Genomic DNA, 53,684 nt, shown 5'->3' with positions numbered 1-53,684 from the left:
CAGATCGGCACCGATTTGGTCTTGGCCGCGCCATGGATATCGACAAACTGCGCAAGCACGTACTTGATCCCGTGCTTGTCGATAATGCGCTGTGTTTCTGCTGGCAACATTGCTCGTCACTCCTCGCGAAAGGCAAATCAGTTGTGGGTTGGCCCTGACTTTCTCTTTATTCCTGAAAAGAAAGTTTGTTTCCCAATAGGAATGCAAGGCCCTTGCCAGCTTCGCGAGTGACTCGTGAAAAGCGTTATCTGTGCTGTTTATATGGGAAAAATCTTTTCCCCATGGGAATATTGATCGGTATATGCGCGCCCGGACGCCGCGATTTGCACTTTCCCAGTGCGAAACTAATATTACTGAACGGAAAGTGTGCAGGATCTGATGACTATGCCGACCGAAACCGCCCCGCGCCTCAAACTTGAGCAATACCTGGGTTTGCAGATCAAGCGTCAGCGCCAGGCCCAGGACCTGAAACTGGCCGATGTGGCCAAGATTGCCGATATCAGCCAGGGCATGTTGAGCAAGATCGAAAACGCCCAGGTCTCCACCAGCCTCGACACCCTCAGCCGTCTGTGTGACGTGCTGGGCCTGCCGCTGTCGAAACTGTTCAGCGAGTACGACCAGCAGGATGGCAGCGCGTTATTGGTCAAGGCTGATCAGGGGATGGAGGTGGTTCGTCGCGGGACCGAGAAAGGTCATACCTACCATTTGCTCAATCACACCCGTGGCCCGAAGAAGAGTTTCGAGGCCTACATGGTGAGCATGGATGACGCCAGTGAAGAGTTTCCGACCTTCTCCCACCCGGGGACGGAGTTTTTGCATTTGCTGGAAGGTGAGTTGATTTATCGCCATGGCAATCAGCTGTATCGCATGGAGGCCGGGGACAGCCTGACCTTCGAAGGGGAAATTCCCCATGGGCCGGAGGAATTGGTGCAGGTGCCGATCCGGTTGTTGTCGATCATGAACTACGGTAGCGACAAAGAATGATTTCGAAGGGCTCTTTGTCTTTCCCCGTAGGTGCTGGGCCAGCGAAGTCAGCATAACGGCCACCCTCGCATCGCCAGCAAGCCGGCTCCTACAGATTTGTGTACTGCCCCACAATCCGCAGGCACCCGAAAACCTGTAGGAGCTGGCTTGCCAGCGAAGGCAGCATCATGGCCGCCCTCGCATCGCCAGCAAGCCGGGCCCAAAGAGGCGCGTCATGCCACAAACCCAACATACCCCGCAGATCCTGTAGGAGCTGGCTTGCCAGCGAAGGCAGCATAACGGCCACCCTCGCATCGCCAGCAAGCCGGCTCCTACGGAGAAATGTCCATTTGCATTTAAAAATCCCGCCCGGATATTCCGGACGGGATTTTTTCAATCACACAACCTCACCCCATTCACGCGATCGGAATCAACGGATCCGCTGCCGCCCACGCGCTTTCACGGTTGGCCGCCGGTGGGTAGATCCACACGGTGTTGATCTGGGTCTTCAGCGACTTGCCTTCCTGCCGGGTCAGCTTGACCTGGCGGTCCCAACCTTCGGTGTACACCGCTCCCCAGGCCCCCAGGTCCAGGCAGGTCACGTATTTCGGCTGGCTGTACGGTGTCGGGTCCACGCCGAGGATCTGTGCGGCAACGTTGTTGCCGGCATGACGGCCCAGCACGATGGCGTGCTGGCAGGTCATCAGTGCATGGTTGCCGATGTCATCGCTGGCCGCGTAAGCCACGTCGCCGGTGGCGAAGATGTCGGGCTGGCCGATGACTTGCAGGTGAGCGTCGACGTGCAGTCGGCCCAGATGGTCGCGTTCGGCGGGGATCTGCTCGGTCAGCGAGCTGGCACGCACGCCGGTGGTCCAGATCACGGTCCTGGCGTCGATGCGCTGGCCGTCGGACAGGGTCACGCCGTTTTCATCGACGGCGACCACTGAGGCGTTGAGCTGCCATTTCACCCCGGTTTCCTCACTGGCTTCGGCAATCTTCTCGGCGATTTGCGCGCCCATGGAGCCGCCGACCTTATTCCCACGATCGACGATGATCACGTTGATGTCCGCCCCCTCCCCCAGGATAGCGCGCAAACGGGTGGGCATTTCAGTCGCCGTTTCGATGCCGGTGAAGCCACCGCCGGCGACCACGACCGTGTTGCGAGACTGGCTCTGCGGCTGGTTGACCAGGGACTTGAGGTGGGCTTCCAGGCGCATGGCCTGTTCGATCTGGTCGACGTCGAATGCATGTTCGGCCACACCCGGGGTGTCCGGCAGGGCGAGCCGGCTGCCGGTGGCCAGAACGAGTTTGTCGTAGATGCAGACTTGTTTTTCGCCCTGGGCATCCACGTAACCCACACGTTTTTGCTCGACGTAGATAGTCTCGGCGGCGCCCTTGATGAACCGCACGCCGATCTCATCGAACAGTTCGCCGATCGGCGCGGCCAGTTGGTGGGCGTTCGGCTCGTAGAAGCGTGGACGCACACGCAGTTCGGCTTGAGGCGCCAGCACCGTCACCTCAACGTCATTGTGGCCGTGGATATCGAACAGGCGAGTAGCGCTCAAAGCGGTCCACATGCCACCAAAACCTGCGCCAATTACCAGGATGCGTTGTTTCATTTTTAACTCCAGGGGAAAAACAGGCAATGAAATGGGCTCAGGGGGTTGGCACTCGCATTCGCTTGGATGCCGCTTTCGCTCCCGACCTGATAACTACGACTTTATTGATCGCAGTTAAATCGAGCAAGATGTTTTTCTCAATGGTTCGAATCGATCCCATCGATACAGCGGCAAAACCGCGTTGAATCCGCAGCCTGGAAAGCGTTTGCAGCGCCTGGAGAAAAATCGCGATCGTTGCCCGGCCAAGGGTCAGCTGCTAATATTTACGACTACATTAGTCGGAGATCGATATGTCTCTTTACAGCGCGGGTGTCGAGTACGGCATTCACTGCCTGATTTTCCTGGTGGGCAATGGTGGTGAGACCCGCGAGGCGAGCGTGCGGGACCTTGCAGAGTTGCAAGGCGTGCCGCTGGACTATCTGGCAAAAATCTTCACCAAACTGGCCAAGGCAAAACTGGTAGTCGCCACCGAAGGCGTGCGTGGCGGCTTCAAGCTGGCGCGGCCCGCCGATGAGATCAGCCTGCTGGACATCGTCAATGCCATCGACGGGGCCAAGGCCATTTTCGAATGTCGGGAAATCCGCGGTCGTTGTGCGTTATTTGCAGGCGAGGTGCCCAAATGGGCAGTGGACGGCCATTGCTCGGTGCACGGCGCCATGTTGACTGCGCAGAAGCGCATGGAAGAAGCCCTCGCCCAGCAGACCATCCTGGACATCGCCAGGAGGGTCGGGCGAAAAGCACCGGCGCAGTTCAATGCGCAGGTCGAGAGCTGGATGAATGATCGGCGGGAAAAGAAAGGCACCGCGAGTGCCCAGGGCAATGTCGATCAGCTTATCCAGGTCACCGAGATCGACGGCTGAACCCTACAGGCAGTCCCGCACCGCCTGGCGCATGACCCCTGACTTTGCCCACGGCGGCCCCTGGTAAAGCGAAACCCGACTGCCGTCCTTGTACTTGACGATATCCAGCACTTCATCGGCGGTTATGATGCTAGGCGCGGTGATCCGGTAGCCGTTGGAAATCGATGTCTGTGTCGTCTTGGCGATCTCTTTTTGCCATGCCGGCAATACACACGCTGCTACTTCCTTGGGTAATTTGTCGCTCGGCTTATTGTAGTTCGGCTCCCCTGGCACCAGGGACGCGGGCAACGAACACCCCGCCAGCAACGCCATTACCACTCCCCCCATCAACACTCGACTCATGAAGCATCCTTAAACCTGAAAAAATAAAATGTAGCCTGTTGCCGCGCTGACAGCCATTTTGTTGCATCGAGCCTCAGTGACCGACGCTTTGATCGCCGGTGTCCGGGTAGGTTCGCTCGTTGAGATAAGTCGTCCATCGTTCGAAGGCTTCGTGTTGCCATAAACTGACCCGCTCCCATTCCGCCCCGCTGAACTGGTGCTCGGAAATCAGCTTCATCATTTCGCTGGTGGCCGCATCCAGATCGGCCTTCAGTTCCTGGGCATGCGCCCGGAAGTCATCGGTTGTCGTCATTTTGAATGGACCCTGCCCTGGTAAAATGTCGGCACTTCAATACGACAGCAAACGACAGCGAATCTTGCGAAGGGCGCAAAATTCCCGACCAAAGGTAGCCCTTTGGCATCAGAAGAACACTACGCCCCGCCGCGGGAATGGGTCTAAAATTTCGTAGCACGAAGTTACGGGAGATCAGTCATGTGGCTTAACGAACATGAACAAACGCTTCGGCGTGATCTGCAAGGGCTGGCATCGGACCTGCGCTGGTCGGCGGTTGAGCTGTTGCGCATCGCCGAACGATTGCGCCTGTCAGGCAACGAGGTCGACGCCGAAGCCGTGAAGCGCCTGTGCGATTTGTTCCAGGGCGATGAACAACGGCTGTCGGGTTATGCCGAGGAAGTGAAGGCCAAGATCATCAGTCGACACAAGGCCTAATAGCGGGGGGCACGGGGTGAAAAGGGCACTCTGCATCCTCGCTACCCTGATCACGGTGCTGGCGGGCTGCAGCACCGATTCAGAAAACCCGCTTACAATTTCGCGGTGACACGCTCAGCCACCTCTTCCGGCACCCAGCCCTTCCACACCTGCGGCTGATCCCGCAGGAAGGCTTCTGCCACCTGACGCGGTTGCAGGCGCTTTTCGCTCATTTGGCCGAGGGTATGGTTGAGCAGGTCGATCGGCAGGTCGACCTTTTCGAAGAACGCCACCAGGTCCGGGTACTGCGCCTTGAAAGGCGCGGACACGCCGATCGCCAGGCTCGCCGGCATTGACCGGGTGCCCTTTGGATGCGGGTTGTTGGCGTCGGCCAAGGTCTTCCAGGCTTCGGCGTCGAACGCCGGCTCGTCGAGTTTCACCAGTTTGAAACGCCCCAGCAGCGGCGTCGGCGACCAGTAGTAGAACAGCACCGGTTTGCCGCGACGGATCGACGACGCCACCTCGGCATCCAGTGCCGCACCCGATCCGGTGCGGAAGTTGACGAAGCTGTCGGTCAGGCCATAGGCCTTGAGTTTCTGGCTGTTGACGATCTCAGAGGTCCAGCCGGTCGGGCTGTTGAGGAAGCGTCCACGGCCCGGGTCTTCCGGGTCGCGGAACACGTCCTTGTAGCGGGTCAGGTCGGCGACGGATTTCAGTTCCGGGGCCAGGGGCTTGATGCCTCGTTCTGGGTCGCCCTTGATCACGTATTCCGGCACCCACCAGCCTTCGGTGGCGCCTTTGACCGTGTCGCCCAGACCGAACACTTTGCCCTCTGCAGCGGCTTTGACCCACGCCGGACTGCGCCCGGCCCATTCTTCGCCGATCACCTGGATATCGTTTTTGGCCAGTGCCGCTTCGAGGCTGACGGTGCTGCCCGGCAAGGTATCGGTCGGGTAGCCGTAACCTTTCTCGACGATCAAGCGCAGGATCTCGGTGATCAGGCTGCCGCTTTCCCAGGTGATGTCGCCGAAGTGGATCGGCGTGGCTTTTTCTGTAGCCGGAACCTGGGTTGCCACCAGGCTCAGGGCCAGCAGCGAACTGCCGAGCAAGGTTTTGAGCGATTTCATGCAGACCTCCAGTTCAGGGAATTCAAGGGTTGGTTGGCGCAGTGCCGGGCACACAGGGCTTGGGAGCGCGTCATGTAATCGCTGACCGAGCGTTGGGAAATGCCCAATCGGGCGGCAATCTGCGGGTAGGACAGGCCGTCGACTCGCGACAACAGGAAGGTCGCCCGAACCTTGCCCGGCAAGCGTTCAAGGGTACGGTCGAGGCCATGTAATGTTTGGGTCAGTTGCGCCTGTTCTTCAGGCGAGATCGCTTGCTGTTGATCAACCTGTTGCAACTGTTCGAGGTGCTGGCGTTCCAGGTCGCGACGGCGCCACAGCTGATAGAGCAAGCGCTGGGCAATGGTGGTGAGCAAGGCGCGGGGCTCGCGGATCGGGGTCAGTGCTGGCGATTCGAGCAACTGCAGGAAGGTCTCGGCCGCAATGTCTTCGACGCTGGAACTGGCGCCCAGGTGCCGGCGCAACCGAGCGCACAGCCAAGGGTGATGGTCGCGGAACAATGCGCCCACGTCGTTGCGATGGGAAAGGTCGGTGCCGGACATAGAGGCTCCAAGGTTAGGGGTCGCAGAATGTCCGGTGATCCGGTGGCGCGATCCTAGCAAGGAGCCTTATTCATTAATAATACTAAAAAAGAATTTTTATATTCCTTTTTAAGATCAAAAGATCGCAGCCTCGCTTCGCGAGACAACTCCTACAGGTGAAGATCCTGCCTACCTTAATCGTCCGTACCCCAAATCCTCGGCCTCTCGCTGATAGTCGAGAACGATTTGATAGTCGCTTTCGCTGGCCGGCAATACCTCTTGCAGACCGAGGATTTCGCGGACTTCGGGCAATTGCTGCAGCGTCATGTTCATCACCTGCTGCAGCTCCGCGACCTGTGCATCGGTGGCGCTCGCGGCCGTGATGAACGGCAAGGTCGGGCTGAATGCACTGCGACCGACTATTCGCAAGCCAGCCACTTCGTCTTCGGCGTGTCGCGCCAGATAGGCAAAGGTCACGCTGTCGATGGCCGCCAGGTCCGCTTTGTCTTCACGCAGCCAGCGCAGGCTTTCCCGGTGGCTGCCGCTGACTCCGACACGGGCAAAAAACTGCCCCTCTCGTTGCAGCGCAGCCAGGCGGTGACGCAGCAGGTTCATGCCGCTGTTGGAATCTTCGCCGTTGATCACGCCACGGCTGCCGCGAAATGCGGGCAAGCTGCGCCGTGGATCATCGGCGCGACTGAGCAACAGGCTGCAATGATTGCCGCCGCTGGCGTCCGGCAGTTCGTAACGAGGACGACCGATGACCCGCACTCGCCCACGCAACACGGTCATCAGCGGGTAGCCGCAGGTTTGCGTCAGCAGCAAGTGCGGCGACAGCCAGAGGTCCAGTAGCGAAAGGCCCTCGGCATCGCGGCGCGTGGCGCCCAGTTGCTGGAGGATGAGTGCCAGCCAGCGCTCGTTGGCTTGGCGGACCGGTTCGGGGGCGACGTACATCAGTAATTCAGCCAGGTGTTGTGTCATCGAAATATTCCAATACAACGACATTCAAATGTGGGAGCGAGCTTGCTCGCGATAGCGGCGTGGCAGGCACATCAATGTTGGATGTCATGGCCTCTTCGCGAGCAAGCTCGCTCCCACAGGGAATTCATTCGCAATCAGTGAAAAGGGTGCCGCGGGCTGTCGATGGCCTTCACCCCGTGCCGGCGCCATAACTGGCCATAACCCTGCACCAGAAACCCGCCGCTGCGCGCCAGCCATTGCTCGCGACGCGCCTGATAAGCGCGGGGCAAGTCGTACCAGGGCAGCCCCGGCAAATCGTGGTGCACCAGGTGCAGGTTGAGGTTCAGGAACAGCCAGCGCCACGGCCAGGCGGCTTCATTGAGGACCGTCCTGTGCTCGGGCGCGGCATGGGGCCGGTGTTCGTAGTAGGAGCGAATCATGGCAATCGACAGCGCCGGCACGCTGACCAGCAACAGGTAATGCCACACCGGCAGCACGCTGTAGCGGGCGATGAACAGCAACATCAACAGGGTCAACGTGCCGTGGCTCAACCACATCAACCAGGCCTGTCGCTCACCCGCCTTCAAACGCTGCAGTTCTTCCCTTGCCAGCGCCAGCAAAGCCAGCGGAGCGCCCAGGAGGAAACGCCCCAGCACGGTTTTGTTCAGCCAGTGCAGGCCTTGTTCGAACACTGAACTGCCCTGCCACTGCCCGGCGCTCAGGTAGCGGCTTTCCGGATCACGGCCCGGCAGGGTCAGGTCTTCATCGCGGTGATGCAACAGATGGCTGTCGCGATACAGGGTGTAGGGATACCACACGGCGAACGGCGCGTAGCCGAGGATCTTGTTCAGCCATACCCAGCGGGTGGGATGACCGTGCAGCAGTTCGTGCTGCAGCGACAACCAGAGCACCAGCAACGGGATCAACAACAACGTGCTGCACCACAGGCCCAACCAGTGACCGCCCAGCATGATGCCGAACCAGCCGGCGTACACGCCGATCAGCAGCAGCCAGGTCGGCCACTCGGTGCGAGCGGTCAGGCGTTGGCGCAAGGTGTCGATTTCTACACGGTGGGCGTTGTCGAAGTAATGGGGCATGGCGTTGCTCGGATCGGGGACCAGTCCCCTTCTGTGCAACGGCGCCGGGTTTTCTTGCAGATTATTTTTGTCGAATTCTACAGGGATCAATTGTGGGAGCTGTTCGCTCCCACATTGGTTGCGCAATCAAGACCCGGTTTCCATAGGACCTGGGCCTTGAGCCTGCCTTCATGTCGCTTGCTGATTGCGAGGCTTGGTTGAGCGGGCTTTATAACCCGGCAGCGCAGCCGCAAAGGCCAGCGCCTCTTCCCGACTGGCAAACGAGCCCAGCCGGTCGCCCTGGGTGCAGACCCGCCATGGGCCGTTGTTCACACTCAGTACGTCATAGCCGTTCATGTGCATCTTGTTCAACATCGGAACGCTCATAGTCACCTCCATCTTGGCAGTGATCACAGGGTTGACTTGCCTACCTTACACCCCCCTGCCGTGAAGAGGCCGACCAGACGTCGAGTCAGGCCAGTGGCAGCGAGATTGCACTTTTAGACACCTTTGTTGTTCAAAATGTCCAGGAAAGCTTGCAATGGATTACGGCCCGAATATTGCATTTTTGTTACACTTATGTGACAGCCTGGATTGAATGAACAGATGAAAGTACGTGCAACCGTCATTTGCGAGCACGACCGCCATATCCTCATGGTGCGCAAGGCCAGAAGTCGCTGGATGTTGCCCGGCGGCAAGGTCGAGCGCGGTGAGACCGTGCAGGATGCTGCATTGCGCGAGTTGCAGGAAGAAACAGGGCTGGGCGCCGAGGATATGCTGTACCTGATGGAACTCGAAACAGGGGGCACCCGACACTATGTCTACGAAGCATCGTTGCTCGATGCGGAGCAGGCGCGACCGCTAAACGAGATTTTCGATTGCCTCTGGTACCCGCTGGATTCGGTGCAAAACCTCAACCCCAGCGACGCCACGCTGCGGATCATCAGCGCATTTCGGCGTCGCCTGTAGCTCACCCGCCTCAGCCCTGATCGCCACCGCCCACCGGCATGACCATGCCGGTGATGTAGGACGCCTCGTCGCTGGCGAGGAACAGAATGGCGCCGGCCTGCTCATCCAGCGTGCCGTAACGCTTCATCAAACTGCTGTCGAGGGTCTGATCGACGATCTGCTGGTACCAGACCTTCTCTTGCTCAGTCTGCTCGGCCGCATTGCGCGGCACTCGCCGCGGCGGTGCCTCGGTGCCGCCGGGTGCTGTGGCGTTGACCCGAACGCCGCGACCGGCGGTTTCGAACGCCAGGCACGCGGTCAGCGCATTCACCCCGCCCTTTGCTGCGCCGTAGGGCACACGGTTGACGCTGCGGGTGGCGATCGACGACACGTTGACGATAGCGCCACTGCCCTGCTCCAACATGTACGGCAAGGCGGCATGGCAGCACCACAGGGTCGGGAACAGCGAACGGCGCACCTCGGCCTCGATCTGCGCCGCTTCGTAGTGCTCGAACGGCTTGGCCCAGATGGTCCCGCCGACGTTGTTGACCAGCACGTCGAGACGAGCGAAACGCTCGATGGCGGTTTGCATGACCCGGTTGCATTCCTCGTATTGCTCAAGGTCGGCGGTCAGTGCCAGGACCTGGCTGTGCGGGGCCAGTTGTTGCTGCACTTCGAACACCAGGTCCGAGCGATCGACCAGGATCAGCTTCGCGCCTTCAGCGGCCATGCGCTCGGCAACGCACCGCCCGATGCCCTGGGCCGCCCCGGTGATCAGCGCGACTTTGTCGTGGAATCTGTTCATGTGTACCTCACACGCCGCCCCCTGTAGGAGCTGCCGCAAGCTGCGATCGTTTGATCTTGATTGTAAAAAACAAAATCAAAAGATCGCAGCCTGCGGCAGTTCCTACAGGGGAGGCGTCGTCGTATGGAGTGGGTTCAGGCCGCGCTGGCGGCGAATTTCTCGTAGTAGAAATTGGCCGGCGCAATGCCCTGCTCACGGATGAACTGGCTGACCGCTTCGACCATCGGCGGCGGGCCGCACAGGTACAGATCTACGTCGCCATCGTTCAAGTGCTTGGGTTCGATGTGCTGGGTCACGTAGCCCTTGCGCGGGTGCTGGCTGTCGGGGCTGGCCACGCAGGCGCTGTAGGTGAAGTTGGGGATGCGGGCGGCGAAGGCTTCCAGGCGGTCGAGTTCCACCAGGTCGAAGTCGTGGGTCACGCCGTAGATCAGGTGCAGCGGGTGTTCACTGCCCTGCTCGGCGATCTTCTCCAGCATCGCGGTGAACGGCGCCAGCCCGGTACCGCCCGCCAGCAGCAACAACGGCCGGCGGATATCGCGCAGATAGAAACTGCCCAGGGGCCCGGCCAGGCTCATGCTGTCGCCGGCCTTGGCCATGCCGGTGAGGAAGCTGCTCATCAGGCCGCCGGGCACGTTGCGAATCAGGAAGCTGACTTCACCGTCGCGCTGCAACGAGCTGAACGAATAGGCGCGGGTCTGCTCGCTGCCGGGAATGCCCAGGTTCACATACTGACCCGGGAGGAACGCCAGCTTGCTCAAGGACTCGCCCTTGATCGACAGGGCAATGGTGCTGTCGGACAACTGGCGCACGGCGCTGATGGTAGCGTCATAGCTGGCCTGGCTGGTGCGGCAGACATCCGAGGACACCGGCACCCGCACCACGCAATCGCTCTTGGCGCGCATCTGGCAGGTCAGGACATAACCTTGCCCGGCTTCTTCGGGGCTTAAGGCGTCTTCGATGTACTCATCGCCCAGGTCGTAGCTGCCCGCTTCGGCAAAACACTTGCAGGTGCCGCAGGCGCCGTCACGGCAGTCCAGCGGAATATTGATGCCCTGGCGGTACGCGGCATCGGCCACGGTTTCGCCGGCATTGGCGTCGATGAACCGGGTGACGCCGTCTTCGAAGTTGAACGCAATGGAATGGGTCATGACGGCAGCCTCACAAGTGGTAAACATCGATGACCTGGCGAACGTAGTCGTTCTTCAGGATCACTTTCTTGGCCTTGATCAGAGGGTTTTCACCGCGTACGTCAAGGGTGTAGAAACTGCTGCCGAAATAGCTGTCGACGGTCTTGTAGCGAAAGCTCAGGGTGTGCCAGTTGAAGCGCACCTTGCACAGGTCGTCGGCTTGTTCCAGCAGCTCGATGTTGCTGATGTTGTGGGACGTGCGGGTGTCCGGCACGGTGGCACTGGAACGCTCGGTCTTGATGCGGAAGATGCGGTCTTCGAGGCCGGTGCGGTTGCCGTACCAGATCAGCGAGATTTCCCGCTGCGGGTCCTCGGTCAGTTCGTCGTTGTCGTCCCAGGACGGCATCCAGTAGGTCGCGTCAGGGGCATACAGTTCCAGCCACTCGTCCCACTGGCGGTCATCGAGGTAACGCGCTTCGCGGTAGAGGAAATCGCGCACCGCTTCATAGGAAATGGTCATAACACATCCTCCACGGCGATCAGTTTCGACTGCTCGGCCGCCAGGGCCTTGAGCATGGTCTGCTGCCAATACTTGTGTTGCAGCACGAACAGGCCTTCGTCTTCGGTGCGCACGCCGCTGAGCAGCGGGTGCAGGTCGATTTCCTTGGCCGCGTCATCAGCGCCTTCGATCCAGTGCTCGGCGCCACGGGACATGTCGTTCCAGGTGGTGACGCTGCCCTGGTAGCTGGTCTGGCAGGAGCGGAACTCTTCCAGGTCGTCCGGCGTGGCCATGCCGCTGACGTTGAAGAAGTCTTCGTACTGACGAATCCGGCTCGAACGCGCGTGATCGCTTTCGCCCTTGGGGGCGATGCAGTAGATGGTGATTTCGGTGCGGTTGACCGAGATCGGCCGGGCGATACGGATCTGCGAGCTGAACTGGTCCATCAGGTAGACGTTGGGGTACAGGCACAGGTTGCGCGAGTTCTCGATCATCCAGTCGGCGCGGGCCTTGCCGAAATCTTGCGCCAGCTCATCGCGACGCTCGTACAGCGGACGGTCCTCGGGGTTGGCCCAGCGGGTCCAGAGCAGCATGTGGCCCTTGTCGAAGGAATAGAAACCACCGCCCTGCTTGGCCCAGCTGCCGGCGCTCATGGTCGGGTTGGTGTCACCGGCTTCGCGCTGTTTGCGCTGGTTCTGGGTGGCAGCATAGTTCCAGTGCACGGAGCTGACGTGGTAACCGTCGGCACCGTTTTCGGCGGTGAGTTTCCAGTTGCCTTCGTAGATGTAGCTGGAAGAACCGCGCAGCACTTCCAGGCCGTCGGTGGACTGGTCGACGATCATGTCGATGATCTTCGCCGACTCGCCCAGGTGCTCGACCAGCGGCAGCACATCGGCCTTGAGGCTGCCGAACAGGAAACCGCGATAGGATTCGAAGCGCGCCACCTTGGTCAGGTCGTGGGAGCCTTCGCAGTTGAAGCTCGACGGGTAGCCGGCGTTGGCCGGGTCCTTGACCTTGAGCAGCTTGCCGGAGTTGTTGAACGTCCAGCCGTGGAACGGGCAGGTGTACGAGCTTTTGTTGCCGGACTTGTGCCGGCACAGGGTCGCGCCGCGATGACTGCAGGCGTTGATGAAGGCGTTGAGTACACCGTCCTTGTTGCGCGCGATGAAGATCGACTGGCGCCCCATGGTGGTGGTGTAGAAATCGTTGATGTTGGGGATCTGGCTTTCGTGCGCCAGGTACAGCCAGTTGCCTTCGAAGATGTGTTCCATCTCCAGATCGAACAACCGGGGGTCGGTGAACATCTCGCGTTTGCAGCGATAGAGGCCCTGCTCTGGATCGTCTTCAAGCAGGGATTGCAAATATTCGGGTCGCAGGGTCATGGCCGCCGCCTCCATTGTTATTGTCCAGGCAGGGGTCATGCTAGGACGGGGCGATGGGGCGGACTATCCGCGGGGTGCAGACCTTTATCCGTTTTGTGCAGGGGCTTGGGATGGACACCGCCCCCCCTTGTAGGAGCTGGCTTGCCAGCGAAAGCGGTGGGTCAGGCAACTTCAATGTCGCCTGATACGCCGCCTTCGCTGGCAAGCCAGCTCCTACAGGGGGTCGGGTTGACTCAGTGGCGGCGCTTGAGGGTGTCGGACGGCAACTCGCCGAACTGCTTGCGGTAGCTGTCGGAGAACCGGCCCAGGTGCAGGAAGCCGTAGTCCATCGCCACTTCGGTGACGTTGCGCACGTTGCAGGTCGGGTCGCTCAGGCAGGCGTTGATGCGTTCCAGGCGTTTCTGGCGCAGGTAGTTTTTCGGCGTCAGGCCGGCGTTGCGTTCGAACAGGCCATACAACGAGCGCAAGCTCATGTGCGCCTGGCGCGCCAGCTCTTCGCTGTCGATGTCCTGCTTGAGGTTATTGGCGATGTAATCGGCAATCGCCTCGAAGGTGGCCGTCTGCGAGCCCAGTTCAAGGCGACAGACGTTGGTCTTCATCAGGCTGAGCATCTTGCTGACGATGATTTGCGTGTAATGCTCCTGCACCCGGGGAATCTGCTCGCTGGATTCGGCCTCCTGGCAGATCATCGCCAGCAGGTTGACGAAGCCTTCCAGTTCATTGAGCTGATAACGGTTTTCCAGGAACCGCACGCCCTGCCCCGGATAGCGCCAGCGCTGCTCATCGCAGACGGACTCGAACAAACGGGTGGGGACTTTGAGGATGAATTTTTCGCAATCGGCGGAATACGTCAGGTCCACCGGATCGTCGGGGTTGATCAGCAACAGTTCGCCGGGGGCGAAGTAGTGCTCCTGGCCGTGACCGCGCCACAGGCAGTTGCCGCGCAGCAGCACTTGCAGGTGGTAAATACTCTCCAGCGCACCGGAGGTCACCCGCACACTGGCGCCGTAGCTGATGCGGCACAGGTCGAGACTGGCGAATTTACGATGATCGAGGCTGGCCAGCGGGCGGCCGGCTCGGGGCATGAGGATGCAGTGATTACCGACGTGCTGATTGACGTAGCCGGACACCGCGTAGGGGTCGGCCTGGTCGAATACTCTGCTGCGCTGACTCAACAGTTGAGTTTGCATCATCGGGTCACTCTCGTTGTTATTATGGTTTGCGTCGGGACATTCTAGAACACTGGGTCATTCGCTCGGGATAATCCAGACCGTTAACCGAAACCCCTTGTGGGAGCGGGCTTGCTCGCGAAGGCGGAGTGACAGTCAACATAAGTGTTGAATGTTAAACCGTCTTCGCGAGCAAGCCCGCTCCCACAAGGGGGGTTGCTATCAGTCTTCCAGTGCGCGAACCCGCTCGTGGCGCTGCTGCTCTTCAGGCTGGGCGGTCGACTGCAGGGTGAAATCGAACTCGATTTCGGCAAAACGACCGCTCACACCATGGGCCGCCGCGCGCTGTTGATCGTCGCTGAAAGTGATCTTGGCGATCAGCTCGTCACGGGTGGCGTAGGCGAAATCGTCATGCAGGTATTTCTCACCATCCAGGTTGATCTGGGTGGTCAGGTGGCGATGGTCCGGCGCGGAAATGAAGAAGTGCACGTGCGCCGGGCGCTGGCCATGACGGCCCAGTTGATCGAGCAGTTGCTGGGTCGGACCGTCCGGTGGGCAGCCATAACCCGACGGCACGATGCTGCGGAAACGGTAGCGGCCTTCGGCATCGGTGACGATGCGGCGACGCAGGTTGAAATCCGATTGCGTAGGGTCGAAGTACGAGTAGGTACCACCGGTGTTGGCGTGCCACACGTCGACCACGGCACCGGCCAGGGGCTCGCCAGCGGTGTTGAACACGCGGCCTTGCATGAACAGGGTCACACCCGGGTCGACGCCGTCATCCAGACGGGCTTCGCCTTGGGACAGCGGTGCACCGGCCACGTACAGCGGGCCTTCGATGGTGCGCGGGGTGCCGCCGGACTTGCCGGCCTGCTCGTCTTCGGCGTCCATCAGCAGGTCAAGATAGTGCTCAAGGCCAAGACCGGCCACCACCAGCCCGGCTTCCTGGCGCGCACCCAGCACGTTCAGGTAGTTGACCGCTTTCCAGAACTCTTCCGGGGTCACGGCCAGGTCTTCGATGATGTTCACCGAGTCACGCAGGATGCGGTAGATCAAGGCCTTGGTGCGTGGGCTGCCGGCATCGTTGTGCAGGCCGCTGGCCTCTTCGAGAAATTTCTGGACTTCGGCAGTGTGGGAAATCTTTACGTTCATCAGGGGTTCCTCATCTTGTAATTATTAGCGTAGCGCTGGGCAGGCAGGGCTCAGCGGTCGTCGTCACGGATGGAAGAAGGATGCCGGCACATCGCGTCGATCTCGATGGCCATGTAGGGAAACAGCGGCAGTTGCATCAGCAGGTCATGCAGTTCCTGGACGCTGTCGACATCGAACACGCTGTAGTTGGCATAGTGCCCGGCGATGCGCCACAGGTGACGCCACTTGCCCTGCTCCTGCAGGCGCTGGGCCAGGGCCTTTTCGTCGGCCTTGAGCCTGGCCGCCGCTTCGGGATTCATGTCGACCGGCAGGTTCACGGTCATTTTTACGTGGAACAGCATAATGCTCTCCTCAGGCTTGATGAATAGTCTTGTCGCGACGGAAGAACGCCAGGCGCTCCTCATCCAGGCTCAGGCCCAGGCCCGGCGTGTTGGGGACATGCAGTTCGAAATCGCGATAGACCAGCGGCTCGCTGAGGATGTCCTCGGTCAGCAGCAGCGGGCCGAACAGCTCGGTGTCCCACGCCAGTTTGTTCAGGGTGACAAAGGCATGGGCCGAGGCCATGGTGCCGATTCCGCCTTCGAGCATGGTGCCGCCGTACAGGGCGATCCCGGCCGCTTCGGCGATCGAGGCGGTGCGCAACACGGCGCGTGGGCCGCCGTTCTTGGCGATCTTCAGGGCAAACACCGAGGCCGCGCCTTCACGTGCCAGGTTGAAGGCATCTTCCACGCACTCGATGGATTCGTCGGCCATGATCGGCGCCGGGCTCATGGCATTCAGGCGTGCCATGCCCGCGCGGTTGTTGCGCGAGATCGGCTGTTCGATCAGGTCGATGCCGTTGGTGCCCAGGATTCGGCAGGCGCGCAATGCCACCGCTTCGTCCCAGGCCTGGTTGACGTCGACCCTGACGCTCGCGCGATCGCCGAGGGCTTTCTTGATCGCGATCACGTGGGCCAGGTCGCGATTGACCTCGCCGGCACCGATCTTCAGCTTGAAGATGCGGTGGCGGCGCAGGTCGAGCATTTTTTCCGCTTCGGCGATGTCCTTCTCGGTGTCGCCGCTGGCCAGGGTCCAGGCCACGGGCAGCGAGTCACGCACGCGGCCGCCCAGCAACTCGCTGACCGGCAGGCCCAGGCGTTTGCCCAGGGCGTCGAGCAGCGCGGTTTCCAGGCCGGACTTGGCGAAGGTGTTGCCACGGATGCTGCGCTCGAGGCGCAACATCGCGGCATTCACATTGCTGCTGTCCTGGCCGATCAGCAAAGGCGCGAAGTGTTTGTCGATGTTGGTCTTGATGCTGTCGGGGCTTTCGTTGCCATAGGCCAGGCCACCGATGGTGGTGGATTCGCCGATGCCTTCGATGCCATCGGCACAGCGCACGCGAATCACCACCAGGGTCTGGTTCTGCATGGTGTGCATCGCCAGCTTGTGCGGGCGGATGGTCGGCAGATCGACGATGATCGTCTCGATCGATTCAATGGCTGTAGCAAGCATTTCGATACCCGTCAGGTTCTTGAAGTTCTGAGCCCGATTCTCATACGGCTTTTTCCGGGCGGCCAATATAGAATTGGTCTGGCTTGATACCTTCAAGGTATGCAACCGCTGAAGATCCGGAGGCTCTATGGAACTGCGTCACCTGCGTTACTTTCAGGTGTTGGCTCAAACCCTCAATTTCACCCGCGCCGCCGAACGGCTGCACATCGCCCAGCCGCCCTTGAGCCGACAAATCCAGCAACTGGAAGATGAACTGGGGGTGATGCTGCTCGAGCGCGGCCGGCCGCTGAAGCTGACCGACGCCGGGCGTTTTTTCCATGAGCACTCCACCGCCCTGCTCGACCAGTTGCACAAGGTCTGCGACAACACGCGACGCATTGGCCTGGGGGAAAAGACCTGGCTGGGTATCGGCTTTGCGCCATCGACGCTCTACGGCGTGCTGCCGCAATTGATTCGCCGCTTGCGCAGCGGCGAGCCGCTGGAGCTGGAACTCGGGCTGTCGGAGATGACCACGCTGCAGCAGGTCCAGGCGCTCAAGGCCGGGCGCATCGACGTCGGTTTCGGCCGCATCCGCATCGACGACCCGGCCATCGTCCAGACCGTGCTCACCGAAGACCGCCTGGTGGCCGCCCTGCCCGCCGGTCACCCGTTGCTGGCGGGCCCTGTCAGCCTGCGCGACCTGGCCAAGGAGCCCTTCGTGCTGTACCCCGGCAACCCGCGCCCCAGCTACGCCGACCACGTGATCGCGCTGTTTGAATCCTATGGGGTGAGCATCCACGTGGCGCAATGGACCAACGAGCTGCAGACGGCGATCGGGCTGGTGGGGGCCGGGATAGGCATCACCCTGGTGCCGGCCTCGGTGCAGTTGCTGCACCGCGACGACATCGGTTTCACCCCGCTGCTGGAAGACAACGCCACCTCGCCGATCATTCTCAGTCGGCGGGTGGGCGACGTGTCACCGGGGTTGAACCATTGTTTGCGGGTGATCGACGAACTATTGCCACATACGATCACGCGCGGTGTTTAACCGGCGAAGGCGCGGCGCCCGGCGCTCATCTCGGTGCGCAGTTCACCGATGAAGTCGGAGATGGCCCGCATGCTGGTCAACTGCTCGGTCGATACGCCGGCAAGCATCAGCTTGACTTGCCCGCTGGCGGGATCAAAGACCTCGATCCGCAGCAGCCCGCCGCTCTCCGTGCATTGACAGGCCAGGGGCTTAAAACCGGACTCCAGAATGTTGCAAAGGGCTGAAATGGCGACCATGGCCGTTGCCTCCGTGGCGGGTTGATCAGAACGGATCCAATCAGAATAGATGCGTTTGGCCAAATGTGCGCCAGTCCATTAGTGATATCCACTTCATCAATGACTGTTGTCTTTCCAGATCCAGTTCCAGATCCCCGGTAATTGCGCCGGCTGTGAACTGTCGCGCAGCGTGCGCGCCATGGCGGCCCGTTGCAGCGCGGCGGTGTCGTCGTAAAACGCCATCGGGGCGACGCTCACCCCTGTCGCCCGTGCACTGTCGAGCAGGATCTGCAGGTACTCGCGGGCATGCCGGGCGGTATAGCGATTGAGGTCGTGGAAAGTCACCACCACCGGAATCACCCCATCCACCACCGGTAGCTCGCCGCGGGCAATGCGCTCGCGCACCTCGGACATCGAACGCAGCATATGGGCGCGCCGCCGGGGGCTGGCGTTGAAGCCCCAGATCTTGCCGTCGTTGGCGCTCAGGTCGGTCAGCAGCACATGCAGGCCATGCTGCTGGTAGGCGGCGAACGTGCGTTTGTCGTAGCTCCAGAATGGCGGGCGCAACAGGGTCGGCGGCGCACCGGTGATCGCGGCGATGTCGGCACACCCCTCGTTGAGCGCCTGCTCCAGTTCCTGATCGTCGAGGGAGCGATGATTGGTGTGCGAAGGCGTGGCCGTGTGGAAGGCCAGGATATGCCCGGCATCACGTTCGCGGTGCATGACCGCCCGCCCGATGTCACTGGCGCCGGCCCGTGGGGCGCGGGTCTGGACGAAAAATACCGCCTTGATCCCGGGTTGCACAGGATTGATCGCCAGGCTGTCGAGCACGGTCTCGGTCGGGTTCCAGAAACTCGAGGCGCTGGGCCCGTCGTCGAACGTCAGCAGAAAGCGGATCGGTGGTTGCGCGCGCAAAGCCTGTTCGGTTTGCGGGGTCATTTCGATGGGAGCGGCGATACAGCCCAGCAGACCGACTGCCAGGGTGCACACCGATAGAACCTTGAGCAGCTGTTTCATGTTTCGCCTTGGGGCAGACCCGCACACAGCGGCGGGCCGAGGTTGGATAAGGTACACAGTGTTTGGTTCCGGTGCTCGCCCGGGCGTTGGCTCAGTTCGCCAGGGCCAGCCCGCGATGACGGCATTACGGCCACCATCGCATCGCCAGCAAGCCGGCTCCTACAGCGCTCGGCTGAACGCAGATTGTTCAAACATCTATGCTCAATAATCCAGCCGGAGGGTTCGATCGATGTGTGGACGATTGTCGCAATACCGGGGCATCCACGATTTCGTGGCGGTGCTGAGCATTCCCGATGCCTTGCTCAACCAGGTCGGCGATCAGCCGCTTGGGCGCTACAACGCCGCGCCCACCACCCAGCTCGCGCTGTTGCACCTGGAGAACGACGGCCTGCACGCCGACTCGCAGCGCTGGGGCTGGCGACCGCACTGGGCGAAGGATCGGGCGGCGCCGATCAATGCGCGGGTCGAGAAAGTCGCCCACGGCCCGTACTTTCGAGCGATCTGGCCCCATCGCGCCATCTGCCCGGTGGACAACTGGTTCGAATGGGTCGATGCCGGGGACGGCACCCGGCAACCCTGGCTGATTCGCCGGCGCGACCAGGGGCCGGTCTTCTGTGCGGCGATCGGGCAATTCCCGATGGGCGGTGCAGCCCCGAGGGACGACGACGGCTTTGTCATCATCACCGCCGACAGCGCGGGCGGCATGCTGGACGTGCATGATCGTCGACCGGTGGTGTTCAACGCCGAACTGGCGCGGGAATGGCTGGACCCGGCGACGCCCAGGGAACGTGCCGAGCAGATGGCGCTGCTACAGGGCGAAGACAGTGACGCTTTTGAGTGGTACCGGGTCGACAAGGCGGTGGGCAATGTCAGGAATCAGGGGCCCGGATTGATTGACTCTTTGAAGGAATAACACCTGTAAAAGCATGGCACTTTGATGCTTCCACCGCTTGTCAGACAACGCCATGGTCTTACATACATTTGTCGGCACTGCCGCTAGGATTCGCGCCGTATTGCCGAGTGGCATACCAATTGACCAAAGAGTCAACAATTAAGGAAATCCCATACATCAAGCCTTGCAGAGAACTCAATTGCGCGACGATTTTACAATTGATCAAGTCGCGAGTCTGGCGTGCATTTATCTTACAAAGACAGAGCACTACCAACTCGACTGTTTCATCGGGCAATACATACAGACCCGTAACTTGCTTTCCATTCCCAATATCAAAGAAGTCCTGAGTTCAATACTCGAAAGCTATCCGGGCAAGCCCCCGGTGATGGTCAACGAACTGAACGCCTGGATTGACAGGAAGCTGGGTTATCGGGCCACGCACCCTGATTTCCCGCCGTTGCTGGAATAAACGCAACCCTGTAGGAGCGGGCTTGCTCGCGATGGTCGTCAACGATGACGCGGGGTACCTGATGCCCCGCGGCGTTCTCGAGTTTTTCGCGAGCAAGCTCGCTCCTACACAGTTGCAGTGTTCGCAGGTTGCTTAGAACTTGCGGTCAGGTTCCGACAAATCCTTGCCATCGTCGGGATGTTTCCAGTCCGGAGTCGAACGCTTCTGCTGTTCGATTTCTTCTTCCGTCGGTTCATCCTCGTCTACATCCGGATCCGGTTGTTTTTGCTCTGTTGCCATGTGCTCACCTCTCTTCCTGAAAAGGGATTGGTCATCAACTTGAAGCGTAGAACAATTTCCCGCGCCCGACTTACAGCCACCAACGCAGCAAAAAGAAAAAGCCCATGCTCAACAACATGCTGAGCAGGGTGTTGCGGGTGTACAGCACCAGGCCGACGGCCACCAGCGAACTGATCAGGTAGGGGTTGTCCCATTGCAGGTTCAGTTGCTTGTCCGGCATGAACACGATCGGCCCGCAGATCGCGGTCAGCATGCCCGGCACGGCGAAGCCGAGGAACTGCCGGGCATTGCTGCTCAGGCGCACCGGCAGACGCGGTTCGAGGAACACATAGCGGTTGAGAAACACCAGCACGCCCATGCCGAAAATAACTGCCCAGACCATCATGTGCGTGCTCCATGGAATTTGTTGCAGATAAACCCGGCGGTCATGCCGGCCAGCCCCGACAGCACCAGGGCCGAGCCCCATTGCCAGTAGCTGAACAGCACCGAGCAGAACAGCGAGACCGCGACGCAGACCACGGTCGGCACGTTGCGCACCACCGGGGTGATCAGGGCGATGAAGGTGGCCGCGATGGAGAAGTCCAGCCCCAGGTGTTCCAGGCCCGGAATGCTGCTGCCCAGCACGATGCCCGCCAGGGTGAAGAGGTTCCAGGCGATGTAGAACGTCAGGCCCACACCCAGGGCGTACCAGCGATTGAACTGTTGCCTGTCGTGCTGGCTGACCAGGGCGAACAGTTCATCGGTGAGCAAGAAGCCCAGGCCCGCTCGCCAGCGCCCCGGCAACGGCGAGATCACCGAACGCAGGCTCATGCCGTAGAGCAGATGCTGGGAGGTCAGCAGCAAAGTGGTCAGCAGGATCGAAAAGATCCCGGCCCCGCCCTTGAGCATGCCGATCGCCACCAATTGCGCGGCGCCGGCGAACACGATGCTCGACAAGCCCTGGCCTTGCAGGGGTGTGAGGTTGGCTTCGATGGCCATGGACCCGGCCAGCAAGCCCCAGGGGGCCGTCGCCAGGGATAACGGCATGATCGCCACGGCGCCACGTAAAAACGCGCTGCGCGGCATGAGTGAGTTGGACATAACGCTCTGCAACCAGGGAAAGACCGCAGACTTTGCCAGCAGTCACGGCCGATGGCTTGAACAATCTTGCGCAGTTTGCACTGGCTGCTGCCTCGCTCAACATGACGATGCCGCATTTTCCTGATTGACAAACCACCCGCCGGCTTTTAAAACTGGGCGCCTCATTCAGGGTGTAAACAAAGATGTCCGCAACCTTCAATCTCGACGCTCGTGTCATTGGCTTGACTGCCAAGGCCCAGGCTCGTGTTGCGCGCACCCTCAAATCGAAGAAACAGTCGCTCATGTGACCGGGGCGCGCTGTCCCGTCAGATGAGCTGACAGGACATTGAGCGCGACGGACCACCCGCCCCTTGCTTACCTCCTCCTGCCCTTCTGACGGTGACGAAATCGGTCAACCATCAGGAGAAAGTGAATGTCATCGTTCCAAGGTATCTGGGTTCCCCTCGTTACGCCGTTCCACCATGGCGCCATCGATTTCATCGGTTTGCGCCGGCTGGTCAGCCATCTGCTGGAAAGCGGCGTCGACGGCCTGATTGTCTGTGGCACCACCGGCGAACCGGCGGCCATGGGCAAGCACGAGCAGCTGGCGGTGTTCGATGCGGTGCTGGAGCAGGTGCCGGCTGAGCAGGTGGTCATGGGCCTCGCCGGCAACAACCTGATCGAGCTGCTGCACTTTCAGCAGGAGATTCTCAAGCGCCCGGTGGCCGGCCTGCTGGTGCCGCCGCCCTATTACATCCGGCCGTCCCAGGTCGGGCTCGAAGCATTTTTCCAGACGGTCGCCGATGCCTCCAGCGTACCGCTGATCCTGTACGACATCCCCTACCGCACCGGCGTGACCTTCGACCAGGCGACCTTGCTGAACATCGTCGCCCATGAGCGCATCGTCGCGATCAAGGACTGTGGCGGCAACCTGAACAACACCCTGGCATTGCTGGCCAGCGGCAAGGTCGACGTGCTGTGCGGTGAAGACAACCAGATCTTCAATGCCCTGTGCCTGGGCGCCAAAGGCGCGATTGCCGCGTCGGCGCATGTCCATCCCGATCGTTTCGTGACCTTGTACCGACAAGTTCGCGACCACCAGCTGGCGGCCGCCCGTGCCACGTTCTTCCAGCTGCTGCCGCTGATCCAGAGCCTGTTCATCGAACCCAATCCCGCGCCGGTGAAAACCGCGCTGGGCCTGCAAGGCTTGATCGGCGATGAGCTGCGCGCGCCGATGCAACGCAGCAGCGAGGCCATGGTCACGCGTTTGAAGGAGGTGCTCGGCGCGCTGGCCAGCGACAATCGATAGAGCGCCAGGCCGCCGCCCGCGTACCATGGTGCGATTGGACCGACGCGCCAGGAGGTCGACATGCTCTACCGAATCGCCGCCGACGGCCTGGTGCTGTTGCACCTGGCGTTCATTGTGTTCGTGGTGGGCGGCGGGCTGCTGGTCCTCAAATGGCCGCGCCTGATGCTGTGGCACCTGCCTGCCGCCACCTGGGGCGTGGCGGTGGAGCTGTTCCACCTGCCCTGCCCGCTGACACGCTGGGAAAACAGCATGCGCCAGGCCGCAGGGGAAACGGGCTACGGCGCTGGCTTCATCGAACACTACGTGTGGCCGATCATTTACCCGGCAGGGCTGACGCCGGCCATCCAGCTCGGACTGGGCGGTGCGGTACTGCTGGTTAACGTACTGGTCTATCTTCGATTGATCCGGCACAGGAAACGCCGACTGTAACGCCTACGGCAAACACGAGGACCCGGTCCATGCTGTCGACTGAAGACCTGACGCTGCTGCAAGCGATCCGCGAGACCGGCAGCCTGTCGCGGGCCGCCGCCTACCTCGGCAAGGCGCCCTCGACGGTGTCCTATGCCGCGCGGCAACTGGAAGAACGCTTCGATGCCCTGCTGTTCGATCGCCGGCGCTACCGCCTGCAACTCACCCCGGCGGGTGAATTGCTGGTCAACGAGGCGGCGCGCCTGATGCAGGACGTAGCTACCCAGGCACCGGGTTGGCTCGTTACTGAGCAATGGCTCGCTGGTTGAAAAGCAGATGGCGGACCCGCGCGAGCCGAACATCCTGTATGCCGGCTGGCGCGGTGATCACGACGGGCGTGCTTTGGGCTGGTGGCTGGAAAAGCTCAAGCATTCCTATCTGTGCACCCGGCTGGTACAGGGCAGCGACCGCTTAGCCTGAGCCTCAGTTGGCAATCACGCTCATGTTGCGCCCGCTGGCCTTGGCCACGTACAGCGCCTTGTCGGCCGCGCCGATCAGCTCGCCGGTCTGGGCTTGCGACGCCGGATCGTACCCGCAGACCCCCACGCTGACCGTGACCTTGCCATCCGGACTTTCACTGTGCGGCAAGCTGGCGGCCTGCACCGCATGGCGGATTTTCTCCGCCAGCAGGAAAGCGCCGACGTAGTCAGTCCCCGGCAGCACCACGGCAAACTCCTCGCCGCCGAAACGCGCAGCCAGATCGCCAGGGCGCTTGATGTGCTCGGTAATGATCCCGGCGATCTTGCGCAGGCACTCATCGCCGGCCAGGTGGCCATAACGATCGTTGAAAGGCTTGAAGTGATCGACATCGATCATCAGCAGCGCCAGTCCCGACACGTTGTGGCGGGCGCGGCTCATTTCCGCCTGGATGAACAGGTCGAACTGGCGTCGATTGGCCAGGCCCGTGAGCGCGTCCTCCAGCGCCAGCAACTCAAGGTTGCGATTGAGCTCCAGCAGCCGCTCCTGTGTGCCGAGCAATTCGCCCTGGATGCGGTCCTGCTTCTTCATCAACCGGATCAGGCGATAGCCGAGCACCCCCAGTCCCCCGAGCAGCAACGCGACGATGCCCGCACTGAGCAAGGACTCCTGGCGCCAGCTGGCCAAGACTTCATCCTTGTTCAGCGCGGTAAAGACGATCAGCGGATACCCCTCGACCCGGCGAAAGCCCACGACTCGCTCGACGCCATCCACGATCGATCGCATCGTTGCCGTCCCCGAACTGCCCTGTGGCAACAGCCGGGTGAACAAGGGGCTCCTGGCCAGGCTGGTGCCGATCTCCGCCTCGTGGAACGGCCGGCGCACGACGATGCTGGCATCGTCGGCGATCAGGTTGATCACGCCGTTCTTGCCCATGTCGATGCCGTCGTAAAGCTGCAGGAAATGGCTGAGGTAGATCGTGGCCAGGGCCACGCCGGCAAAACGGCCGTCCGGATAATTGATCCGCCGTGACACCGTCATGATCCATTCGCCGCTGGAGCGGCTCTTGATCGATGGGCCGATGTGCGGGCCGCGGTCGGGATGGTCGCGATGATAGATGAAGTACTCACGGTCGGAGTTGTTCGCGCCCCCCACCTCGGCACCATTGGAGTTGGCGATCCACTTGCCGGTTTCGTCATAGACGAACAGCCCATGGAGCTGACGCAACTCACTGCGCTGGGCGCGCAGCAAGCGTTGCAGGCGATCGAGCCGGCCCTGTTCGATGCCGTCGTTCTCCAGGCGATCGACCAGGGTGAACAGCAGCGTGTCGGCTTGCTTGATCGACGCCTGTGCCTGGGAGGCCAGGGTCTGCGCAAGGTTGGACATCGCCACTTCCTTGTCATGCAGATGGTACTGGCGCGAGCTCCAGGTTTCCCAGCTCACGATCACTACCATCGACAGGCAGACGGCGATCAAGAGGGTCACGGCAGAACGGGTCTTGAGCCTGGCGAGCCCCTGCCGGTTTTGTTCTGTCCGATCGTGAATGGACGGATGCCTCATGACGTTCGCTCCTTGAATCGAGTTGAAAGGCCTTGCCTGCTGCTCCATGGGTTTATTGCGCTGCCCGCTTCAGTGAGTCCAGCCAGGCCGGGTCCAGTCGCGTCTGGAGGGTGTCGATACCCAGCGCCTGCATCCGCGCCTCATGCTGCTGCATTTCCCGGTGCAATTGCGCATCATCGCTGGAGTTACCGTCCAGTTGATGCATCTGGCTCAATCCCAGGTGATAGAAGCGCAACAGCTTCATGGCGTCCGGATCCCCCGCCTCCACGGCGGCCTTGAGGTGGTGCATGACGTTGGTGATGCTCATCAGGCTGCGCTTGAGCTGCCAGCTGTAGACCGCCGGTGCCATCCATTCCTGATGCCAGAACAGCTTGCGCATCAACCCGGCCATGATCAATACCGCGGCAAACACTCCGCCGATGTTGAAGCGCAGGTTGTCCCCACCGGGCTCGCCGAACAAAGTCACCGCCGCGGTGGACAGGGCCATCGCCAGCGCCAGGAAGATCAGCGCGATCATCACCGTGCTGCGCCGCGTCCGTTGCCGATAGTCGTCGGCGTTCATCGGCTGGATTTCGAACATGACGTCGGGATTCCTTGGCTTCAATGGTAAAAAGGCTCGCAGGACAAAAAGACCGCGGGTCATTATCGCCTCTGCGACGGATTTAGCTATGCTGGGGCTCCTTTTCATCTATACATCATCAAAAGGAGGACGTGGCGAGACCGCGCAGTTCGTGCCATCTTCTTTCATGGATACTCTCTATTCGGATGCCATTCGTTGTTTGCGCGTGAATGACATCGTTTTAAGGATCATTGAATGACCCAACGACAAGTAATCAATGCTTCGGTCAGCCCGAAAGGCAGCCTGGAAACACTCTCTCAACGGGAAGTCCAGCAACTGAGCGAAGCCGGATCCGGCAGCACCTACGACATCTTCCGCCAGTGCGCCCTGGCCATCCTCAACACCGGCGCCCACGTCGATAACGCCAAGACCATCCTCGAAGCCTACAAGGACTTCGAAATCCGCATCCACCAGCAAGACCGCGGCGTACGCCTGGAACTGCTGAACGCCCCGGCCGACGCCTTCGTCGACGGTGAAATGATTGCCAGCACCCGTGAAATGCTGTTCAGCGCCCTGCGCGACATCGTCTACACCGAAAACGAACTCGACAGCCAACGCATCGACCTGAGCACCTCCCAGGGCATCAGCGACTACGTCTTCCACCTGCTGCGCAACGCCCGCACCCTGCGCCCTGGCGTCGAGCCAAAGATCGTGGTGTGCTGGGGCGGTCACTCGATCAACACCGAAGAATACAAATACACCAAGAAAGTCGGCCACGAACTGGGCCTGCGCAGCCTGGACGTGTGCACCGGTTGCGGCCCCGGCGTGATGAAAGGCCCGATGAAAGGCGCCACCATCGCCCATGCCAAGCAGCGCATCCACGGCGGGCGCTACCTGGGCCTGACTGAACCCGGGATCATCGCTGCCGAAGCACCGAACCCGATCGTCAACGAACTGGTGATCCTGCCGGACATCGAGAAGCGCCTGGAAGCCTTCGTCCGCGTCGGACACGGCATCATCATCTTCCCCGGCGGTGCCGGCACCGCCGAAGAGTTCCTGTACCTGCTCGGCATCCTGATGCATCCGGACAACCAGGGCCTGCCCTTCCCGGTCATCCTCACCGGGCCGAAACATGCCGCGCCCTACCTCGAACAGCTCGACGCGTTCGTCGGCGCCACCCTGGGCGAGGCCGCCAAGAAGCACTACCAGATCATCATCGACAACCCGGCGGAAGTCGCCCGGCAGATGACCCAGGGCCTCAAGGCGGTCAAACAGTTCCGTCGCGAACGCAACGACGCGTTCCATTTCAACTGGCTGCTGAAGATCGACGAAGGTTTCCAGCGCCCCTTCGACCCGACCCACGAAAACATGGCCAACCTCAAGCTGAGCCGCGACCTGCCGGCCCACGAACTGGCCGCCAACCTGCGCCGCGCGTTCTCCGGCATCGTCGCCGGCAACGTCAAGGACAAGGGCATCCGCCTGATCGAAAAACACGGCCCGTACCAGATCCGTGGTGACGCGGCCGTCATGCAGCCGCTGGACCAACTGCTCAAGGCCTTCGTCGCCCAGCACCGGATGAAACTGCCGGGTGGGGCGGCTTATGTGCCGTGTTATCGAGTGGTTGCGTGATCAAGTTGATGTAAATTGTTAAACGCGAGCCGAAGCCAAATGCTTCGGCTTGTTGTTTCCAGGATCAGCCGCTGCGGTGCATCTGTCTGACAGGCGACCACTCTCTCGCGGCCGTACCCGATCTACTGTGGGAGCCGGCCTGCCGGCGATGGCGTCCTGAGAGCCGACGATTGTCTGTCAGGTGTACTTAGTCAACAAATAATAGGTCGTCTTTCAGGCCGCCATCGCCGGCAGGCCAGCTCCCACAATGGGTTGGTTACAGCCGTGAGTGATTAGTTGGCTGTAAGGCCGTCATCGATGCGATGCGGCGACCAGACAAGCCAGCGTCTACAAAATGTATGGTTGGCCCAGCGGCCGGCAACGACAAAAAAAGAGGATCGACCGATGGACCACGTCAACCACATCCTGATCGTCGACGACGACCGTGAAATTCGCGAACTGGTCGGCAACTACCTGAAGAAAAACGGCCTGCGCACCACCGTGGTTCCCGACGGCCGGCACATGCGCAGCTTCCTCGAAAGCAACCAGGTCGACCTGATCGTGCTCGACATCATGCTCCCCGGCGACGACGGCCTGGTCCTGTGCCGCGAACTGCGCGCGGGCAAGCACAAGGCCACGCCGATCCTGATGCTCACCGCACGCAATGACGAAACCGACCGCATCCTCGGTCTGGAAATGGGCGCCGACGACTACCTGACCAAACCCTTCGCCGCCCGTGAACTGCTGGCACGGATCAATGCCGTGCTGCGCCGTACCCGCATGCTGCCACCCAACCTGCTGATCAGCGAAAGCGGGCGGATGCTCGGCTTCGGTCGCTGGCGCCTGGACACCACCGCCCGTCACCTGCTGGACGAAGACGATACCCTGGTGGCCCTCAGTGGCGCCGAATACCGGCTGCTGCGGGTATTCCTCGATCATCCGCAACGGGTGCTCAGTCGCGACCAGTTGCTCAACCTGACCCAGGGCCGCGACGCCGACCTGTTCGACCGCTCGATCGACTTGCTGGTCAGCCGCCTGCGCCAACGGCTCAAGGACGACTCCCGGGAACCGACCTACATCAAGACCGTGCGCAGCGAAGGCTACGTATTCTCCTACCCGGTGGAAATGCTCGATGCGCACAGTTGATGGGGATCTTTGCGCAGGTTTGTATCCGTTTGTATAGAAACCCGGTCTGGATACGCACAAGCCCATTTCGGACCGTTCAGGCACACATCAGCGATACACCGAAATATCAGCGCTACTGATCGCGGTCTCCAAAACAACAGATATCCATTGTGGGAGCGAGCTTGCTCGCGATGACGGCGTGTCAGTCAACATCATTATCGACTGACCGGTCCCCATCGCGAGCAAGCTCGCTCACACAGTTTTCGTACAAGGATCACTGTTCTCGATAACGACTATGCGTACAGGTGTTTTTTCATCGCGATGCTCCAGCCCTACAGTGGCCACATCTTCTTCCCACGCTCTGGAGCATCATCATGAAAAGCATCATCGGTATCGGCTTCGCCCTTGCGGTTCTTGGCAGCACTGGCGCCATCGCCGCCCCACACGCCACCTCCCCCATCGTTGCAGCGGTGAAAGTCAGCCAACCGGCCTCACAGAACATGAACACCGTCAGCGCTGACCACAAAGACAAACTCTACGTCGCGGAAAACCGTCCTGAGTTCGGCTCCAAATATCAGCGTTATTGATCAACGGCCTTGGGCTGCCTGAAACAGGAAACCCCGCCAATTGCGGGGTTTCTTCATTTGCGCAACCTTTACGGCGATGCCAGACGCGCGGCCAACGCCTTGGCCTGACTGGCCACGTCCGTCACGGCGGTGCTCTCCCACCACATCCCGCGCAACGGTGGCCCCATGGCAAACAAGCGGCTGGCAGCCTGGCCATCGGCATCCAGCACCGCGCCGTCGACCTTTGCGGCGATGCCGAGTGCCAGGTGTCCCGGCTGGATCAGCCCGCGCGCCAGCAGTTGCCGGGGCAGCGGTCGAGCCACCCGACGCCAGTCGTATTCGATGCCGCTGGAGTTGATCAACGCCGCGCCACTGACCACCACCGTTTGCCCTTCGCCCCGACGGCGGATACGAATACTCACTGCTTGACCCAAAGAAGGTTCCAGCCCTTTGAACGACGCCGCCTGAATCCGCAACCGTCCTTCCCCGTGCAAGCGCTCCACCAGCTCGGCGCTCAGCGGCGGCGAGCGATGGTGATGGCTTTCCCACCACGGCCGGACATGCCTGACGAACTGACGGCGTTGCACGTCGCTGGCCTGGTTCCACAAGCGCCCGATGTGCGCCCGCACCGTGTCCAGTGGGGCCTGCCAATCGATGCCCTGGTCGATGGCGTCGCGGCAATGTCGGCGCAATTCACGTACCAGCTGTCGCGGCGTGCGAATGCTCGGGTCCTCGGCGAGGAAATCGACCCAGGCCGGTGGCTGGCGCCGCACATGGGGCAGCAGGCCGTGACGGGAAAACACTTCGATCGGCCCGCGATGACCGGCCTGTTCCAGCGACACCACGGCATCGACCATGGTCAGGCCCGAGCCGATGATCAGCACCGTCGACTGCGGATCGAGCTGCTGCATCGCCGCCACATCCCACGGGTCGAGCGCCGCCGCGTTCAAGCCGCTGGACTCAGTCTGCGGTGTGCGCGCAGCCGGGAACATGCCCGTCGCGAGCACGGCAAAAGAGCCCTGCAGTCGCTGGCCGTCGCTCAAGGTCAAGTGCACCGACTGCGGATCGGTTTGCAGATCAACCACCTCGGCCCGCACATGCTCGACCGTTGAGCCGCTCAATGCCCCCACCGCTTGCGCCTCGGCCAGGCGTTGCTGCACATACAGGCCGAAAATCCCCCGCGGCGGGAACAGTTCACTGATGGGTACATGCTGCTCATCCGACTCCGGCCAGCCACCGGCCGCAATGTAGTCGGTCAGCCAATGTGTCAGGTCATCGGCATTGTCCGGGTCGACGCTCATGCGCGCCGCGTTGCCGTTGAGCGTATGCCCCAGCTCCACGGCGCTGTAGGCCTCGCCGCGCCCCAGCTCGGCGCGCGGTTCGATCACCAGCACCTGGCGCTTGCCCGGCAGGCGCAACAACTGCGCCGCCAGCATCGCGCCGCTGAGGCCGCCGCCGATGATCAGGATGTCTGCGTGACGGATGGCGTCAGTCGCCTGGCCGTTTCGGGTTTCACTCATGCCGTTCTCACTGATCAGTGTTTATCCTCGACGATAATAGGCGCCAAACCCATGGAAGGCTCATCGAGCAGTACCAAAGTAGGATGCGTCGGTCGAGGTCATGGATGTTCAACCCACAGGCGTCGGCGCCAGGAGCCTCGGTCCAATGTGGGAGCGGGCTTGCTCGCGAAGAGGCCGGCACATCCAACATCGTTTTCGTCTGTCACACCGCTTTCGCGAGCAAGCCCGCTCCCACAGGGGGTTTGAGGCGACCACAGAATTTGTGAACGACTCAGGAACCTGTAGGAGCCGGCTTGCTGGCGATGGCTCGGCCCCCCACAGTCCCGGCGACTGGCCAACAGTCAGATCACCACGTTACGCACAAACCGCACCGCCACCGGCCCATCGTTGCGATAGGAGTGGGGCTGGTTACTGGCGAACATGAAGAACTCGCCAGCGGCGATCTTGTGCGGCACATCGCCGACCATCACCGTCAGGCAGCCTTCGAAGACGTAGAACTGTTCGCTCCAGCCATCGGCGTCCGGCTCCGAGGGGTAATGCTCGCCCGGTTCGAGGCGCCATTCCCAGAGTTCGACTTCACGGCTGGCGTTGGCCTTGGCCAGCAGCACCGCCTTGCTGCCGGGGATCGTACCGGCCCAGGCCAGCTCGTTGATGCGGCTGTGGTCGCGCACATCGGGGGCCTGGATCAGGTCGCTGAAGGCCACATCCAGTGCTTCGGCCACCCGGTCAAGGGTGGTCAGGCTGACGTTCTTTTCGCCGGCCTCGATGGCCACCAGCATCCGCCGGCTGACCCCGGATTTTTCCGCCAACGCGGTCTGGCTCATGTCGGCGGCATGGCGCAACCGACGAATGTTCTGGCTGACGTGCTGCAGGACCGAAGCCCGGGGCGAGGAATCTTTGTGCACTATATTGCTCACTTGGTGGTGTTGCGCAGTATACTGCCCAACTTGCGACGCATTGTGCGTCCCCCTCATATAGTGTGCAAGATCATGACGTCGGCGAACTCCTCCCAGGCTTCCTCCCGTTTCCTGCGGCTCAGCAAGGCCGAATGCGTGCTGGTGCTGATCACCATGGTCTGGGGCGGCACCTTTTTGCTGGTCCAGCATGCGATGACCGTCAGCGGCCCGATGTTTTTTGTCGGCCTGCGCTTTGCCGCCGCCGCGATCATCGTCGCCCTGTTCTCCTGGCGCAGCCTGCGCCAATTGACCCTGTTCGAACTCAAGGCCGGGGCCTTTATCGGCGTGGCGATCATGCTCGGTTACGGCTTGCAGACGGTGGGGTTGCAGAGCATCCCCAGCAGCCAGTCGGCATTCATCACCGCGTTGTACGTACCCTTTGTGCCGCTGCTGCAATGGCTGGTGCTGGGACGTCGTCCTGGGCTGATGCCCAGCATCGGGATCATGCTGGCGTTTACCGGGTTGATGTTGCTGTCGGGGCCTTCCGGCGCGGCGCTGAACTTCAGCCCCGGTGAAATCGCCACGTTGATCAGCGCCATTGCCATTGCGGCCGAGATCATCTTGATCAGCAACTTTGCCGGCCAGGTCGATGTGAAACGGGTGACGGTGGTGCAATTGGCGGTGACGTCGCTGCTGTCGTTCCTGATGGTGGTGCCGACCCAGGAACACATTCCAGACTTCTCCTGGCTGCTGTTGTGCAGTGCGCTGGGATTGGGCGCGGCGAGTGCGGCGATCCAGGTGGCGATGAACTGGGCGCAGAAGAGTGTTTCGCCGACCCGGGCGACCTTGATCTATGCCGGCGAGCCGGTGTGGGCCGGAATTGTCGGGCGGATCGCCGGGGAGCGGCTGCCGGCGATTGCGTTGCTCGGTGCGGGGTTGATCGTGGCGGCGGTGATTGTCAGTGAGTTGAAGACCAAGGGTAAGGCCGTTGTTATTGAGGAAGAGTTGGAGCGGGAAACCCAGGGTTGAACCGCAATATTTGCGGCGTTTGATAAACAGCTTTCGCGAGCAAGCCCGCTCCCACATTTGGAACGCGTTTCACCCTGTGGGAGCGGGCTTGCTCGCGAAGGGGCCAGACCTGCTGATTACCACCCTTCGAAACAATGATAAACAAGACTTTTCCGTCTACCTTGTAGGATTCTGCGACAGCTTGGCGTTTGGCGATCCGGGAGCTGGCACGTATGATGCTTCATAAACTTCCGCAGATTAGAAGCCTATGTCCCTGATAGTTCTACTGCTTCTGCCTTTTTTAGGCAGCTGTCTGGCAGCGGTGCTGCCACACAACGCGCGTAATACCGAATCACTTCTGGCGGGCCTGGTTGCCTTGATTGGCACTGTCCAGGTTGCACTCCTGTACCCGCAAATCGCCCATGGCGGCGTGATCCGCGAAGAATTCTTCTGGCTGCCGAGCCTGGGCCTGAACTTCGTCCTGCGCATGGATGGCTTCGCCTGGCTGTTCTCGATGCTGGTGCTGGGCATCGGCACGCTGGTGTCGCTGTACGCCCGCTACTACATGTCGCCGGACGATCCGGTGCCGCGGTTCTTCGCGTTTTTCCTGGCGTTCATGGGCGCCATGCTCGGGCTGGTGATCTCCGGCAATTTGATCCAGATCGTGTTTTTCTGGGAACTGACCAGCCTTTTCTCGTTCCTGTTGATCGGCTACTGGCACCACCGCGCCGACGCCCGACGCGGCGCGTACATGGCGCTGATGGTCACCGGCGCGGGTGGCCTGTGCCTGCTGGCGGGGGTCATGCTGCTTGGCCATGTGGTCGGCAGCTATGACCTGGACAAGGTCCTGGCCGCCGGCGACATGATTCGCGCACATGCCCTCTACCCCATCCTGCTACCCCTGATCCTGATCGGCGCACTGAGCAAAAGTGCGCAATTCCCCTTCCACTTCTGGCTGCCCCACGCCATGGCCGCGCCGACACCGGTATCGGCCTATCTGCACTCGGCGACCATGGTCAAGGCCGGGGTGTTCCTGCTGGCCCGGCTGTGGCCGTCGCTGTCCGGCAGCGAAGAATGGTTCTACATCGTCAGCGGCGCCGGCGCCTGCACCCTGTTGCTCGGCGCCTATTGCGCGATGTTCCAGAACGACCTCAAGGGCCTGCTGGCCTACTCGACCATCAGCCACCTGGGCCTGATCACCCTGCTGCTGGGCCTCAACAGCCCGCTGGCCGCCGTGGCCGCGGTGTTCCACATCCTCAACCATGCCACCTTCAAGGCCTCGCTGTTCATGGCCGCCGGGATCATCGACCACGAAAGCGGCACCCGTGATATCCGCAGGCTCAGTGGCCTGTTCAAACTGATTCCGTTCACCGCGACCCTGGCCATGGTCGCCAGCGCCTCGATGGCCGGGGTACCGCTGCTCAACGGCTTCCTGTCCAAGGAGATGTTCTTCGCCGAGACCGTGTTCATCAACGCCACGGCCTGGATCGAAGCCACCCTGCCGATCGTTGCGACCATCGCCGGGACCTTCAGCGTCGCCTACTCCCTGCGCTTTACCGTGGACGTGTTCTTCGGCCCGACCGCCACCGACCTGCCCCACACGCCCCACGAGCCGCCGCGCTGGATGCGTGCGCCGGTCGAGCTGCTGGTGTTCACCTGCCTGGTGGTGGGGATCTTCCCGGCGCAAGTGGTCGGCCCGTTGCTCGCTGCCGCTGCGCAGCCGGTGGTGGGCGGCACCCTGCCGGAGTACAGCCTGGCGATCTGGCACGGCCTGAACGCGCCGATGATCATGAGCCTGGTCGCCATGTCCGGCGGCATCCTCTTGTACCTGCTGCTGCGCAATCAGCTCAAGCGCGGACGTTTCCGTTACCCACCGCTGATTGGCCGGTTCAACGGCAAGCGTCTGTTCGAACGCCTGCTGGTGATCAAGATGCGCCTGGCCCGGCGTCTTGAGCGACGGATCAGCACCCGGCGCCTGCAAACCCAATTGTTCCTGATGGTGCTCGCCGCCGTGCTGGCCGGGTTGATCCCGATGCTGCACAGCAGCCTGCATTGGGGTGATCGGCCGAAGATTCCGGGCTCGATCGTGTTCGTCATCCTCTGGCTACTGGCGATTGCCTGCGCCCTCGGTGCCGCGTACCAGGCCAAGTATCACCGTCTGGCCGCCCTGACCATGGTCAGCGTCTGCGGCCTGATGACCTGCGTGACCTTCGTCTGGTTCTCGGCCCCGGACCTGGCATTGACGCAACTGGTGGTTGAAGTGGTGACCACGGTGCTGATCCTGCTGGGCCTGCGCTGGCTGCCACGGCGGATCGAAGAGGTCTCGCCACTGCCGAGCAGCCTGCGCAAGGCGCGCATCCGCCGTATCCGCGACCTGCTGCTGTCGGCCGTAGTCGGCGGCGGCATGGCGTTGCTGGCCTATGCGATGCTGACCCGGCAGACGCCAAACGACATCTCCTCTTTCTACCTAAGCCGCGCCCTGCCCGAGGGCGGCGGCAGCAACGTGGTCAATGTGATGCTCGTGGACTTCCGCGGCTTCGACACCCTGGGTGAAATCACCGTGCTGGTGGCGGTGGCCCTGACCGTGTTCGCCCTGCTGCGACGTTTCCGCCCGCCGAAAGAAAGCATGCAGCTGCCAGCCCAACAGCGCTTGCTCGCGCCCGACGTGGTCACCGACCTGGTCAACCCGCGCCACGCCAGCGACACCGCGCTCGGTTTCATGATGGTCCCGGCGGTGCTGGTGCGCCTGCTGCTGCCGGTTGCGCTGGTGATCTCGTTCTACCTGTTCATGCGCGGCCACAACCAACCGGGCGGCGGTTTTGTCGCGGGCCTGGTGATGTCGGTGGCGTTCATCCTGCAATACATGGTCGCCGGCACCCAGTGGGTCGAAGCGCAGATGAGCCTGCGTCCGCTGCGCTGGATGAGCGTCGGCCTGCTGTTCGCCACCGTCACCGGCCTCGGCGCGATGGTCGTCGGCTATCCGTTCCTGACCACCCACACCTGGCACTTCGAGCTGCCGTTGCTGGGTGACATTCACATCGCCAGCGCCCTGTTCTTCGACGTTGGCGTGTACGCCGTGGTGGTCGGTTCGACGCTGTTGATCCTCACCGCCCTCGCCCACCAATCGGTACGGGGCCACAAGACCGCGGCCCAGCCAAAACCCGCCGTCATGAAGGAGGCTGTCTGATGGAAGAAGTCATTGCCATCGCCATCGGCGTCCTGGCCGCGTCCGGCGTCTGGCTCATCCTGCGTCCAAGGACGTTCCAAGTGGTCATGGGCCTGTGCCTGCTGTCGTATGGCGTCAACCTGTTCATCTTCAGCATGGGCAGCCTGTTCATCGGCAAGGAGCCGATCATCAAGGACGGCGTGCCGCAGGACCTGCTGCACTACACCGACCCGCTGCCGCAAGCGCTGGTGCTGACCGCGATCGTCATCAGTTTCGCCATGACCGCGCTGTTCCTGGTGGTCTTGCTGGCCTCCCGGGGCCTGACCGGCACCGACCATGTGGATGGCCGGGAGCCTAAGGAATGAATCCGTTGTCGCACCTGATCGTCGCGCCCATCCTCCTGCCGCTGCTGACCGCCGCGATCATGCTGATGCTCGGCGAGAAACACCGCCCGCTCAAGGCGAAAATCAATCTGTTCTCCAGCCTGCTCGGGCTCGGTATTTCCGTCGTGCTGCTGCAATGGACGCAAAGCACCGGCATCGCCGGCTCCATCGGCGTGTACCTGCCCGGCAACTGGCAAGTGCCGTTCGGCCTGGTGCTGGTGGTCGATCGTCTGTCGGCGTTGATGCTGGTGCTGACCGGCATCATCGGCGTCTGTGCCCTGCTGTTCGCCATGGCGCGCTGGGACAGTGCCGGTTCGAGCTTCCACGCGCTGTTCCAGATCCAGTTGATGGGCCTGTACGGCGCCTTCCTCACGGCGGACCTGTTCAACCTGTTCGTGTTTTTCGAAGTGCTGCTGGCCGCGTCCTACGGCCTGATGCTGCATGGCTCGGGGCGGGCGCGGGTATCGTCGGGGTTGCACTACATCTCGATCAACCTGCTGGCATCGACCCTGTTCCTGATCGGCGCGGCGCTGATCTACGGCGTCACCGGCACCCTGAACATGGCCGACCTGGCGCTGAAGATCCCGCTGGTGCCGGAGGCCGATCGCGGCCTGCTGCACGCGGGCGCGGGCATCCTGGCGGTGGCGTTCCTGGCCAAGGCCGGGATGTGGCCGCTGAATTTCTGGCTGGTGCCGGCTTACTCCTCGGCCAGCGCGCCGGTGGCAGCTATGTTCGCGATCATGACCAAGGTCGGCATCTACACCTTGCTGCGCCTGTGGACCCTGCTGTTTTCCGGTCAGGCCGGCGCCTCGGCCTACTTCGGTGGCGACTGGCTGATCTACGGCGGCATGGCCACCATCGTCTGCGCGGCCCTGGCGATCCTCGCGGCGCAACGCCTGGAACGCATGGCCAGCCTGAGCATCCTGGTGTCGGCGGGGATCCTGCTGTCGGCCATCGGCTTCGCCCAGCCCAACCTGATCGGTGCGGCCCTGTTCTATGTGGTCAGCTCGACCCTGGCGCTGAGCGCGCTGTTCCTGCTGGCGGAGTTGATCGAACGTTCGCGCTCGGCCAACGAAATCCCCCTGGAGGATGAAAACGAAATGCTGCCACGGCCGCTGGAGTCGTTGCATCCGGTCAAGGGCATCAACCTCGACGACGACCAGAAAGCCGTGGTTGGCCAGGTGATCCCCTGGACCATGGCGTTCCTCGGCCTGAGCTTCATCGCCTGCGCCCTGTTGATCATCGGCATGCCGCCGCTTTCCGGGTTCATCGGCAAGCTCAGCCTGCTCAGCGCCCTGCTCAACCCGATGGGCCTGGGCAACGGCAGCGACGCGCCGGTCTCGAATGCCGCCTGGGGCTTGTTGGCGTTGCTGATTCTCTCGGGACTGGCGTCGCTGATCGCCTTTTCCCGTGTGGGCATCCAGCGTTTCTGGACCCCGGCAGAACGCCCCTCGCCTGTGCTGCGGCGCCTGGAATGCTTACCGATTTTCGCCCTGCTGGGCCTGAGCATCCTGCTGACGTTCAAGGCAGAACCGCTGTTGCGCTACACACAAGCGGCGGCCAATGCCCTGAACAACCCGCAGCAGTATGTGATGGCCGTGCTCGGCACCCGTGCGGTGCCAAGCCCTGAGGCCAAGGCGGCGTTGCTGGAGGTGCAACCATGAAGCGCCTGTTGCCTGCGCCGTGGCTATCGCTGGCCCTGTGGCTGTTGTGGTTGCTGCTGAACCTGTCGCTGAGCCCCGGCAACTTGCTGTTGGGTGCCCTGCTGGGGTTTTGCGCGCCGTTGATGATGCGCAAGCTGCGCCCGCTGCCGATCCGTATCCGCCGGCCCGGGGTGATCCTGCGCCTGTTCCTGCTGGTCGGTCGCGATGTGGTGGTATCCAACCTGGCGGTCGCCGTTGGCGTGCTCACTGCTGGCCGCCGACCACCGCGTTCGGCGTTCATCAAGGTACCGTTGGACCTGCGCGACGCCAACGGCCTGGCCGCGCTGTCGATGATCTGCACGGTGGTGCCCGGCACCGTCTGGTCGGAACTGGCGCTGGACCGCAGCATCCTGCTGCTGCACGTCTTCGACCTGGATGATGAAGCGCTGTTCATCCAGCACTTCAAGGCGACCTACGAGCGCCCCCTGATGGAGATCTTCGAATGAGCAGCTTGCTGTCGAACGCGATCCTGCTGAGCCTGTTCCTGTTTTGCGTGGCAATGATCCTGACCCTGATCCGCCTGTTCAAGGGACCGTCGGCCCAGGACCGGGTCCTGGCCCTGGACTACCTGTACATCGTGGCGATGCTGATGATGCTGACGCTGGGCATTCGTTATGCCAGTGACACTTACTTCGAGGCCGCGTTGCTGATCGCGCTGTTCGGCTTCGTCGGCTCGTTCGCCCTGGCCAAATTCCTCCTGCGTGGCGAGGTGATCGAATGAATGCGCATTTGTCCCTGTGGGTCGAAATACCCGTGGCCATCCTGCTGGTGCTCGGCAGCCTGTTTGCCCTGGTGGGCGCCATCGGCCTGGTGCGGATGAAGGATTACTTCCAACGCATGCACCCACCGGCCCTGGCCTCGACCCTGGGCGCCTGGTGCGTGGCCCTGGCCTCGATCATCTTCTTTTCGGCGCTCAAGTCAGGGCCGGTCCTGCATGCCTGGCTGATTCCGATCCTGCTGGCGATTACTGTGCCGGTGACCACATTGCTGTTGGCCCGGGCGGCGTTGTTTCGCAAGCGCATGGCTGGGGATGATGTGCCGGCGGAGGTGTCGAGTCGGCGTACGGAAAGTGGGTGACCGCGTGCACCTCCTGTAGGAGCGAGCTTGCTCGCGAAAAACCCGAGAGCACCGCGGGGTGTCAGGCTCCCCGCGTCATCGTTGACCTCCATCGCTCGGTCAACAAACAATAGGTCGTCTGTCAGGACGCTATCGCCGGCAGGCCGGCTCCCACAGTAGATCGGGCATGGCCGCGAGAAATGGGTTTCAGACCCACGCCACCGCCAACAACCCCGCCCCAAGCAAGACACACAACGGCGAGTAGACCCAGGTGTCCAGCCGCGCAAACCGCGAACCCTTGACCTCCTTGAAAAACCCCACCAGCTCCGAATCACCAATGGCCCGGGCGAACAGCAACAGCGCAATGACGCTGATCACCCACTGCAACCCTCGGTGATCAACCTGCGGCAGCCACCAGCCAACCCGCAGGCACACCAACAGGGCAATGATCAGCAACGCCGCCGCCACCAGCATCGTCATCCAGCCACGGGGCTGGAAGGCCGGCTGCAACCGCGTACCGCCCTCCACCGGCACCTGCGGCACCGCCGCCACGGCGGCCCATTCACCGCCAAACGCCCAATACAGGTGTACCAGAGCGATCACCGCAATTACCGTCGCCAGCCATTGAGCCAACACGAAGGTCATGGTCTGCAATCCTTGAAAGGGATTTGAACAGACTCATCCTAGTCGGCTTTTTTGGCCCTGCACGCACTCACACCCGCGACCCGACCAACGAGGCAGCCAGCGCCTACAGAGCGGCAGAAACCTTGTCCGCCACCTCTTGCGGCAACCACGCCTTCCAGACCTCCGGATGCGCCTTCATGAACGCTTCGGCGGCCTGGCGCGGTGGCGTGTGCTTTTCACTCATCTCGGCCAAAGCCCGGTTCAACGGGTCAATGGGGAAATCGACCTTGGCGAAGAACTCGGCAATTTCCGGGTGCTGCTTCTGGAACGGCGTGGACACGCCGATGGACAGCTTCGAGGGCAGCGAGCGGGTCGGTTGCGGATTCGGGTTGTCGGCGTCGGTCAGGGTTTTCCAGGCCTGCGCATCGAAAGGCGGTTCCTCCAGCTGGATCAACTTGAAGCGACCGAGCAGCGGCGTGGGCGACCAGTAATAGAACAGCACTGGTTTGCCCCGGCGAATCGACGAGCTGATCTCCGCATCGAGCGCCGCCCCCGAGCCGCTACGGAAGTTCACATAGCTGTCCTCGAGCCCATAGGCCTTGAGCTTCTGCTTGTTGACCACTTCCGAGGTCCAGCCGATGGGGCTGTTGAGGAAGCGACCCTTGCTCGGTGCTTCAGGGTCCTTGAACACGTCCTTGTACTTGGGCAAGTCCGTGACACTGCGCAAGTCCGGCGCCATCGCCTTGATGCCCTTGGCCGGGTCTCCCTTGATCACGTACTCCGGCACCCACCAGCCCTCGGTGGCACCCTTGACCGTGTCGCCCAGGCTCGCGACCTTGCCTTCGGCCTCCGCCTTGACCCAGACCGGGCTGCGTCCGGCCCACTCTTCGCCAATGACCTGGATGTCATTGTTGGCCAGTGCGGTTTCCAGGGTAATGGTGGTGCCCGGCAAGGTGTCGGTCGGCAGCCCATAGCCCTTCTCGACGATGATCCGCAGGATATCGGTGATCAGGCTGCCGCTTTCCCAGTTGAGGTCGGCAAAGTGGATCGGTGCGCTGGCAGCCAGCACCGGAACGGGTGACGCCAACAATCCGAACGTGGCCACGACAGCGGCCAGCAACCGGCGAATGCCTTTCATGCTTGTGCACCTCGTGCTGTTCACAGCAATAGCAGGATGGCCTGGCAGAAGACCGCGAAGCCTCTGAATACTCAGTCAACTGACTGTAGTAGAGGTTCCTGCTTTCGAGGGACGGGGATCAGTTATCGGATATTTCCTGCAGGCGGGCCAGCTCTCTCCTGACCATGCTGGCGTACGCCGCGGGTTGCAACGCGTAGATCTGCGAAGCCACCCAGTTCAGCCAGGCACCTTGCAAGACGGCCTTGTGCTCGAACAGGCGCAGGGCCTCGGCTTGCGCGCTGGCCTGGTGCTGCTGGTGGAAATCGGCGCGGGGCAGGCTCACTACTCACTGGCCTTGAACGTCACCAGTTCACCCTTGCGCCATTTCGCGGCCTTGGCGGTCACGGCCTTGAGGGTCTTGGTCAGGCCTTCCTGCAGCTGCTGGTGGGCGGCGAATACCGTCACCACGCTATGGCCTTCCTTGAACAGGATGGCGTGGCCATCGGCGGTGGTCACGAAGGCGTAGTCGCCCAGGCCGTAGACCGTCAGCTTGATGTCGCGGAACTTGATTTCCAGCTTGCCGCCTTCGCGGCTGGGCAACACCGACGCGCTGAAATGATCGCCGACCTTGAGCTTGAGCCCCGGTTTATCGTCCACCACCAGCGCGGCTTCGGTGTCGATTTCGGCAACATAAATGCCTTCGGCGCTCTGTTCGGTAAGGTAAACGAAACGTGACTGAAACTGTTTAACCAGCTTTGCGCGCAAATCGCCCAGCACGAACAAAGCATGCATATCGAGATTACTTACTGCCAAGGAAACATCCCCACATCTGAAAATGACGCCGCACGCGAAAAAAGCGCGCAGCCAAAAAAGCGGCAATGCCGAGGTGAAGCCAGATAACCCGGGTTGAGATCCTGGGATGAGCAGAGTGCTGATCCCTCTCGAGGCTTGAGCAGATTACTGGATGCCGTTCACATCGTCTCGCCCGGCGTTCGACAAAGGCTGAAGGAAAAAGCCCTCGGAACGGCCAGAAAAATACGGACTATCAACTTTAGGGAAAAAACTCTTATAAAAAAGCACTTTTCTGACATATCGCCAGGCGAAAATTGCTTTAGATAACCCTTGTCCACCCACCAGTAAGGCTGATTCTAGAGCAGCGATGCTCACCGAGACTACCCATAACGACGAACATTACGTCGGCAAACCACGAAAAGGACTTCATATGTGCACACTGACACACTTTGCCCATCCCCAGGCATCTTACTCCAACACCCCATCTTCCCTGCACCCCGCGGTGTTTCTTGCCAGCGAAGCCGATGCTGCGCCGCCACGATTCCAGGTGGTCCTGGCGGGCAACGCTTTCTTCCATATCAAGGAAACTTCCACGGGACACGTAAGAGGTTTCCGCGGCGACCATAACCAGGCCTGCGCCCTCGCCCGCGCACTTGAGTCACGTATGTGACACATTCGTCCCGTTTTCCCCTTGAAGCTTTCGTCAGGCCGGCGACTTTACTCAGCCGCCGGCCTGCAACTGCTGCCATACTGCCCGACCAATCAAACGCGCCTGCCGGTGGCGGGCGCGTTAAACAACAATATTTTTCATGGGAAGGCTGCAACGTGACGGAATTTGATATCGGCGAGTTTTTCATCAGGGGCGAAGCCAGGGAAATCGACGGCGAATTCCAGGCCGTGATCGTGATGCGCGCCAAACCGCCGCTGAAAACCGTGACCTATCATCAGGTCGAGAAAGATCGCTGGTTCAAATCCTCCGACATCGCCGCCCTCGCCGCCCAGCAATCGGCCAGGGAACTCAAGGACGCCGTCGATGCGGGCGCCTTGAAAAGCTGACAGGCGAATTTGCGGTCTATGCTCACTGCTGCGTTTGAACATCGTTTTCGAACTTACTGAAGCCCGCCTCCCTCAGATGTAACGCAGGCGCGCTTCATATCTTTCACTCGACACGACCGATGACCGCAAGGAGATCAAGATGGAATCACCGACCCACGACCTGAAAGGCCTGTTCGACCAGCTCGGCCTGGACTCCAGCCAGCGAGCCATTGACGATTTCATTGCCGACCATTCCCCCCTGCCCGACGACAAAAAACTCATCGACGCCGATTTCTGGACCCCGCAACAGGCAGGCTTCCTCAAAGAACAATTGCGTGAAGACGCCGACTGGGCGCGGGTGGTCGACGACCTGAACCTGCGCATGCACCAGGTTCACTAGCCTCAGGCACAGTGCCGGCTGCCTGCCGTTTCGGCGCGCAATTGCGCCAACCAGGCAGCCTTGCACTCTTCGGCTTCATAACGACTGGAATAGGCAGTGCCACGGCGTTCGCCATTGAGCAGCACCACCCAGCAGATGCTTTGGCCCAAAGCCCGCAGACTGGCGGGTACTCCGCTGCCGATCATGACCGCGACATCAACTTTATTGTGCATGCTGCGCCTCCAATTCCGTTAGCTACCTAACTAATAGAGGTATGGTAACGATTTCACAGGCACGCAAACAATATCGACTTTGTATAGCTTCGTTACCAAAATTGTAACAATAGCCTTCCATCATCGAGGGTTTTCCGGTTTGTAGCCCAGGCGCAAACCACCCCAATGGCGGCCCTTGAGCATGATCGGCACCGACAGGTCGTGCATCAGTTCGCCGGTGTCGCGGGTGTAGGTCTGCAACAGCACCGCCTGCTGATGACTGCCACAGCGGATCCCCGTGCGGTCGGCGAATTTGCGTTTGCTGCGGTTCTGCAGGGTATCGCGCTGTACGTCGCCGGTCAGTGGCTGGCTGAACGCCTTGTTATGCGTTGGCACATAGCCCTGCTGGGTGCAGGCGATGGCGAACACCAGGCCTTCGTGGCGGGGCAGCAGTGGCTCCTGGATCCCTGGCAAGACCTGATCGGTGTAGCGATCGAAACGCGTCCGGTATTTGGTCGGGTGGGTATCGGGGATCGCCTGATAATGGCGGTCGAACAGGTCTTCGAGGCTGATCTGCCCCGCCTCGATGTCGGCCTCGAAACGCGCGGCGATCTGGCTCGCGCCTTCCCGGGCCAGGTCGTAGATCCGCTGGTGGTAGTCATCCAGGCCGACTTCGGCGAGGCGCTCGCTGATGGTCTCGGCCTGGCCTTCCATCTGCACCGCTGCCAGGGCCAGGCGCTGGGTCTGTTGGTCGCTGATGGCCAGGTCGCTGCGCATCTGCTCGATGGCGTGAAACAGGCTATCGAGTTGTTCGCGGTTGGTTTCAGCACCGCGGGCGATCTCACCGACCTGGCTTTCGACGCTGGCAGCCAGGCGGGCGATATTTTCCAGGTGCTGGCCAGTCTGTTCGACCTGCTGGACCCCGGTGTCGAGGTCGCCCGACAACTGGCGGATCTGCTCGACCACTTGCGCGGTGCGTTGCTGGATATCGGCCACCATCTCCCCGACTTCTCCGGTGGCCGTGGCAGTGCGCGCGGCAAGCCCGCGGACCTCATCGGCCACCACCGCAAAGCCACGCCCGTGTTCTCCGGCCCGCGCCGCTTCAATCGCTGCGTTCAAGGCCAGCAGGTTGGTCTGGCTGGCGATGGACTGGATCACCAGCGTGACCCGCTGGATCTCATCGCTGCGCAGGCTCAGGGCCTCGATCAGTTCACGGCTGTTGCTGGCCCGCTGGCTGAGCTGGTGCATGCGGGCGATGGACTCGATCAATTCGGTGCGCCCTGCCACGCCGCTCTGATGTGCTTCGCTCGCGGCACTGAGCGCCTGGCGACTGAGAGTGGAGGTGGCCTGCTCGGTGGCGATCATGACTTCGGCATTGCCGACGATTTGCGCCGCCGCGCCCAGTTGCGATTGCAACTTGTCCGCCAGTTGCTTGACCGAAAAGGCCACGCCAGCGGCTGACAGGGCGTTATGACTGGTGGTGTAGGAAAGTTCGCGGGTCAGCGCCGAAAGCGCGCTGGAGGTATTGGCAGGTACCGCTTCGGGCGATGCGCGAGTACGCAGGCGCGGCAGCCAGATGATCAGCACCGCCACAGGCAGGCCCAGGTAGAGCGACCAGCCGCCCAGGGTCATACCGCACAGCAACAGCACCAGGGCGATGCTTTGCAGAGTCGGCGTCAGCCAGCGGTTTTTCGGCAAAAGCACCGGTGCAGGCACTGCCGCATCCCGAGATCCGTCTCTCGTCATATTTGTCACCCCGCAAAATATTCTAGTTGTTGTCTTCGCATTAAACGCCGGCACAAGGCCATTATCCATGAGCCTTTAGTCGGGGACGTTGCAGCAGATCAATAGAAGTCAGCGGGGATTTGTGTAGACGTCAAAAAGCAAAGATCGCAGCCTGCGGCAGCTCCTACAGGGGTTCGCTTAAACCTGTAGGAGTTGCCGAAGGCTGCGATCTTTTCAAGCAGCCCACCTTTAATGGGCTACTTCACGGGAATCAGGCCTGACGCTGGTGCTTGTCGATCTGCTCGTGACGTTCTTGAGCTTCGATGCAGTACTTGGTGGTCGGGCTGATCAGCAGGCGCTTGAGGCCGATCGGCTCGCCGCTGTCATCGCACCAGCCGAAGCTGTCTTCCTTGATACGTTCCAGGGCTTGTTCCAACTGGGGCAGCATGCGCTGATCGCGATCGATCGCGTTCACCAGCCAGGTGCGCTCTTCTTCGACGGAAGCGGCGTCAGCCGGGTCGGCCGGGGTGTCCAGGCTTTCGATGGCGATGCGGTTCTGCTCGATGCGCTCGTGGGTTTCGACTTTCATGTTCTGCAACAGCTCGGAGAAAAAAGCATGTTGCTCGGCATTCATGTAGTCATCCGCCGGCATGGCCAGCAACTTGTCCTTTGTCATTGATATCTCTATAAAAAAACGTGCATTAAGGCGAATTAGGGAGCGTTGCGGCAGACCATCGAAGGTCATCGCAAAGGCGCCGTTTATACCAAGCGCCACCCGGCACTCAATTTAAGAGGGGCGGCAGTCTAAGGCCGACTTGAGGCCTCAGCAACTGAAAAGACAGCGAATTTGTCCGACAAGGCCTCGAAAATGCTCTATGACAGGCATCCAGGAGGATATCGGAGTGCGTTTATAGCAAGAAATTCAATCCCGCACAGGGATATGCGAGACAAACCGCTGAGCTGCATCCCCCCTCTGGTGCGGGTCGATCGGGCTCAGCTAAGGTTGTGGCTCGGCAAATGGTTATCTCAAGGAGCGGTTATATGAAGCTGATCGGCATGCTGGACTCACCTTACGTGCGACGCGTCGCCATTTCGGCCAAGCGCCTGGGCATCGACCTGGAGCAGCAATCGGTGTCGGTGTTCAGGACCTTCGAGCAGTTCAAGCAGATCAACCCGGTGGTCAAGGCGCCTACCCTGGTGCTCGACGATGGCGAGGTGTTGATGGATTCGACGCTGATCATCGATTACCTGGAAGCCCTGGCCGGACCTGGCCGCAGCCTGATGCCCCAGGGTATCGAGCAACGCCTGCGTGCATTGCGCCTGATTGGCCTGGCACTCGCGGCCAGCGAAAAGTCGGTGCAGCTTTATTATGAGCGCAACCTGCGCCCGGCAGAGATCCAGTTCCAACCCTGGGTCGAACGCGTCGAGGGACAACTCGCGGCGGCTTATTCGGCGCTGGAACGGGAGTTGGAAAAGCAGGCGCTGCCCAGTGACGGCTCGATTGGTCAGGATGGCATTACCCTCGCGGTGGCGTGGAGTTTTACCAATCTGGTGGTGCCGGATCAGGTTGATGCCGCGCAGTTTCCGCTGATTGCTGCGTTTACCGCTTATGCCGAGGGGCTTGAGGCGTTTGTTGCCTCTCCTATTGATGGATGAATTTATAGCGCCTGATAAGGCCTCTTCGCGAGCAAGCCCGCTCCCACAGGGGAATGCGGTCCACACTGTGGGAGCGGGCTTGCTCGCGAAGAGGCAATTACAGCCAACATCAATGTAACTGCCGAAAATAAAAACGCCGCTCCTGCGCAAGGCAGGAGCGGCAGAGGCACAAGCCTCAAGAGATCAGTGCATGAACAGAGCGATCAGGATGATGATCGGGATAGGTACGCCGAGAAAGAACAACAATAATGAACGCATGATGATTCTCCAGGGTTAACGAATCGGTGCGGGGCTGACGTAGGTGTCGGTTTCCACATACACCACGGCATCCCGACGACGGCCACCAAAGGTCGCGGCAAGGCTGGCGAAGAACGCCCCGGCCAACAGCGCGACGAACATCCACAAGGTGGTCCAGGCAGCGACTTTGGCGGCAGTGTCAGCAGCCTGTTGCGCAGCCAGCTTGGCGTCGGCCACGGCTTTTTGCGTACGGGCATAGACTTCGTCCACACGACGCTCCGCGTCCGCTTGCGTCAGGTTGGTCCGCTGCGCCACCAGTTGAGCCAGGTAAGTGCGGTCTTCAGGGGACAACTGGCCATCGCTCAGGGAACGCACGAAAATGCGCGTCACAGTGCCGCGGGCGGCGTCATCGCTGACGGCAGCCGGACGGTCATCGCGAAACAGGCTGTCGATGTAGTAGCCGTACTGATCGCTGTCGGTATTGGCTGCCGCGGTGCCTGCCGCCTGGGTCACGGCGTTGGCGGCGCCACCGGCGACCTGCGCCCCGGCTTGCACCCCGCCACTGACGATGCTGCTGACCGAGCCGGCCACCAGTGTCGCCGTCACCAGCGTCGCCACGCACCAGGCGAGAAAGCCGTGGGCGGTGTCGCGAAAGTAGACTTCATCGCCATGCATGTAAGCCCACTTCACCCGCAGCCGGCCTGCGATGTAGCCACCGGCCCCGGACGCAACGATTTGCGTGACGGCCAGCCAGACAATCGTGGAAATGCCCAGCCCCTTGGCGCTCATGCCTTCATTGGCCCACGGCGAAACCGCCGAGAACCCCAGGCCGAAACCGAGCAGTACCAGGATCAGCGACAACGCCGCGGCAGCCGCGGCCCCGGCGAATATCGCACCCCAGGACACGCCGGACACTGTGCTCGACTCATCCGTGGCGGGATAGAAACCCTCAGAGGATCTATTCATTGTTGTATCGCTCCAGGCAGAAAGATGGTGTTACAAGTCTCGAAAGAGCAATTGCAGTCACCGTGCCAGTCGCGTTTTTTTAATAAATCGTTGTCCGTCATATAGTTATAAAGTTTGAACTTCCACGGGCCATGCAATATGCAACGTAGGGGTCTGTTCAGCGGGTTTTATGCATTGATTTGAAAGATCAAAAGATCGCAGCCTTCGGCAGCTCCTTCAGGGGATAGTGCTTCAAATGAACTTTTATTTAGTAAGCCTGCGATCATTTCTTGGCAAAATGGCGCACAAACGTTGTGAACACCTAATCAGGCCAGCCCTATGACCCGCATCTTGACCATCGAAGACGACGCCGTGACCGCCCGGGAAATTGTCGCCGAACTGAGCAGCCACGGCCTTGACGTCGATTGGGTCGACAACGGACGAGAGGGCCTGGAGCGTGCGGTCAGCGGCAATTACGACCTGATCACCCTCGACCGCATGCTGCCCGAGCTCGACGGCCTGGCGATCGTCACCACGTTGCGCACCATGGGCGTGGCCACGCCGATCCTGATGATCAGCGCCCTCTCCGACGTCGACGAGCGCGTGCGTGGCTTGCGTGCCGGGGGCGACGATTACCTGACCAAGCCCTTCGCCACCGATGAAATGGCCGCCCGGGTCGAAGTCCTCCTGCGCCGCCAGAACACCGTGACCGCGCAAGCCACCACGTTGCGGGTGGCGGACCTGGAACTGAACCTGATCAGCCATGAAGCCAGCCGCGACGGCCAGTTGCTGACACTGTTGCCCACCGAGTACAAGCTGCTGGAATTCCTCATGCGCAACACCGGGCAGATCCTTTCGCGGATGATGATCTTCGAAGAGGTCTGGGGTTATCACTTCGACCCCGGCACCAACCTGATCGACGTGCACATCGGCCGCCTGCGCAAAAAGATCGACCCACCTGGCAATGTCCCACTGATTCGAACCGTGCGAGGCTCGGGTTATGTCATTGCCGAACCCGTCTAAAGGCTGGCGCTCCTCCAGCAGTCGCTTGCTGGCGCTGTACAGTGCGCTGTTCGTGGTGTGGAGCGGGATCCTCATGGGGGTCATGTACTACGAGGTGTCCGCTTACCTGGACAACCTGGCCAAGCATTCGCTGATGCAACGCCAGCACCTGTTCTCGCGTTTCCAGGGCGAACAACTGGTGGACGCCCTCGCCGTCAGCATGACCTTCGACATCCGCGGCATCGACGCCTATGGCCTGTTCGACCGCCAGCATCGCTACCTCAGCGGTGCGCTGACCCATATCCCGCGCGGCTTGCCCCTCGATGGCAAGATCCACATGCTCAGCGACTGCGCCGACTCCGACGACCCGACGCTGCCCAACGACAGCTGCGACGCCGTGGCGACCCAGACCCGCGATGGTCTCTGGCTGGTGCTGGTGCGTGACAACGGCTCGCTGTTCGCCGTGACGCGGATCATTTTGCACGCGCTGTTCTGGGGGGTGACCCTGACCATCCTGCCGGGCATCGTCGGCTGGCACCTGTTGCGCCGCCGCCCACTACGGCGGATTCGCGCGATTCAGGGCAGCGCCGAGGCGATAGTCAACGGTGACCTGACCCGACGCTTGCCGCTGTCCAATCGCCGCGACGAACTGGACATGCTCGCCGCCATCGTCAACGCCATGCTCGAACGCATCGAGCGCCTGATGCACGAGGTCAAGGGCGTGTGCGACAACATTGCCCACGACCTGCGTACTCCCCTGACCCGCCTGCGCGCGCAGCTCTATCGCATGCAACAACAGGCCGGCGAAGGCTCGGCGCAAGCGGCGCAACTGGACCTGGTGCTGGGCGAGGCGGATACGCTGATGGCGCGCTTTCGCGGCTTGCTGCGAATCTCCGAACTGGAGGATCGCCAGCGCCGTTCCGGCTTCGTGCAGCTCGACCCGGTGCCGTTGCTGCAGGAACTGCATGACTTCTACCTGCCCCTGGCGGAAGACGACGGCCTGAAATTTGAACTGCAGTTGCCGCAGTGGTTGCCACCGCTCAATGGCGACCGCGCCTTGCTGTTCGAGGCGGTGGCCAATCTGTTGAGCAACTCGATCAAGTTCACCCCGCCCGGTGGCCAGGTGATTTTGCGTGGGCTCAATGAAAACGGGCATACCCGCATCGAAGTGCTCGACTCCGGCCCGGGTATCCCGGAGGAAGAACGGGTGGCGGTGTTCCAGCGCTTTTATCGCGCCGAGGCGGGCAACCAGAAAAGCGGGTTTGGCCTGGGATTGTCGATCGTTGCGGCGATTGTCAGCCTGCACGGGTTTACGCTGGAAGTGGGTAACAGCGAGCTGGGTGGCGCGCGGTTGGTGCTTGATTGCCGGCAGAGTCTGATTGCTACGACCTGACCCAAATCTCCCTGACAACCACGATCAAATGTGGGAGCGGGCTTGCTCGCGAAGAGGGAGTGTCAGACAACATTGATGTTGTTTGACACTCCGCCTTCGCGAGCAAGCCCGCTCCCACAAGGGGATATGTGGTGTTGTCAGGTTGGGTAGTTGGCCCGCAGGGCCTCGAGGCCGCCCTGATAGATCCCGGCAAACAACGCCACCACTTCCTCATTGCTCACACCCACCGGCTCGAACCGGCCGGACCAGGTCACCCGGGCCCCGCCGCCCTGAGCTTCGACCTTGATCGTCGCCAGGTACTCCGTCGCCGGAAACGGCGCCTGCTCGATCGAGTAACTGTAGGTCTTGCCCTCGTTGTCAAACGCTTGCAGCCGCTCGATCACCACAGCGCCGTCCGCCGTCTGCAGGCTACGCACCCGCCCGCCTTCGCTGAGCTCACTCTTGGGAATGAACGGCAGCCAGTCCGGCAGCGAGTTGAAGCCGCCGATCAATTGCCAGACCTGATCGGCCGAGGCCGGGATGTCGATGGTTGCTGATGCAGTTGCCATGTAAAGCTCTCTCTCAATGAATAAGGTCAGATGGCCATGCTGTCGACGACGCCGCCGTCGACTCGAAGCGCCGCGCCCGTGGTGGCCGAGGATAGCGGAGAAGCAATGTACGCCACCAGGTTCGCCACTTCCTCGACATTCGCCACGCGCTGGATGATCGACGTCGGCCGCGCCTTGCGCACAAAGTCGTCGGCTTCTTCCTGGACACTGCGACCGGACGCGGCAATCGCATCCTTGAGCATCAGCTCCACGCCATCGGTCAAGGTCGGGCCCGGCAGGATCGCATTGACCGTCACCCCGGTGCCCGCCAGCCGCTTGGCCAGGCCGTGGGACACCGCCAGGTTGGCGCTTTTGGTCACGCCATAGTTGAGCATGTCCGCGGGAATCGCGATCCCGGATTCCGAAGACAGGAAAATCACCCGCCCCCAACCCTGCTTGACCATGTCCGGCACGTAATGCCGCGACAGGCGCACGCCCGAGATCACGTTGACCTCATAGAAGCGCGTCCACTCGCTATCGGGCGTGTCGAAGAAATCCACCGCGTTGTAGATCCCCAGGTTGTTCACCAGGATGTCTGCCTTTGGTTCGGCGGCGAACAGTTGTTCCGCGCCTTCAGCGGTACCGAGGTCGGCCGTCAGCCCGCGCAGTTGCGCATCGGGCACCTGCTGGCGAATGCTCGCCAGCGCCTGCTCGACCTTGGCCGCCTCGCGGCCGATCACCACCACCGTGGCACCGGATTCGGCCAGTGCCTTGCTGATGCCCAGGCCAATGCCGGCGGTGCTGCCGCTGACAATCGCCAGTTTTCCACTCAGATCGATTTTCATGCTCAAGCTCCAATGATCGGCAAGGGTGCGCGCTCGGACACCAGCTTCGCTTCACGCATCGCTTGCCAGAAAGCGGCGGGAATCACCGTCGACAAGGCGGCCACATCTTCAGCAATCCGCTGCGGGCGACTGGCGCCTGGAATCACCGCGGCCACGGCCGGGTTGGCCAACGAGAACTGCAACGCCGCCGCCTTGATGTCGACACCATGGGCCGCCGCGATGCGCTTGATCTGCTCGACCTTGCTGACGATCGCCGGGCTGGCCTTCTGGTATTCAAAGTGCTCGCCACCGGCCAGGATGCCCGAGCTGTAGGGGCCGCCGACCACGATCTCGACATTCTGCGCCAGCGCCGCGTCCATCAAACGCTGCAACGCCCGGTCATGGTCGAGAAGAGTGTAGCGACCCGCCAGCAGAAAACCGTCCGGCTGCGCTTCGCTCAGATCAAGGGTCAATTCGCACGGCTCGACCTTGTTCACCCCCAGGCCCCAGCCCTTGATCACGCCTTCTTCGCGCAAGCGGGTCAGCACCTTGAAGGCACCGGTGCGAGCCTGGTTGAAGTACTCCAGCCACTGATCGCCGTAGAAGTCCTGGGCGATGTCATGCACCCAGACGATGTCCAGGCGATCGGTTTTCAGGCGTTTGAGGCTGTCTTCGATCGAACGCAGCGTCGCATCGGCGCTGTAGTCGTTGACGATCTTGTTCGGGCGACCGTGTTCGAACACCCCGCTTTTCTCACCCAGGTCGCGTGCCGCGGCATCTTCGACTTCATCGAGGATCACCCGGCCGACCTTGCTGCTGAGCACATAGTCGTCGCGGTTGTAGCGGGACAACGCCTCGCCCAGGCGAATTTCCGAAAGACCGGAACCGTAGAACGGCGCGGTATCGAAATAACGCACGCCGGCGTCCCAGGCGGCGTGGACGGTGGCTTGCGCTTCTTCCTCGGGGATGGCGCGGAACATGTTGCCCAATGGCGCAGTGCCGAAACCCAGGGCGCCGGGCAGTTTGTCTTTCAAGCTCATACGTGAATCCTCTTGGTGTCAGTGGTCAGTTCAAATGACCGATGAGCCAATCCTAGATTGCCGTCTTCGGACCGTCCAAGACATAATGTGCAGCACTTGAGTCCCTATAGGTCTTACATGATCGACATCCGCCAACTGCGCTACTTCGTCGCCGTCGCCGAGGAAGAACACGTCGGTCGCGCCGCCGAACGCCTGCACATTTCCCAATCGCCCCTGAGCCGGCAGATCGCCCAGCTCGAAGAGCGCCTGGGCCTGACCCTGTTCGAGCGCAGCCAGCAACGCATTCGCCTGACCCGCGACGGCCAGACCTTCCTCGCCGAAACCCGTGCCCTGCTCACCCACGCCAATCGCCTGGAATCCCTGGGTAAACGCCTGGGCCGCGGCGAAGAAGGCGGCCTGTGCATCGGCTACATCGAAAACGCCATGCACGCCGGCGTCCTGCCCAATGCCTTGCGCGTGCTGCGGGTCGATCGGCCGAACGTGCACGTCGCGCTGTACAACCAGAGTTCCGCCGAACAACTCGAAGGCCTGCGTCAGCGTAGTCTGGATATCGCCCTGGTCAGCGAACCGCCGACAGACGACGACCCCGACCTGCTGGGCTTCCAGGTGCTGGACGATCCGATGCTGCTGGCCCTGCCCGAGGACCATCCGCTGGCGCAGCAGGCCGTGCTGACCCCGGACGATCTCGCCCACCAGGAATGGATCGGCGTGCAGCACCACCAGAATGTCAGCAGCCGCGAAAACTTCGTCAGCGCCTGCATCCGCGCCGGCTTCACCCCGGATATCCGCATGGAAGCCACCGGCCCCTTCACCGCCATGGCGCTGGTGGCCTCGGGACTGGGCATCGCGATGATTCAGAAAGGCTTGAGCCGCAACGCACCGCCGGGCGTGGTGCTGCGGGAAGTGCCGTGGATTGCCCTCACCAGGCCGCTGTGGGCGGCGTGGCACCGGATCAATCTGCGGCCCTTGGTGGAGACGTTCAGGAAGGTGCTGACGGATTCAGAATCCAGCACATGACAAACTGTGGGAGATTCTATGTTTGGGGGGAAGCCCCCAAGACTGGATTTGGCTGATACTCGCTCTGGTTCTTCATCAGGGCGAACGCCACTCGTGCCAGCTTTCGAGCCAGGATGACCAGCACTTGAGTC

At 61.5% G+C, this 53,684-nt stretch carries 64 protein-coding genes and 2 pseudogenes (1 of these 66 running past the window's edge); 28 read left to right on the top strand and 38 right to left on the bottom strand.

Annotated features, from left to right (window positions below; genetic code table 11):
* Nucleotides 1-110: the 5' end (the start) of a type III glutamate--ammonia ligase gene (gene glnT, locus SOP85_RS22650; protein WP_274077848.1), read on the bottom strand. 1,225 nt of this gene lie to the left of the window's left edge; the window shows 110 of its 1,335 coding nt (coding positions 1-110); it begins with the start codon at nt 108-110; its stop codon lies beyond the left edge, outside the window.
* Nucleotides 111-378: 268 nt separating this feature from the next.
* Between glnT and SOP85_RS22645 the strand changes: the two genes are divergently transcribed.
* Nucleotides 379-984, top strand: coding sequence for a helix-turn-helix domain-containing protein (locus tag SOP85_RS22645; protein WP_032831756.1), 606 nt, complete (start codon nt 379-381; stop codon nt 982-984).
* 395 nt (nt 985-1,379) lie between these two features.
* Here the strand turns inward: SOP85_RS22645 and SOP85_RS22640 are convergent, their stop codons facing one another.
* Nucleotides 1,380-2,582: an NAD(P)/FAD-dependent oxidoreductase gene (locus tag SOP85_RS22640; RefSeq protein ID WP_323628299.1), complete on the bottom strand. Its 1,203-nt coding sequence runs from the start codon at nt 2,580-2,582 to the stop codon at nt 1,380-1,382.
* Nucleotides 2,583-2,872: 290 nt separating this feature from the next.
* Here SOP85_RS22640 and SOP85_RS22635 point away from each other — a divergent pair, with 290 nt between their 5' ends.
* Nucleotides 2,873-3,442, top strand: a complete 570-nt coding sequence (locus SOP85_RS22635) for an RrF2 family transcriptional regulator (protein ID WP_323628298.1) — start codon at nt 2,873-2,875, stop codon at nt 3,440-3,442.
* 3 nt (nt 3,443-3,445) lie between these two features.
* Here the strand turns inward: SOP85_RS22635 and SOP85_RS22630 are convergent, their stop codons facing one another.
* Nucleotides 3,446-3,784, bottom strand: a complete 339-nt coding sequence (locus SOP85_RS22630; RefSeq protein ID WP_274077399.1) for a hypothetical protein — start codon at nt 3,782-3,784, stop codon at nt 3,446-3,448.
* Between the two features lie 73 nt (nt 3,785-3,857).
* Entirely contained in the window at nt 3,858-4,076 is a 219-nt protein-coding gene (locus tag SOP85_RS22625) for a hypothetical protein (protein WP_274077400.1), read from the bottom strand.
* A 180-nt stretch (nt 4,077-4,256) separates the two neighbouring features.
* Here SOP85_RS22625 and SOP85_RS22620 point away from each other — a divergent pair, with 180 nt between their 5' ends.
* A complete protein-coding gene (locus SOP85_RS22620) occupies nt 4,257-4,493 on the top strand; it encodes a hypothetical protein (protein WP_274077401.1) in 237 nt (78 codons plus the stop codon).
* Nucleotides 4,494-4,585: 92 nt separating this feature from the next.
* Here the strand turns inward: SOP85_RS22620 and SOP85_RS22615 are convergent, their stop codons facing one another.
* The 5 genes from SOP85_RS22615 to SOP85_RS22595 all read right to left on the bottom strand — a co-directional run bounded on the left by SOP85_RS22615 (nt 4,586) and on the right by SOP85_RS22595 (nt 8,540).
* Entirely contained in the window at nt 4,586-5,599 is a 1,014-nt protein-coding gene (locus SOP85_RS22615; protein ID WP_323628297.1) for an ABC transporter substrate-binding protein, read from the bottom strand.
* Entirely contained in the window at nt 5,596-6,138 is a 543-nt protein-coding gene (locus SOP85_RS22610) for a sigma-70 family RNA polymerase sigma factor (RefSeq protein ID WP_323628296.1), read from the bottom strand. Before SOP85_RS22610 ends, SOP85_RS22615 begins: the two co-directional genes overlap by 4 nt.
* A gap of 168 nt (nt 6,139-6,306) precedes the next feature.
* Nucleotides 6,307-7,098, bottom strand: coding sequence for a phosphate/phosphite/phosphonate ABC transporter substrate-binding protein (locus tag SOP85_RS22605; RefSeq protein ID WP_323628294.1), 792 nt, complete (start codon nt 7,096-7,098; stop codon nt 6,307-6,309).
* A gap of 134 nt (nt 7,099-7,232) precedes the next feature.
* The gene (locus SOP85_RS22600) at nt 7,233-8,174 is read right to left on the bottom strand and encodes a fatty acid desaturase (RefSeq protein ID WP_323628292.1); all 942 of its coding nucleotides are present in this window, start codon (nt 8,172-8,174) and stop codon (nt 7,233-7,235) included.
* Nucleotides 8,175-8,342: 168 nt separating this feature from the next.
* A complete protein-coding gene (locus tag SOP85_RS22595; protein ID WP_274077406.1) occupies nt 8,343-8,540 on the bottom strand; it encodes a DUF2188 domain-containing protein in 198 nt (65 codons plus the stop codon).
* A gap of 219 nt (nt 8,541-8,759) precedes the next feature.
* Here SOP85_RS22595 and SOP85_RS22590 point away from each other — a divergent pair, with 219 nt between their 5' ends.
* On the top strand, nt 8,760-9,122 hold the full coding sequence (locus tag SOP85_RS22590; protein WP_274077407.1) for an NUDIX hydrolase: 363 nt from the start codon (nt 8,760-8,762) through the stop codon (nt 9,120-9,122).
* A 10-nt stretch (nt 9,123-9,132) separates the two neighbouring features.
* On the opposite strand, the gene SOP85_RS22585 is transcribed toward SOP85_RS22590, so the two are convergent.
* The 8 genes from SOP85_RS22585 to SOP85_RS22550 all read right to left on the bottom strand — a co-directional run bounded on the left by SOP85_RS22585 (nt 9,133) and on the right by SOP85_RS22550 (nt 16,726).
* Complete coding sequence (locus SOP85_RS22585; protein WP_274077408.1) at nt 9,133-9,906, bottom strand: 1,6-dihydroxycyclohexa-2,4-diene-1-carboxylate dehydrogenase; 774 nt, start codon at nt 9,904-9,906, stop codon at nt 9,133-9,135.
* 134 nt (nt 9,907-10,040) lie between these two features.
* The gene (gene benC, locus SOP85_RS22580) at nt 10,041-11,054 is read right to left on the bottom strand and encodes a benzoate 1,2-dioxygenase electron transfer component BenC (RefSeq protein ID WP_274077409.1); all 1,014 of its coding nucleotides are present in this window, start codon (nt 11,052-11,054) and stop codon (nt 10,041-10,043) included.
* A 10-nt stretch (nt 11,055-11,064) separates the two neighbouring features.
* Nucleotides 11,065-11,553 carry a benzoate 1,2-dioxygenase small subunit gene (benB, locus tag SOP85_RS22575; protein WP_323628291.1) on the bottom strand — a complete coding sequence of 163 codons (489 nt, stop codon included), beginning with the start codon at nt 11,551-11,553 and terminating at the stop codon, nt 11,065-11,067.
* On the bottom strand, nt 11,550-12,914 hold the full coding sequence (benA, locus tag SOP85_RS22570) for a benzoate 1,2-dioxygenase large subunit (RefSeq protein WP_323608056.1): 1,365 nt from the start codon (nt 12,912-12,914) through the stop codon (nt 11,550-11,552). Before benA ends, benB begins: the two co-directional genes overlap by 4 nt.
* Before the next feature lie 233 nt (nt 12,915-13,147).
* The gene (locus SOP85_RS22565; RefSeq protein WP_274077412.1) at nt 13,148-14,107 is read right to left on the bottom strand and encodes an AraC family transcriptional regulator; all 960 of its coding nucleotides are present in this window, start codon (nt 14,105-14,107) and stop codon (nt 13,148-13,150) included.
* A gap of 198 nt (nt 14,108-14,305) precedes the next feature.
* A complete protein-coding gene (gene catA, locus SOP85_RS22560) occupies nt 14,306-15,235 on the bottom strand; it encodes a catechol 1,2-dioxygenase (protein ID WP_274077413.1) in 930 nt (309 codons plus the stop codon).
* 50 nt (nt 15,236-15,285) lie between these two features.
* Nucleotides 15,286-15,576 (bottom strand): muconolactone Delta-isomerase, encoded by a 291-nt coding sequence (gene catC, locus SOP85_RS22555; protein WP_007978984.1) that lies wholly within the window; start codon nt 15,574-15,576, stop codon nt 15,286-15,288.
* Nucleotides 15,577-15,586: 10 nt separating this feature from the next.
* Nucleotides 15,587-16,726 (bottom strand): muconate cycloisomerase family protein, encoded by a 1,140-nt coding sequence (locus tag SOP85_RS22550; protein WP_274077415.1) that lies wholly within the window; start codon nt 16,724-16,726, stop codon nt 15,587-15,589.
* 127 nt (nt 16,727-16,853) lie between these two features.
* Here SOP85_RS22550 and SOP85_RS22545 point away from each other — a divergent pair, with 127 nt between their 5' ends.
* Nucleotides 16,854-17,753, top strand: a complete 900-nt coding sequence (locus tag SOP85_RS22545; protein ID WP_274077416.1) for a LysR family transcriptional regulator — start codon at nt 16,854-16,856, stop codon at nt 17,751-17,753.
* Here SOP85_RS22545 and SOP85_RS22540 read toward each other — a convergent pair.
* Entirely contained in the window at nt 17,750-17,989 is a 240-nt protein-coding gene (locus SOP85_RS22540) for a DUF1652 domain-containing protein (protein ID WP_323628289.1), read from the bottom strand. The two genes, SOP85_RS22545 and SOP85_RS22540, sit on opposite strands and share 4 nt — an antisense overlap.
* Before the next feature lie 96 nt (nt 17,990-18,085).
* Nucleotides 18,086-18,985: a polysaccharide deacetylase family protein gene (locus SOP85_RS22535; RefSeq protein WP_274077418.1), complete on the bottom strand. Its 900-nt coding sequence runs from the start codon at nt 18,983-18,985 to the stop codon at nt 18,086-18,088.
* Nucleotides 18,986-19,214: 229 nt separating this feature from the next.
* On the opposite strand from SOP85_RS22535, the gene SOP85_RS22530 reads away from it, so the two are divergent.
* A complete protein-coding gene (locus SOP85_RS22530) occupies nt 19,215-19,898 on the top strand; it encodes an SOS response-associated peptidase (protein WP_323628288.1) in 684 nt (227 codons plus the stop codon).
* 178 nt (nt 19,899-20,076) lie between these two features.
* On the top strand, nt 20,077-20,346 hold the full coding sequence (locus SOP85_RS22525) for a hypothetical protein (RefSeq protein ID WP_274077420.1): 270 nt from the start codon (nt 20,077-20,079) through the stop codon (nt 20,344-20,346).
* A 132-nt stretch (nt 20,347-20,478) separates the two neighbouring features.
* Here SOP85_RS22525 and SOP85_RS22515 read toward each other — a convergent pair whose 3' ends face one another.
* From SOP85_RS22515 to SOP85_RS22505, 3 genes are all read right to left on the bottom strand, one after another.
* Entirely contained in the window at nt 20,479-20,625 is a 147-nt protein-coding gene (locus SOP85_RS22515; protein ID WP_274077421.1) for a hypothetical protein, read from the bottom strand.
* Between the two features lie 70 nt (nt 20,626-20,695).
* Complete coding sequence (locus SOP85_RS22510; RefSeq protein ID WP_175649005.1) at nt 20,696-21,007, bottom strand: AzlD domain-containing protein; 312 nt, start codon at nt 21,005-21,007, stop codon at nt 20,696-20,698.
* Nucleotides 21,007-21,705 carry an AzlC family ABC transporter permease gene (locus SOP85_RS22505; protein ID WP_274077422.1) on the bottom strand — a complete coding sequence of 233 codons (699 nt, stop codon included), beginning with the start codon at nt 21,703-21,705 and terminating at the stop codon, nt 21,007-21,009. The genes SOP85_RS22510 and SOP85_RS22505 overlap by 1 nt, the downstream gene beginning before the upstream one ends.
* A gap of 412 nt (nt 21,706-22,117) precedes the next feature.
* On the opposite strand from SOP85_RS22505, the gene dapA reads away from it, so the two are divergent.
* The 3 genes and pseudogenes from dapA (at nt 22,118) to SOP85_RS22490 (ending at nt 23,881) form a co-directional block, all read left to right on the top strand.
* Nucleotides 22,118-22,993, top strand: a complete 876-nt coding sequence (gene dapA, locus SOP85_RS22500) for a 4-hydroxy-tetrahydrodipicolinate synthase (protein WP_323628287.1) — start codon at nt 22,118-22,120, stop codon at nt 22,991-22,993.
* A 60-nt stretch (nt 22,994-23,053) separates the two neighbouring features.
* Nucleotides 23,054-23,422, top strand: coding sequence for a DUF2784 domain-containing protein (locus SOP85_RS22495; RefSeq protein ID WP_323628286.1), 369 nt, complete (start codon nt 23,054-23,056; stop codon nt 23,420-23,422).
* Nucleotides 23,423-23,451: 29 nt separating this feature from the next.
* A pseudogene (locus tag SOP85_RS22490) lies at nt 23,452-23,881 on the top strand (LysR family transcriptional regulator).
* 3 nt (nt 23,882-23,884) lie between these two features.
* Here SOP85_RS22490 and SOP85_RS22485 read toward each other — a convergent pair.
* Entirely contained in the window at nt 23,885-25,438 is a 1,554-nt protein-coding gene (locus SOP85_RS22485; protein ID WP_323628284.1) for a sensor domain-containing diguanylate cyclase, read from the bottom strand.
* Between the two features lie 52 nt (nt 25,439-25,490).
* Entirely contained in the window at nt 25,491-26,018 is a 528-nt protein-coding gene (locus tag SOP85_RS22480; protein ID WP_323628283.1) for a DUF3087 family protein, read from the bottom strand.
* Here SOP85_RS22480 and SOP85_RS22475 point away from each other — a divergent pair.
* The 4 genes from SOP85_RS22475 (at nt 26,017) to SOP85_RS22460 (ending at nt 29,317) form a co-directional block, all read left to right on the top strand.
* Nucleotides 26,017-26,256 (top strand): hypothetical protein, encoded by a 240-nt coding sequence (locus SOP85_RS22475; protein WP_274077433.1) that lies wholly within the window; start codon nt 26,017-26,019, stop codon nt 26,254-26,256. The genes SOP85_RS22480 and SOP85_RS22475 overlap by 2 nt on opposite strands.
* Nucleotides 26,253-27,626, top strand: coding sequence for a nucleotide 5'-monophosphate nucleosidase PpnN (gene ppnN, locus SOP85_RS22470; RefSeq protein WP_323608044.1), 1,374 nt, complete (start codon nt 26,253-26,255; stop codon nt 27,624-27,626). The genes SOP85_RS22475 and ppnN overlap by 4 nt, the downstream gene beginning before the upstream one ends.
* 384 nt (nt 27,627-28,010) lie before the next feature.
* Entirely contained in the window at nt 28,011-28,751 is a 741-nt protein-coding gene (locus SOP85_RS22465) for a response regulator (RefSeq protein WP_323608043.1), read from the top strand.
* Nucleotides 28,752-29,104: 353 nt separating this feature from the next.
* The gene (locus tag SOP85_RS22460) at nt 29,105-29,317 is read left to right on the top strand and encodes a hypothetical protein (protein WP_274077436.1); all 213 of its coding nucleotides are present in this window, start codon (nt 29,105-29,107) and stop codon (nt 29,315-29,317) included.
* 68 nt (nt 29,318-29,385) lie between these two features.
* Here the strand turns inward: SOP85_RS22460 and SOP85_RS22455 are convergent, their stop codons facing one another.
* Nucleotides 29,386-30,816, bottom strand: coding sequence for an FAD/NAD(P)-binding protein (locus SOP85_RS22455; protein ID WP_323628281.1), 1,431 nt, complete (start codon nt 30,814-30,816; stop codon nt 29,386-29,388).
* Between the two features lie 341 nt (nt 30,817-31,157).
* Nucleotides 31,158-31,721 carry a helix-turn-helix domain-containing protein gene (locus SOP85_RS22450; protein ID WP_274077438.1) on the bottom strand — a complete coding sequence of 188 codons (564 nt, stop codon included), beginning with the start codon at nt 31,719-31,721 and terminating at the stop codon, nt 31,158-31,160.
* Here SOP85_RS22450 and SOP85_RS22445 point away from each other — a divergent pair.
* From SOP85_RS22445 to SOP85_RS22415, 7 genes are all read left to right on the top strand, one after another.
* Nucleotides 31,716-32,741, top strand: a complete 1,026-nt coding sequence (locus SOP85_RS22445) for a DMT family transporter (protein WP_323628279.1) — start codon at nt 31,716-31,718, stop codon at nt 32,739-32,741. The genes SOP85_RS22450 and SOP85_RS22445 overlap by 6 nt on opposite strands.
* Nucleotides 32,742-32,988: 247 nt before the next feature.
* Nucleotides 32,989-35,907 carry a monovalent cation/H+ antiporter subunit A gene (locus SOP85_RS22440; RefSeq protein WP_323608039.1) on the top strand — a complete coding sequence of 973 codons (2,919 nt, stop codon included), beginning with the start codon at nt 32,989-32,991 and terminating at the stop codon, nt 35,905-35,907.
* Nucleotides 35,907-36,251 carry a Na+/H+ antiporter subunit C gene (locus SOP85_RS22435; protein ID WP_007986256.1) on the top strand — a complete coding sequence of 115 codons (345 nt, stop codon included), beginning with the start codon at nt 35,907-35,909 and terminating at the stop codon, nt 36,249-36,251. The genes SOP85_RS22440 and SOP85_RS22435 overlap by 1 nt, the downstream gene beginning before the upstream one ends.
* Nucleotides 36,248-37,933: a monovalent cation/H+ antiporter subunit D gene (locus SOP85_RS22430; RefSeq protein WP_323628277.1), complete on the top strand. Its 1,686-nt coding sequence runs from the start codon at nt 36,248-36,250 to the stop codon at nt 37,931-37,933. Before SOP85_RS22435 ends, SOP85_RS22430 begins: the two co-directional genes overlap by 4 nt.
* A complete protein-coding gene (locus SOP85_RS22425; protein ID WP_323608033.1) occupies nt 37,930-38,418 on the top strand; it encodes a Na+/H+ antiporter subunit E in 489 nt (162 codons plus the stop codon). The genes SOP85_RS22430 and SOP85_RS22425 overlap by 4 nt, the downstream gene beginning before the upstream one ends.
* Nucleotides 38,415-38,693, top strand: coding sequence for a K+/H+ antiporter subunit F (locus SOP85_RS22420; RefSeq protein WP_008063386.1), 279 nt, complete (start codon nt 38,415-38,417; stop codon nt 38,691-38,693). The genes SOP85_RS22425 and SOP85_RS22420 overlap by 4 nt, the downstream gene beginning before the upstream one ends.
* Nucleotides 38,690-39,049, top strand: a complete 360-nt coding sequence (locus SOP85_RS22415; protein WP_274077443.1) for a Na+/H+ antiporter subunit G — start codon at nt 38,690-38,692, stop codon at nt 39,047-39,049. The genes SOP85_RS22420 and SOP85_RS22415 overlap by 4 nt, the downstream gene beginning before the upstream one ends.
* A 186-nt stretch (nt 39,050-39,235) precedes the next feature.
* On the opposite strand, the gene SOP85_RS22410 is transcribed toward SOP85_RS22415, so the two are convergent.
* From SOP85_RS22410 to SOP85_RS22395, 4 genes are all read right to left on the bottom strand, one after another.
* Entirely contained in the window at nt 39,236-39,673 is a 438-nt protein-coding gene (locus SOP85_RS22410) for a DUF3995 domain-containing protein (RefSeq protein ID WP_323608032.1), read from the bottom strand.
* A 103-nt stretch (nt 39,674-39,776) separates the two neighbouring features.
* On the bottom strand, nt 39,777-40,790 hold the full coding sequence (locus SOP85_RS22405) for an ABC transporter substrate-binding protein (protein WP_323628275.1): 1,014 nt from the start codon (nt 40,788-40,790) through the stop codon (nt 39,777-39,779).
* A 118-nt stretch (nt 40,791-40,908) separates the two neighbouring features.
* Nucleotides 40,909-41,112, bottom strand: coding sequence for a hypothetical protein (locus tag SOP85_RS22400; protein ID WP_274077446.1), 204 nt, complete (start codon nt 41,110-41,112; stop codon nt 40,909-40,911).
* Nucleotides 41,112-41,561, bottom strand: a complete 450-nt coding sequence (locus SOP85_RS22395) for a hypothetical protein (RefSeq protein WP_274077465.1) — start codon at nt 41,559-41,561, stop codon at nt 41,112-41,114. Before SOP85_RS22395 ends, SOP85_RS22400 begins: the two co-directional genes overlap by 1 nt.
* Before the next feature lie 430 nt (nt 41,562-41,991).
* Between SOP85_RS22395 and SOP85_RS22390 the strand changes: the two genes are divergently transcribed.
* The 3 genes from SOP85_RS22390 to SOP85_RS22380 all read left to right on the top strand — a co-directional run bounded on the left by SOP85_RS22390 (nt 41,992) and on the right by SOP85_RS22380 (nt 42,996).
* Nucleotides 41,992-42,231 (top strand): hypothetical protein, encoded by a 240-nt coding sequence (locus tag SOP85_RS22390; protein ID WP_274077466.1) that lies wholly within the window; start codon nt 41,992-41,994, stop codon nt 42,229-42,231.
* A 155-nt stretch (nt 42,232-42,386) separates the two neighbouring features.
* Nucleotides 42,387-42,617 carry a hypothetical protein gene (locus tag SOP85_RS22385; protein WP_274077447.1) on the top strand — a complete coding sequence of 77 codons (231 nt, stop codon included), beginning with the start codon at nt 42,387-42,389 and terminating at the stop codon, nt 42,615-42,617.
* A 139-nt stretch (nt 42,618-42,756) separates the two neighbouring features.
* Entirely contained in the window at nt 42,757-42,996 is a 240-nt protein-coding gene (locus SOP85_RS22380) for a DUF2789 domain-containing protein (protein WP_274077448.1), read from the top strand.
* Between the two features lie 2 nt (nt 42,997-42,998).
* On the opposite strand, the gene SOP85_RS22375 is transcribed toward SOP85_RS22380, so the two are convergent.
* The 3 genes from SOP85_RS22375 to SOP85_RS22365 form a co-directional block, all read right to left on the bottom strand.
* A complete protein-coding gene (locus SOP85_RS22375; RefSeq protein ID WP_274077449.1) occupies nt 42,999-43,208 on the bottom strand; it encodes a hypothetical protein in 210 nt (69 codons plus the stop codon).
* Nucleotides 43,209-43,328: 120 nt separating this feature from the next.
* Nucleotides 43,329-44,552 carry a methyl-accepting chemotaxis protein gene (locus tag SOP85_RS22370; RefSeq protein ID WP_442967936.1) on the bottom strand — a complete coding sequence of 408 codons (1,224 nt, stop codon included), beginning with the start codon at nt 44,550-44,552 and terminating at the stop codon, nt 43,329-43,331.
* Between the two features lie 631 nt (nt 44,553-45,183).
* A complete protein-coding gene (locus SOP85_RS22365; protein WP_007935965.1) occupies nt 45,184-45,588 on the bottom strand; it encodes a TraR/DksA family transcriptional regulator in 405 nt (134 codons plus the stop codon).
* A 365-nt stretch (nt 45,589-45,953) separates the two neighbouring features.
* Between SOP85_RS22365 and SOP85_RS22360 the strand changes: the two genes are divergently transcribed.
* Nucleotides 45,954-46,568 carry a glutathione S-transferase gene (locus tag SOP85_RS22360; RefSeq protein ID WP_323628270.1) on the top strand — a complete coding sequence of 205 codons (615 nt, stop codon included), beginning with the start codon at nt 45,954-45,956 and terminating at the stop codon, nt 46,566-46,568.
* A 273-nt stretch (nt 46,569-46,841) separates the two neighbouring features.
* Here the strand turns inward: SOP85_RS22360 and SOP85_RS22355 are convergent, their stop codons facing one another.
* Complete coding sequence (locus tag SOP85_RS22355; protein ID WP_274077452.1) at nt 46,842-47,771, bottom strand: hypothetical protein; 930 nt, start codon at nt 47,769-47,771, stop codon at nt 46,842-46,844.
* Nucleotides 47,772-48,089: 318 nt separating this feature from the next.
* On the opposite strand from SOP85_RS22355, the gene SOP85_RS22350 reads away from it, so the two are divergent.
* Nucleotides 48,090-48,773, top strand: coding sequence for a response regulator transcription factor (locus SOP85_RS22350; RefSeq protein WP_020796732.1), 684 nt, complete (start codon nt 48,090-48,092; stop codon nt 48,771-48,773).
* Entirely contained in the window at nt 48,751-50,145 is a 1,395-nt protein-coding gene (locus SOP85_RS22345) for a sensor histidine kinase (RefSeq protein ID WP_323628268.1), read from the top strand. Before SOP85_RS22350 ends, SOP85_RS22345 begins: the two co-directional genes overlap by 23 nt.
* Nucleotides 50,146-50,282: 137 nt before the next feature.
* Here the strand turns inward: SOP85_RS22345 and SOP85_RS22340 are convergent, their stop codons facing one another.
* Genes SOP85_RS22340 through SOP85_RS22330 form a run of 3 tightly spaced genes read right to left on the bottom strand, consistent with a single transcriptional unit; the run spans nt 50,283 to nt 52,536 of the window.
* Nucleotides 50,283-50,693, bottom strand: a complete 411-nt coding sequence (locus SOP85_RS22340) for an SRPBCC family protein (RefSeq protein WP_323608027.1) — start codon at nt 50,691-50,693, stop codon at nt 50,283-50,285.
* A 26-nt stretch (nt 50,694-50,719) separates the two neighbouring features.
* A complete protein-coding gene (locus tag SOP85_RS22335) occupies nt 50,720-51,517 on the bottom strand; it encodes an SDR family NAD(P)-dependent oxidoreductase (protein WP_274077455.1) in 798 nt (265 codons plus the stop codon).
* A gap of 2 nt (nt 51,518-51,519) precedes the next feature.
* Entirely contained in the window at nt 51,520-52,536 is a 1,017-nt protein-coding gene (locus SOP85_RS22330; protein ID WP_323628267.1) for an aldo/keto reductase, read from the bottom strand.
* Nucleotides 52,537-52,653: 117 nt separating this feature from the next.
* Between SOP85_RS22330 and SOP85_RS22325 the strand changes: the two genes are divergently transcribed.
* Complete coding sequence (locus SOP85_RS22325) at nt 52,654-53,553, top strand: LysR substrate-binding domain-containing protein (RefSeq protein WP_274077457.1); 900 nt, start codon at nt 52,654-52,656, stop codon at nt 53,551-53,553.
* Nucleotides 53,554-53,569: 16 nt separating this feature from the next.
* Here the strand turns inward: SOP85_RS22325 and SOP85_RS22320 are convergent.
* Nucleotides 53,570-53,684 (bottom strand): annotated as a pseudogene (locus SOP85_RS22320) (IS110 family transposase); the annotation flags it as partial.

The sequence above is a fragment of the Pseudomonas sp. YuFO20 genome (assembly GCF_035064975.1).
GTDB classification, from domain to species: domain Bacteria; phylum Pseudomonadota; class Gammaproteobacteria; order Pseudomonadales; family Pseudomonadaceae; genus Aquipseudomonas; species Aquipseudomonas putida_AE.
The sequence above is the reverse complement of the archived record's forward strand: the minus strand, read 5'-3'. Positions and strand labels throughout refer to the sequence as shown.

Coding starts and splice junctions, on each gene's coding strand:
- SOP85_RS22645 (WP_032831756.1), top strand. CDS start 379: ATGACTATGCCGACCGAAACCGCCCCGCGCCTCAAACTTGAGCAATAC.
- SOP85_RS22640 (WP_323628299.1), bottom strand. CDS start 2,582: ATGAAACAACGCATCCTGGTAATTGGCGCAGGTTTTGGTGGCATGTGG.
- SOP85_RS22635 (WP_323628298.1), top strand. CDS start 2,873: ATGTCTCTTTACAGCGCGGGTGTCGAGTACGGCATTCACTGCCTGATT.
- SOP85_RS22630 (WP_274077399.1), bottom strand. CDS start 3,784: ATGAGTCGAGTGTTGATGGGGGGAGTGGTAATGGCGTTGCTGGCGGGG.
- SOP85_RS22625 (WP_274077400.1), bottom strand. CDS start 4,076: ATGACGACAACCGATGACTTCCGGGCGCATGCCCAGGAACTGAAGGCC.
- SOP85_RS22620 (WP_274077401.1), top strand. CDS start 4,257: ATGTGGCTTAACGAACATGAACAAACGCTTCGGCGTGATCTGCAAGGG.
- SOP85_RS22615 (WP_323628297.1), bottom strand. CDS start 5,599: ATGAAATCGCTCAAAACCTTGCTCGGCAGTTCGCTGCTGGCCCTGAGC.
- SOP85_RS22610 (WP_323628296.1), bottom strand. CDS start 6,138: ATGTCCGGCACCGACCTTTCCCATCGCAACGACGTGGGCGCATTGTTC.
- SOP85_RS22605 (WP_323628294.1), bottom strand. CDS start 7,098: ATGACACAACACCTGGCTGAATTACTGATGTACGTCGCCCCCGAACCG.
- SOP85_RS22600 (WP_323628292.1), bottom strand. CDS start 8,174: ATGCCCCATTACTTCGACAACGCCCACCGTGTAGAAATCGACACCTTG.
- SOP85_RS22595 (WP_274077406.1), bottom strand. CDS start 8,540: ATGAGCGTTCCGATGTTGAACAAGATGCACATGAACGGCTATGACGTA.
- SOP85_RS22590 (WP_274077407.1), top strand. CDS start 8,760: ATGAAAGTACGTGCAACCGTCATTTGCGAGCACGACCGCCATATCCTC.
- SOP85_RS22585 (WP_274077408.1), bottom strand. CDS start 9,906: ATGAACAGATTCCACGACAAAGTCGCGCTGATCACCGGGGCGGCCCAG.
- benC (WP_274077409.1), bottom strand. CDS start 11,054: ATGACCCATTCCATTGCGTTCAACTTCGAAGACGGCGTCACCCGGTTC.
- benB (WP_323628291.1), bottom strand. CDS start 11,553: ATGACCATTTCCTATGAAGCGGTGCGCGATTTCCTCTACCGCGAAGCG.
- benA (WP_323608056.1), bottom strand. CDS start 12,914: ATGACCCTGCGACCCGAATATTTGCAATCCCTGCTTGAAGACGATCCA.
- SOP85_RS22565 (WP_274077412.1), bottom strand. CDS start 14,107: ATGATGCAAACTCAACTGTTGAGTCAGCGCAGCAGAGTATTCGACCAG.
- catA (WP_274077413.1), bottom strand. CDS start 15,235: ATGAACGTAAAGATTTCCCACACTGCCGAAGTCCAGAAATTTCTCGAA.
- catC (WP_007978984.1), bottom strand. CDS start 15,576: ATGCTGTTCCACGTAAAAATGACCGTGAACCTGCCGGTCGACATGAAT.
- SOP85_RS22550 (WP_274077415.1), bottom strand. CDS start 16,726: ATGCTTGCTACAGCCATTGAATCGATCGAGACGATCATCGTCGATCTG.
- SOP85_RS22545 (WP_274077416.1), top strand. CDS start 16,854: ATGGAACTGCGTCACCTGCGTTACTTTCAGGTGTTGGCTCAAACCCTC.
- SOP85_RS22540 (WP_323628289.1), bottom strand. CDS start 17,989: ATGGTCGCCATTTCAGCCCTTTGCAACATTCTGGAGTCCGGTTTTAAG.
- SOP85_RS22535 (WP_274077418.1), bottom strand. CDS start 18,985: ATGAAACAGCTGCTCAAGGTTCTATCGGTGTGCACCCTGGCAGTCGGT.
- SOP85_RS22530 (WP_323628288.1), top strand. CDS start 19,215: ATGTGTGGACGATTGTCGCAATACCGGGGCATCCACGATTTCGTGGCG.
- SOP85_RS22515 (WP_274077421.1), bottom strand. CDS start 20,625: ATGGCAACAGAGCAAAAACAACCGGATCCGGATGTAGACGAGGATGAA.
- SOP85_RS22510 (WP_175649005.1), bottom strand. CDS start 21,007: ATGGTCTGGGCAGTTATTTTCGGCATGGGCGTGCTGGTGTTTCTCAAC.
- SOP85_RS22505 (WP_274077422.1), bottom strand. CDS start 21,705: ATGTCCAACTCACTCATGCCGCGCAGCGCGTTTTTACGTGGCGCCGTG.
- dapA (WP_323628287.1), top strand. CDS start 22,118: ATGTCATCGTTCCAAGGTATCTGGGTTCCCCTCGTTACGCCGTTCCAC.
- SOP85_RS22495 (WP_323628286.1), top strand. CDS start 23,054: ATGCTCTACCGAATCGCCGCCGACGGCCTGGTGCTGTTGCACCTGGCG.
- SOP85_RS22485 (WP_323628284.1), bottom strand. CDS start 25,438: ATGAGGCATCCGTCCATTCACGATCGGACAGAACAAAACCGGCAGGGG.
- SOP85_RS22475 (WP_274077433.1), top strand. CDS start 26,017: ATGACGTCGGGATTCCTTGGCTTCAATGGTAAAAAGGCTCGCAGGACA.
- SOP85_RS22480 (WP_323628283.1), bottom strand. CDS start 26,018: ATGTTCGAAATCCAGCCGATGAACGCCGACGACTATCGGCAACGGACG.
- ppnN (WP_323608044.1), top strand. CDS start 26,253: ATGACCCAACGACAAGTAATCAATGCTTCGGTCAGCCCGAAAGGCAGC.
- SOP85_RS22465 (WP_323608043.1), top strand. CDS start 28,011: ATGGACCACGTCAACCACATCCTGATCGTCGACGACGACCGTGAAATT.
- SOP85_RS22460 (WP_274077436.1), top strand. CDS start 29,105: ATGAAAAGCATCATCGGTATCGGCTTCGCCCTTGCGGTTCTTGGCAGC.
- SOP85_RS22455 (WP_323628281.1), bottom strand. CDS start 30,816: ATGAGTGAAACCCGAAACGGCCAGGCGACTGACGCCATCCGTCACGCA.
- SOP85_RS22440 (WP_323608039.1), top strand. CDS start 32,989: ATGTCCCTGATAGTTCTACTGCTTCTGCCTTTTTTAGGCAGCTGTCTG.
- SOP85_RS22435 (WP_007986256.1), top strand. CDS start 35,907: ATGGAAGAAGTCATTGCCATCGCCATCGGCGTCCTGGCCGCGTCCGGC.
- SOP85_RS22430 (WP_323628277.1), top strand. CDS start 36,248: ATGAATCCGTTGTCGCACCTGATCGTCGCGCCCATCCTCCTGCCGCTG.
- SOP85_RS22425 (WP_323608033.1), top strand. CDS start 37,930: ATGAAGCGCCTGTTGCCTGCGCCGTGGCTATCGCTGGCCCTGTGGCTG.
- SOP85_RS22420 (WP_008063386.1), top strand. CDS start 38,415: ATGAGCAGCTTGCTGTCGAACGCGATCCTGCTGAGCCTGTTCCTGTTT.
- SOP85_RS22415 (WP_274077443.1), top strand. CDS start 38,690: ATGAATGCGCATTTGTCCCTGTGGGTCGAAATACCCGTGGCCATCCTG.
- SOP85_RS22410 (WP_323608032.1), bottom strand. CDS start 39,673: ATGACCTTCGTGTTGGCTCAATGGCTGGCGACGGTAATTGCGGTGATC.
- SOP85_RS22405 (WP_323628275.1), bottom strand. CDS start 40,790: ATGAAAGGCATTCGCCGGTTGCTGGCCGCTGTCGTGGCCACGTTCGGA.
- SOP85_RS22395 (WP_274077465.1), bottom strand. CDS start 41,561: ATGCATGCTTTGTTCGTGCTGGGCGATTTGCGCGCAAAGCTGGTTAAA.
- SOP85_RS22390 (WP_274077466.1), top strand. CDS start 41,992: ATGTGCACACTGACACACTTTGCCCATCCCCAGGCATCTTACTCCAAC.
- SOP85_RS22380 (WP_274077448.1), top strand. CDS start 42,757: ATGGAATCACCGACCCACGACCTGAAAGGCCTGTTCGACCAGCTCGGC.
- SOP85_RS22375 (WP_274077449.1), bottom strand. CDS start 43,208: ATGCACAATAAAGTTGATGTCGCGGTCATGATCGGCAGCGGAGTACCC.
- SOP85_RS22370 (WP_442967936.1), bottom strand. CDS start 44,552: ATGATCGCCACCGAGCAGGCCACCTCCACTCTCAGTCGCCAGGCGCTC.
- SOP85_RS22365 (WP_007935965.1), bottom strand. CDS start 45,588: ATGACAAAGGACAAGTTGCTGGCCATGCCGGCGGATGACTACATGAAT.
- SOP85_RS22360 (WP_323628270.1), top strand. CDS start 45,954: ATGAAGCTGATCGGCATGCTGGACTCACCTTACGTGCGACGCGTCGCC.
- SOP85_RS22355 (WP_274077452.1), bottom strand. CDS start 47,771: ATGAATAGATCCTCTGAGGGTTTCTATCCCGCCACGGATGAGTCGAGC.
- SOP85_RS22350 (WP_020796732.1), top strand. CDS start 48,090: ATGACCCGCATCTTGACCATCGAAGACGACGCCGTGACCGCCCGGGAA.
- SOP85_RS22345 (WP_323628268.1), top strand. CDS start 48,751: ATGTCATTGCCGAACCCGTCTAAAGGCTGGCGCTCCTCCAGCAGTCGC.
- SOP85_RS22340 (WP_323608027.1), bottom strand. CDS start 50,693: ATGGCAACTGCATCAGCAACCATCGACATCCCGGCCTCGGCCGATCAG.
- SOP85_RS22335 (WP_274077455.1), bottom strand. CDS start 51,517: ATGAAAATCGATCTGAGTGGAAAACTGGCGATTGTCAGCGGCAGCACC.
- SOP85_RS22330 (WP_323628267.1), bottom strand. CDS start 52,536: ATGAGCTTGAAAGACAAACTGCCCGGCGCCCTGGGTTTCGGCACTGCG.
- SOP85_RS22325 (WP_274077457.1), top strand. CDS start 52,654: ATGATCGACATCCGCCAACTGCGCTACTTCGTCGCCGTCGCCGAGGAA.